Below are 47,663 nucleotides of genomic sequence, written 5' to 3'. Positions count from 1 at the left end.
TTTTCTTGGCATTTTAAAATCCTCCTGATTACTATTATATCAGGAGGCTTCTATACACAAACTATTTCACAGTCTCTGCAAATTAAGATGGAGCCTTGCTTTTAGCACGGCTCTATCTTCTCTTCTTGTACAATACAAATCCTGCGGCTATTAAAATAACTGAAGCGACAACAACAGCGATTGTGATGCGTTTTTGTTTGGCTTTTTGTTGTTCTTGTTGAAGTTTTTGTTGCGCGAGTTTTTCTTCGTATTTTCTTTGTTTTTCTTCGTTTTCTGTTCTCAATTGTTCTTCTTTTTGACGCTTTTCTTCGGTTTTCTTTTTTTCTTCTTCCTGTCTCTTTTTCTCTTCTTCTTGTTTCTTTTTTTGTTCTTCTTTGTATTCTATGTTTTCAGATACAGTGAGGTAGATGTCGTGGTCGTGATTAATTACATTACCTTGATTTAATGAAAATTCATTGATTTCAGGTGTTATCGTAAATTCTTTATTATTGACACCTTCTTGATACATTTTTTCGATTTTGTAATGTCCGAAATCCAATGGCCTTTCTTTTTTCTTGCCATAAGGTACGACTGTTTTACGAGTTTCACCTGTATTTAAATTTCTCAAAATAACTATTACATTATTCCTATTTGCGGGATTCTTTTTGATTATGAATCTGATTACTCCGCTTTCTGTTCTCTTTTTTACATCGTCGTATCTTTTTGTTTTATTTATCGTGCCGTCGCTGTTTATCCAACGAACGTAATTTAATGCATCAATCGCATATAGATTTAGTTCGTCCATGTTTCCAGCGATATCTTCGTATTTTTTTGTGTTATCACCAAATTTTATCCAAGTGTTTCTCTCTTTTATTGCAGTTCCGTTATAAGGATCTACAAGCACACCTTTCTTGTTATAAATTCCAATTGGCATTCCATCAAAAGGGGCATTATACAATTCTCCGTCGTATTCTGGATCATACATTGTATAGCTACTTACTTGCGCACTCAAACAAATTAATAGTGAAAGCACCAACATTTTAAACAAATTTTTTAGTTTCATTTTTAGCTCCTAATTTATGTAGTGAAGATTCGTTTTCTTCCAATTTAATTATATCAATTATTTAATAGAAATCACATTGTTTTGTGAATTTATTTTAGTATAAAAATTGTTATTGATTAAAGACAAATGTATTTGCAAAACACTTATAATAGTAGTGTGGGTATTTTTTGATTTCAAACGTTAAGAAATTCTAAAGATTACAGAAAAAATAAGCAAAGTTAGTGAAGTTGTGATATAATTTTAACTGTTAAATATATTAATAGGATGATGAAAAATGGAAAAATCAAATCAAAAAAAATACACTTTTTTGATTAATACGACACCCCCTCCAAGGCTGATCAAAAGAATGGATCTAGTAAAAGACAAGTTCGATTTGTATGCTATTTGTTGGGATAAGGGGACAGATGAGAAATTTGATTTCAAGCGTGACTTTTGCAAGAAGGAAATAATCAACATAGATGCTGACAACAGTAACCCTATGAAAAGACTTATTCCAACTTACAAATTCTCACAAAAAGCTTATAAAATATTGGAGAGAATTAAACCGGATTTAATTCACGTCCAAAGTTATGATATGCTAGAGATAGCTACGAAATACAAGAAAAATAACGACAACAAGGTTAAGATTATATACGAAGTACCGGATATTCACAGATATTTGACTGATGACAAGAAGAATTTCCCTATGAATATTGTGTCTTCTGTTTTGAAAAAAAGAGAGAACAATATGCTTTCATTCGTGGATTTGATGATTGTGACTAGTATGAAATTCTGGGAACATTTTGAAGGAAAATACAGCAAGGATAATTTGGTGTTCATGCCGAACATTCCAAATTTGGAATTATTCAAGGATTATGATAAGTTAAGGGTGAAAAACCAACACGATACTTTCACTGTAGGATACATCGGTGGGCTAAGATATTTGAACGAATTGAAAAAGCTTACAAAAGCTATGGATGGTTTGGGAATGAATTTGATGATGGCAGGTTTCGAGAGTGGAACTTACTTCAAGGAGCTTGCTGAAACGAAAGATTTCATTGAATATCGTGGCAAATTTTACTATGACGATGAGATTGCAGAGCTTTATTCGAAATGCGACTGTATATTCTCAGTGTACGATGCGTCGATGAAAAATGTTAGGATTGCACTTCCGAACAAATTATACGAATCCATTCACGCTGAGCTTCCTATAATTGTCGCAAGGGACACTTATTTGTCGGAGGTTGTTAACGAATGGAATGTGGGAGTTGCGGTTGATCACGAGTCAGACGAAGAAATGAGAAATGTTTTGCTCAAACTTAGAGATGACCAATCATTCTACTACACGCTTCAAGAAAACTGCAGAAAAATGCAATCAGAATTAAATCCACAAAAAAATAACGAAAGATTATTGAATAGAATAGAAAATTTATTTTAAAGGAGAGAATATTATGATTAATGTAATTGGTTTAGGTTACATAGGTCTACCTACAGCGTTGATGCTATCAACATCAGGCAACAAGGTAGTGGGAACAGATATTAAAGAAGAAGTAATTGAAAAATTAAAGCATAAAGAATTAACTTTCGAAGAAAAAGGAATGGATGAGCTTTTCGAAAAAGCTTTGAACTCTGATATTACTTTTTCATTAAAACCAGTGTCCACTTCTTTCTATATTATTACAGCGCCAACTCCATACGATCCTGTATCTAAGAAATTGGATTGTTCCTATGTAGTGAAAGCTGTAGAATCAGTGTTGGAACCTGCAGAAGAAGATGCGATTATAGTTGTTGAATCAACAGTTTCACCGGGAGCTATCGACACTTACGTTAGACCTGTTGTGGAAGAATATATCGAAAAATCAGGCAAGAAATTAAACTTGGTTCACGCTCCAGAAAGAATTATTCCTGGTAACATGGTTTACGAATTGGAACACAACGCTAGAACAATCGGAGCTGACGATCCAAAATACGGCGAAAAAGTTAGGGAAGTGTACTCAACTTTCTGCAAAGGTGAAATCAATCTAACTAATATAAAAACAGCTGAAATGACAAAGGTTGTTGAAAATACATTCAGAGACATCAACATTGCATTTGCGAATGAATTGGCTAAGATTTGTCGCCAAGGTGGACTTGATGTCAACGAAGTTATCAGAATTTCCAACAAACACCCAAGAGTTAACATTCTTTCACCAGGACCTGGTGTAGGTGGACATTGTATTTCAGTTGACCCATGGTTTTTAGTTGGAGATTATCCACTTCTTACTGAAATAATCTACAAAGCTCGTCAAATCAACGATTCAATGCCAGAATATGTTCTTAAACGTGCTTACAATATTATGCAAGAAAACAACTTAAAAGATTTTTCAAGAGTTGGTATTTATGGATTGACTTACAAAGAAAACGTAGACGATGTCAGAGAATCTCCAACACTTCAATTATTACAACACCAAAAAGAACATTTGGGAGATGGATTGAAAGTTTACGATCCAATGGTAAAAAGAGAAGTTGTGGAAAATCAATACCACGATTTGAACAAATTCTTAGACGATGTTGATTTCGTAATCGTGATGATTGGTCACGACGAAATCAGAGAAAACATGGATGTATTAAAAGACAAAGTCGTACTTGATACAAGAAACATCGATGTTGATAACAAATATAATTTCTACAAATTATAAAACAAATCAAAGGGCGCTAATATTTGCAGCGCCTTTTTTTCAAAAGAGGTAAAAAATGAAAAAAGTAATGGTGGTTTTTGGGACAAGACCAGAAGCGATTAAAATGTGTCCACTTGTAAAAGAACTCAAAAAAAGAGACGAATTCGAAGTTTGTGTGCTTGTAACTGGACAACACAAAGAAATGCTACGTCAAGTGTTGGACGTTTTCGAAATCAAAGAAGACTACAACTTGGCTATCATGAAAAAAGGACAAAGCTTGTTCGATGTTACCACAACTATTTTGGACAAAATAAAATCTATACTAGAAGAAGAAAAACCAGACATTGTTTTGGTTCATGGAGATACTTCGACAAGTTTTGTTGCAGGACTTGCAGCATTTTATTTGAGAATACCAGTAGGTCATGTGGAAGCTGGACTTAGAACTTACAACAAATATTCTCCATATCCAGAAGAATTTAACAGACAAGCAATAGGATCGTTGGCAGATTTCCACTTCGCACCAACTACAACTGCAAGGGATAATCTGCTAAGAGAAAACAAAGATGAATCCAAAGTTTTCGTAACTGGAAACACAGTAATAGATGCACTTCAAACAACAGTACGTGACAATTATTCTAACGAAAATTTGATTGAAGGTAAAAAGATGATTCTTCTAACAATGCATAGAAGGGAAAACTTGGGAGAATCCATGAAGAACTCCTTCAGAGCAATTAAAAGAGTGGTCAACGAAAACGAAGATATTTATGTCATTTATCCGATACATTTGAATCCAAAAGTACGAGAAATCGCAAACGAAGTATTTGACAATCATCCTAGAATCAAACTCATCGAACCGTTGAATGTAGTTGATTTTCACAACTTCATGAAACAATCATTCTTCGTAATGACAGATTCAGGTGGAATTCAAGAAGAAGCCCCTGCACTTGGCAAACCTGTTTTAGTAATGAGAGACACAACAGAAAGACCTGAAGGGGTAGAGGCAGGGACATTAAAATTAACTGGACTTTGTGAAGAGGACATCTACAACGAAATGACCACACTTCTTTCTGACAAAAATGAATACGACAAAATGAGTGAAGCCACAAACCCTTACGGAGATGGCCACGCATCTGAAAGAATCTGTGACATTTTATCCAAAAATCTATAAACTAAAAAATCCAACTTCATGTAGAAGTTGGATTTCATATTTAAACGTCAAATAAATTTGATACGTTAACAGATTGGATTTTCTCAATTATCTTAATCTGGAATTGAATTGTTTAATTAAGCTTGTTTTTTGCTCTTTCTTGATTTTCTTTCAGTATTGAAAAGAGGATTAACTCTTTCGTAGAAGTCATTCATTTGTGCAAAGTTCATACTTGCCATGTTTGAGCTTAAGCTTACTGTACAGTTTTTACCGAAATTTCTGATTTGTTTTTGTGTTGTTTTTGTGAACATATTATTTTCCCCCTTATTAATTGTTTATTACTCTTTTAAGATGTTATTATTTGTTTAATTTGTTTAGTTATTACGCTTGTTTTTTGTTTTTCTTTAATTTTCTTGAACCAAATAATGGTGTCATTCTTTCGTAAAAGTTATCCGCTTGAGCAAAATTCATGCTCGCCATACTTGTGTTAAAACTAATTTGTGAACTTTTTCTAATATTATTTTTTCTCATAAATTTTACCCCCTATGCGTTTTTTCTGTTCTTGAAGATTCTTCTTGATCCAAACAATGGAGAGAATCTTTCGTTAAAATGATCGACACTTGCGAATGTCATTGATGACATATTTGTGTTCAAACCAAGAGATGTTTTCTTTGCAAAATCTAAATATTTTCTGTTATTCTTAATCATTTTAGTTCCCCCTCATTTAATATTTATATGTGATTTTCGATTCGTTAATAAATGAATATTCAACGAACGAAATTATCGAGTTTAGTATTCATTGGATATCCAAATGATAATTCATTTCATATCCCTCATTGCAATAAGTATTATATAACCATAAAACAGCTATGTCAAGCACTTTTTGAAACTTTTTTGAAAAATTTTTGTAAAGAAAAATCAGGAAAACGAATGATTTTTGTGCATACCGTTTTCATAATAGGCTTATTTTTATTCGATAAAATATTTTTTGGGAAAACAAATGTTGATATGTTCAAGTTTTATAAGAAAAATAAAAAAATCACGGTTAATCAATGTTTTCCTGCGATTTTCCCGAAAGAAAACAGAAAGCATTTTAAATTTTTGGGAAAATATTTGAAAAAATTGATAATGCATATTGGTGATTACAAAGAAATTTAGTAGAATAAAGCTATTTACACAAAAAAATTAGCCGAATTATTCGGCTAATTCAAATCAATTTATTTTTTATCTTCGATGTATTTTATACATAAATCGATAGATGCTTGTAATCCTTCTTGGTGAGTTCTTTCCATTGCGTGTGATGCATCAACACCAGGGCCAATCAAAGCAACTCTCAAATTATATCCTGCTGCTAATGCTGCTGATCCGTCTGATCCGTAGAATGGATAGATGTCAACTGCGTGAGGAATATTATTTTCTTCACAAATTCTAACTAATCTTTCTTTTAATTCTAAATCATAAGGTCCTGTAGAATCTGCTGCGCATATTGTTGTTTTAAATTCAGAAGATGTTTGTCCGTCTCCAGGAGCGGCCATGTCAACAACGATGAATTCGTCAGTTTCTTCTGGAATTCCATAACATGCACCGTGACCAACTTCTTCGTAGTTTGAGATGAAGAAGTTAAGAGTGTGTTTTGGAGTTATGTTGTTTTCTACAAAATATCTTACTGTTTCATACAATACGTATACGCAAGCTTTGTCATCTAAGTGTCTTGATTTTACGAATCCACTTTCTGTTAATTGTGTTCTTGAATCTAAATAGATGAAATCACCAACGTTGATTCCAAGTTTTTCTACATCTTCAGCTGATTCAACCTTTTCGTCAATTCTGATTTCCATAGTCTTGGCGTTTCTTTCGTTGCTTTTAGCTTCTGGACCGTAAACGTGAACTGATTGTTTGTCGTTTAAGCAAGTACCAGTGTATTTTTTGCCAGACATTGTGGAAATAGTTACATATTCATTTTCAACAGAGTTGTATGCGTAACCACCAACTAAGAATGTTTTTAATCTTCCGTTAGGTTTGATTTCTTTTACCATCAATCCCAATGTGTCCACGTGAGCTGCGAATGTAGATTGTTTTTCGTCAGTTTCACCACGAAGAGTAACAACCATTGCGCCCTTGTTAGTGAAGTTGATTTCAACTTTTCCTAATTCTTCGAATTTTTTTCTAACTTTTTCCATAACGACTTTAGTATCGCCAGATGGAGAAGAAGTCATTAAAATTTCTTTTAAAAAATCTAAATTTTCCATATTGAGAACCTCCTAAAATATATTTTTATGATACCACATATAAACACATTGTTTCAATTATTTGAGCTCATAGTTAATATTTTCGTTAATGATTACGAGATTAATTGGTTTTTAAAATTTTCACAGTGAATGTTTCGTTTGAATACACTATTTTAATTTTATAATTCATATCTTCAAGTAAGTTTTCGACGATATACATTCCAATTCCTTTAGATTTATTTTTTGTGGATGATACGAAAGGATGTGTGATTTTCTTTAAAAGATTTTTATCTACAGTTGTAGGATTGTTTGAAATCTCAATAACATCATTAAAATCGCAGCATATGTTTCCTCCGAAATCTGTGTATTCTATTGCGTTTTTTAGTAAGTTATCAAAAATTATTCTGAAATGGTCATAATCTACTATGTCGGATTTTTCTCCTTTAATCGTTACTTTCAAATTTTTCTCAGCTATTAAATCATGATGATTTTTAACGGATTCTCTCATTATCTCTGATAATTTCAAATTTTCCATTATCGGATTTTCATCAATTTTATTCATGAATAATAAATCATCTATTAGAATTTGAATTTGGTATAATTTTTTCCTAAGTTCTGGCAAGTACTTGTCGGTGTCTTCGTATTTTCCTATTTTTTCAATCATACTATCATTCAATAAAATAGCAGTTTGAAGAGGTGTCTTCAATTCGTGAGATGTAGATTTGATGAAGATTTCTTTTTTCTTCGTGTTTTTTTCTAATATTTTATAATTCTCAGTTAGTGTTTCGTACAGTGATTTCAAGTTATTAGAAAGTTCTTCGATTTCATCGTTAGTATGAATTTCCAAATCATATTTGGCGTTTTTTTGGTTTTTGGATACTTTAGTGAAATTATTCATCTTTAGAATTGGTTGTGTTATTGATTTTGAGTAGATTTTATTTAGTAAGAACACTATCATTACTATAAGCAAGAAAATCACAGGAAATGCAGAAATCACAGTAGATTTTATATCGGAAATGCTGTTAAATATATAAGGATATATAGAAACATAAGTTCCTTCAGAATGTTTTGATATTAAAATGAGATTAGTAGCGATAGAATCTTTTGTTTTGGACTCTGCTTTAATTAGTATTGAATTATTCTTTCTTTTAATACTAAAAGTGTCTTTTGATACATTATTGATATTACTATAATTATCAATTATAACGTATTTTTCTAGTTCTTTTTTTGCTTCTTTTATTAAAGGGTTTATTAATCTTTCAGAATTTTTAGAATTTATCTCTTTGAACTCATCGGTTTCAAGATAGCGTAAAAGATTTTTTATATTTTCATTTTTAACTGTCATACTTAAATTAAATCGCAGACCAGAAAACACAACTTTATCTTCTCCTTTAGGAATAAAATATGAATACATACCCTCTTTTGCGATTTCATTTAGATTATTGTAATTTTTGTTTTTTATAAATGAATCATGAACTGATGATGCAATATTCTCTGCTGATTCTATTTTTTTTTCTAAGTATACATTGGGCATATAAAAAGCCATATAGGAAAATATAATAGTACATATCAAAAGAGTGAGGATGATATTATACAAAAAATTTTTTGATGAAATATTTAATTTAGGCTTCTTCATTTAACTTATACCCCGCTCCTATAACTGTTTTAATAAAGTCTTTGGGTAGTTTTTTCCTCAAATTTTTTATATGGGAATCTATAGTTCTACTGCTTCCATAAAAATCTGTGTTGTAGAGAGAATTAATTAGATTTTCTCTTGAAAATACTTTTGTTGGATTGTTTAGAAACAACGACATAATTTGAAATTCTGTAACTGTTAATTTCAAATCCATTCCATTATATAATACACGAAAACCTTCTTCATCTAACGATAATCCCACCTGTGAAGTATTTTGTGAAAAACTTCTTCTTTTCATTATCATTTCTAGTTTTTTAATCAATAGTATTGGCTGAACTGGCTTGACAATATAATCGTCACAATACAGATCAAAAGCACTAATTTGAGTATTTAAATCATCAAGAGCAGTCAGCATCAATACGTTTGAGTTTGATATAGATGGAGTATTTCGTATAAACCTTAATACATCTATTCCGCTGTTTTCTCCTTCGACCATAATATCTAGGATGATAGCATCAAAACTATTATTACTCAAAATTTTAATCGCTTCATCGCCATTTGAACTTTGACACACATCAAATCCAGCTATTTTCATGTATTCGGTTAAAATCTCTCTTATTTGCAATTCGTCTTCTAAAAAGAATATTTTTTTCATACCATCACATCCTATAATAATTATATAATAAGTTGATAAAAAATGTAGTTTTTAGTTCGATTTGCGTTTGTTTTTGTAAATAGATATAGTAAATAATACTAATGATAATAAGACTAATACGATTAAAGATTGAAAGAATGAATAGTTTAATTTTGCTCCTTTTGCGACTTCATTCACATATTCTATAGAAGAAAAGTGACTAATTGGAATTAATTGTGCAATCTTCTTGATTCCTTTTGGCATATCTTCTACTTGAATCCCCATCATTCCTCCTAGTATCATACTCAAAAAGTATATTCCCATTGAAAGGGAAAAAGAAATAGAGAATTTTTTAAAGAATATACATATAGAATATCCGATAAAAAAAGAAGCAACAGCAATCAAAGTTACAAATCCTGTGTGTTTTATTATTGATATTAAAGGAATATTAACACCTAAAGCGTATTTCATAACCCCAAAATAAAAAATATTACAAACAGTCCAGAATAAATAATAGACTATAAATTTGTATTTTGCCATTGATAAATGATTAATTGAAAACAAGTCTAACCTATCATATACACCTTCTTCCAAATCTTTAGCAAATAATGCTGATAATCCAACTAAAAATATAGAAAGTGGGCTTATAATACTAATAGTTAAAACTATGCTTCTTTTTACCTCATCAATGAGAGATGCAGGAATATCTTTGAGTCCCGATATTATTAGAAACGACATCAATATTGGAAATACCATTCCGAAAAATAAACCTGTAAAGTTTTGTAAAAGTAACTTTGTCTCAAATTTAAAAATGTATTTGTTCATTATTTTGCTCCTTCCTTCTTCAATGCATTAAGAACTGTAAGTTCAATAGAATCATTCAAACGTTCGAATTGTTGATCATTATCCACAAGAGATGATATCAATTTTTTCTCTGTATTTAAATCATGAAATCCTGCAGCTATTTTGTTTTCCATTGCTTCTAATCTTATATCTTTTGGTATAAGTGATTCTGTTATGTTGTTTTTTTCGGTTAAAATAACTGAACTTGTACAGTACTTTAAGAACATCTCTCTTTTTTTTCCATAGAAAAGAACTTTTCCTTCATGTAAATACAACAACTTATCACAAATATCCTCTAATTCTTGATAATAATGACTAACCATGAGGATTGTTGTCGACTTGTCTTTGTAGTATTCTACTATTTTTTCCATTAATGATTGTCGACTCACAAAATCAAGTCCTGTTGTTACCTCATCAAATATAGTGACTGGAGAATTTTGCCACATAACCAAAATCAAAGTGAGTTTTTGTTTTTCTCCACCAGATAATTTTTTAAATGATTTATGAAGCAATTTTTCGAAATCGAAATACTTTATTAAATCCATCAAATTTTCATCTGATTCTATTTTTTTATTAGTAATCATTTGAATAATATCTTTTGTTTTAACCGTTTCTGAATAATTGTTAAACTGCATGTGAACTGCAATTTTTTCTTTGGGTATATCGCTTGAAATGCTCCCACTATAATTAACTAATCCCAAAATTGCCTTAATTAACGTGGATTTTCCTGCACCATTTGATCCAATAATTCCTATTTTATGAGCATCTTCTAGGACGATTTCATCTTTAATATCAACAGCAATATTGTCTTTGTATTGAACTTTAACGTTATTTAATTTAATCATAAGCTCCTCCTTGTTATCTATATAATAAAATGCGGGTGTGGATTTAAAGTGCATTTGGTATATAATTTAGGTAAATTATTATGATAAAATTAATTGAGGTGAAAAATGAAAGGATATTTTGCATCACATTTCTTCAACGACGCTATGTTTCGTTGGACTGAAGATTTGGCGAGATTTATAGAGAAAGAAGTGGACATTGATTTGTATGTGCCACAACGAAATGATTCGATAAACAACAAAAAAGACAATGATGCTACAATCACTGACATCGACATCGCAAGAAATGACATGGCGAAGTTAAAAGAAGCAGATGTTTTAATAGCTTGTCTTGATGGATTGTCGATTGACGATGGTGTTGCAGGAGAAATTATGGCTTTTTCTGTGATGAAAGATTACGAAGAAGAATACAAATTATCAGACAAGAAGAGAATTATCATAGGATTTGTCACAGACATGAGATATTTGGGAACTGGAGAGAACAAATTATACAGAAACCAAATGATAGTCGGTCAAGTAAAAGACAAGGGATATTTCATTGTTGGCTATCCAAATACAGACGATTACAAGAAAGAAATCGTGAATATTATTAAAAGAGAATATTAGAGAGAAAATCTAGCTAGAAATAGCTAGTTTTTTTATTGACAAATGGTAAATGAAAATTTATCATATAAGTGATAAGAATATTCACTATCAAGAGGGAGAAGAATGAGAAGAAAGTACTTATCTGGAATATGCAAATTAATTTATTTAATAACAGTAATTTTAATATTTATAGTTAACAAGAAAAATATTGAAATATCAAAAATCACATTGATTCTTTTAGTGGGAATAAATTTTTTTAGCTTTGCCGCAAATATATTTTTATCGGAAATATCAAAAAAGTTAAAAATTGGCATAATTTTGTCTTTGGTAATTGGTTACGTAATTTTCTTAATTTTAATATGATTTAATAGTAAATTGAAATATTCTTATCGTAGCATAGCGAAGTTCTCATTGGATTTTGGTAGAGATTTGGTGAGGACTTTTTTGTTGGTATCAGAATTAGATATAACTTGGTGTATAATATAAATGAAAGAATAATTCAAAATAACAAATCAGACAAATTACAGTTTTCATACTATTTTTAAATGGCGGAATATGGTATAATTAGTAGTTGTGATTTGTAGTTAACTTAACAGTTAAATGAATCTAATAATTTGAAAGGAAGTTGTTATGAATAAATTAGCGATAATTGGCGCACAATGGGGAGATGAAGGTAAGGGAAAGGTTGTAAATTATTTTTCTCAATTTAATGATATTATTGTAAGATCTTCAGGTGGAGCCAACGCAGGACATACTATTTATTTTAAAGACAAAAAGTACGTACATCATTTACTACCATCTATAACTTTTGATACAGATTCTAAGGGATTCTTGGCAAAAGGAATGGTAATCGAATTAGAACAAATGATTGAAGAGTTGAAAGTTTTGGAAGCTGATTTCCCAGGAATTTCCAAGAGATTTATGGTCGATGTAGAAACATTTATCGTTCTACCTTACCACAAAGAAGAAGACGGATTGTTGGAATCTATGAGAAAAAATCCTATCGGAACTACAAAAAGAGGTATTGGACCTGCTTATCAAGACAAAGCTGCTAGACAAAACGTTAGAATTATTGATTTGTTTGACGATGAATTGTTAAGAGAACGCGTTGAAGAAATAGTTTATTTGAAAAACAACATCTACGAAGGCAAAATGCACATCGATGTCGACGAAACAGTAAATTATTTGCTTGACAAATTCGACCAATTATTAAAATTGGGCGTTACGTTCACATCAGCATCTGAAATCGAAGAAGAAATCAAAAACAAAAAAGTTCTTTTCGAAGGTGCACAAGGAATCATGCTTGACTTAGACTCGGGAACATACCCATACGTTACATCAAGCACAACAACTGCTTACAGCGCATCAGCAGCAGATGTTACATTGACTGATGATGACACAATCATGGGAGTTGTAAAAGCATACACATCCAGAGTTGGAGAAGGAGAATTCCCAACAGAATTGTTCGATGAAGAAGCAGACAAGCTTAGAAAATTAGGCAATGAATTCGGAGCTACAACTGGAAGAAATAGACGTGTAGGTTGGATTGACCTTGCACAACTACGTTATGCAATCAAAAAAAGCAAAATCAACTCAATTGTCATGACAAAAGCAGACGTATTAAACGGCTACGACAAAGTAAAAGTATGCGTTGGATATGAAATTGATGGAGTTGAACAAAAAATGCCATTCATTTCAAATGATTTCAAAAAAGCAAAACCAATCTATAAAGAATTTGACGGTTGGAATGATGTGTTTGAAGTAAACTTCTTGAAATACATGACATTCATCGAAAAAGAATTAGACACAGAAATCTCTTACGTTTCTTATGGTCCAAAAACAGAAGAAATTATGGAAAAAAGAGATTTTATCATGAATATAAAATAAAATATTACAAATTATATCGTGGACTAGATCCACGGTATTTTTTTGTCCAAATTCACATCAGACTCCAACCCCCGAAAATTTATAAAAAAATGTTACAAAATTTCAAAAATTTTGTTTTATGAAATTGAAAAATATCAAATAAAAACGAAATTTGCAAAACAAATGCTGGATTTTCAACGTTTTAAATCGAAAAAATAAAAATAAAAAATTTTAGGAAAAATGTTGAACATAGTTCAAAAAAGTGTTACAATATAAAACGTCAAAAGAAATGAACAGTGTTCAAGAGATGAAAGGAGGTTAGTTGTGTCGTATTTGGACGAAAAGAAAAAAGATAATAAATTACAAATAATTCAGTCTGCGGTTAAGATGTTTGAGAAAAAAGGCGTTGATAAGACGACTATAAGAGATATTATGAGCAACACTGATTTGGGATTGGGAACTTTTTATTCTTATTTTAAGGATAAGGAAGATTTGAAGGAACAAATCGTTCTGAAGAAGCTTACAGATTTGGTGGTGGAAACTGAGAAGAAGTGCACACAAGAAGATCATGTTGAAAGGTTTATTAGTTTTTTGGATTATATTATTGATTATTATATTGCTAATCCTTTTGAGTTTGAACTTGTTGCGAGTAATTTGAACTGGGCGTTGTATGCTAAGGTAGAAAATGATAAGAGATTTTCTGAAACAGACACTGCGCTGAAATACATTTTGAAGAAGTATTCACAGTTGTTCTCAAAAGAATATTCTGATTCACAAAAATTATATATTCTTTCTTTGACGATTGAGACTGTGATTTCAACTTGTAAGCTTGCAATCAGAAAGGATTCTATTTTATCGATTGATGAAATGAAGTCTGTTTTGGTTGAAGTTATTAAACAAATTTTAAATAGATAAGGGTGATTTACATGAAGAAATTTTCAGAATTTATAGCTAATCATCCTAAGTTAGTGCTTTTGGTTATGACTTTGTTGTTGATTCCATCAATAATTGGTTACAAGGCGACTAATATTAACTACGATATTTTGTCTTATTTACCAACTGACTTGAAGTCTACACAAGGCCAAACTATTTTGGACAAAGATTTCAAAAATGCAGCTACTGGGATGTTGATTTTAAAAGGCACAGACAACGATGCCGAGAAATTAAGAGAAGAAGTGAAAAAAATCGACGGGGTTGAGGATGTTATTTCCAAGACTTCGATTATTGGGCCAACTGTTCCTAATGAATTTTTGCCAGATGATATTAGAGATGTGTTCTATGCAAAAGATAGTACTTTAATGATGGTTAAGTTTAGTGAATCGTCATCTTCAATGAGAACTATGAAGGCGATAGATCAAATCAAACAAATCGAATCCAAAGAAAAATACTTGAGTGGTATTAGTGCTCTTGTAAAAGACACTAAGGATTTGATAGATAAGGAAACACCAATTTATGTAATACTTGCTGTGGCACTTGGACTTGTGGTGTTGAGCTTGACGAATGAATCGACTGTAATTCCATTCGTATTTATGTTGAATATAGGATATGCTGTTATTTATAATTTTGGGACTAATATATTCTTAGGGCAAATATCCTACATTACTAAGGCGATTGCAGCGGTGTTGCAGCTTGCCGTAACGATGGATTATTCGATTTTCTTGTATCATAGATATGCAGCGGAAAAGAAAAAGAGAGACACACATAAGAAGGCAATGGCGAAAGCAATTGAGGCGACATTCTCATCGTTGTTCTCATCTTCACTTACAACTTTTGCAGGATTCTTGGTTTTGATATTGATGAGATTATCGTTGGGTAAAGATATCGGTCTTGTAATGAGTAAGGGTGTATTCATCGGACTTTTATCTACTTTGATTGTTCTTCCACCAATGCTACTTCTTACAGAAAAAGCTGTGGACAAATACAATCACAAAGTATTACTTCCAGAATTTACAAAATTACCAAACTTCGTCGTAGACAAGAGAAAAGTGTTGGCATTAGTATTTGTAGTGTTGTTCATTCCAGCAATTTATGGATCTGTAAACACAAAATTATACTACAACTTGGATAGATCATTGCCACAAGATTTGGACTCCATTGTATCTCTTAATAAAATGAAGAAAGACTACAATATGGCAAGTACTCATTTTATCGTAGTAAAAGATGATTTATCTAATACTGCTATGGATTCTATGATTGATGAGTTAGAACACATCGACGGTATCAATTCAGTTGTCGGAACGAATTCAATCACAGGTGTTACAATTCCTGCGACATTCTTGCCAGACAAACTCAGAGATAACTTCGTAAAAAACGGCTACGAAATGCTTATGGTTAATTCAGAATACCAAACAGCATCTGACGAAGTAGACAAACAAATCACACAAATGCGTGATGTAATAGCAAAACACGACAAGGACGGATATTTGACAGGTGAAGCTGTTCTTACAGACGATTTGACAGATATTTCCGATCAAGACTTCAAGATGGTTAACATAGCATCATTAATTGCAGTATTCATAATCATCGCAATATCGTTCAAATCATTTGGAATTCCAGTTGTATTGATAGCAGCCATAGAACTTGCAATTCAAATCAACATGGCAATCCCATTCTACTTCAATCAAACAATTCCGTTTATCACATCGATAGTAATCGGCGTAATCCAATTGGGATCTACGATAGATTATTCTATATTAATGACGGACAGATTCTTGTTCGAATATCGAAAGACTAAAGATGTAAATGGTTCGTTGAAAACATCGGTAAGAGAAACATCCAAATCAATTGTTACAAGTGCCTTATCATTCATGGCAGCAACAGTTGGTGTAGGAATTTATTCAAAAATGGAAATAGTATCCACAATATGTACGTTATTGGCTAGGGGAGCAATCATCAGTATGCTTGTAATCATAATATTACTTCCAGCAGTATTGAGCATTACATTCCCATTTATCAAGAAAACAACTAAAAATTTAGCGTAAAGGAGAAGACTATGAAGAAAAATATTGAAAAAATCTTAGCCTTGTCATTAGTATCTTCAATGACATTTGCTAACCTATCATTTGCAGAACAACAAGATTTAATCAAAAAATCAGAAACAGTTTATGTAACAGTAGAAGGTAACGAAATCAAAGACAAATCAGTTTCTGTATGGTTAAATTCAGATAAAAATATAAAAGCAAACGACAAATCTAATTTGAAAAATGTAAAAGATTTGAAAACAGACAAAGAACTAAAATCTGAAAATGGTTATTTGAAATTAGATGAAAACAAAAAAGACATCTACTACAAAGGTGACACTGACAAAAAACTTCCAGTGGATATATCTGTAAAATACTTCTTAGATGGAAAAGAAATGAAAGCTTCTGAATTGGAAGGTAAGTCTGGTCATTTGAAGATTGTAATCAATTCTAAAAATAACAGATACGAAGCCAAAACAATTGACGGACAATCAAAAAATGTATATTCACCATATGTCGTTGTAGCAGCGATGACATTTGACGATGAAAAAGTAGAAAACGTCACATCAGACGATATCAAAGTTGTAAAAGACGGAAAGAACGAAATAGTAACTACAGTTATGACGCCAGGTATGAAACAAAACTTAACAGGAATTGTAGAAGACAAAGAATTGGACAACTTCAAAGACGAAGTTTCAGTTGAAATGGATATTAAAGATTACAAACCAGTAGAAATCTACTCTGTAATCACTAACGAATTCTTCCAAGAAAAGAAAAATATCGACTCATTAGATAAACTTCAAAACGGTGTTAAAGAATTACAAGATAATTCACAAAAACTTGTAGATGCATCAGTTAAATTATCTGAAGGACAAGACAAACTAAACTCAGGAATTTCACAAATGCAAACAGGAGTTACAAAACTACACAATGGTTCACAAAAACTTGCATCATCTACACAACAAATGCAAGGCAAATTCTCAGGAATACAATCAAAAGTAGGTCCTATCCAAGGATATGTAGCTCAAATGAATGACGGTAGCTTGAAATTGTACAACGGAATTTCAGATTACACAGCTGCTGTAGCTAAAATCAAAGAAAACACAGCTAAAATCAAAGAAGGCTCCGAAAAACTAGCCAAAGGTGCGACTGATTTGGACAATGGAGTTGGCAAATTAAAAGATGCTACTTCACAATTAAGAGCTGGAACTGAAAGTATGAAAGAAATGACTGCGCAAAAAGACCAACTACTTGAAAAATCATCACAATTATCAAATGGTTTGAATGGTTTGGCAGGAAGCTACGGTCAATTAGCAGATACAGTTGAACAAATTTCTGGAAAATCACAACAATTAAAAGATTCAAGCGCACAATTCAACGAAAAATTACAACAAGTAGCACAACTTGCAGGTGGTGCTGAGACAAGTGCAAGTGCAGAAAAAATCGCACGTGGACTTGAAAGCTCAGCAGAAGGATTGAACAATGCAATCCAACAATTACAAGCAAACAATGAAGAAGGACAACTAAACGACATAATTGCATATCTTCAAGCACAAAAAAATGTAATGTACGTTCAAGCAGAATCCATTAGAAATGCTGGTTCACAAAATGCTGGGCAACAAAAACTACAAGCAGCATTGGCACAATTAGCACAAAGTTCAAGTGCATTATCACAAGGAAACGCTGATTTATCCAATGCACTTATGAGAACATCAGCCGCTATGAATCAATCAAAAGCAAAACTTGTAGATTCTTCTAACCAATTATCTCAAGGCTTGGGACAAATGGGTGGTGCATTGAACGGCGCAGATGGATTATCAACATTAAAGGATTCCATCGACAAACTTGACGATGCAACAGGTCAAATCAAAGGTGGATCACAAACATTAAAAGAAGGAACATTGCAAAACGAAAAAGCAATGGCAATGCTTTTGAATGGAATGGAAGAATTGGATAAGAATTCAAGTGCGTTAGTTGAAGGCTCATCAAAATTATCTGGTGGATTACAAGAATTCAACAAACAATCAGCTCTTTTATCTTCATTGTCACAAATCAATGAAAAAGCCATCATTCCAATGAGTAATGCAATCAATATGTTAAATGATGGACTTGGAAAATTAGATTCATCAACTGGACAATTAAAATCAGGTAGCGACAAGCTTGCTTCTGGACAAAAAGAATTCAGCTCCAAACTAAAAGAATACAAAGAAAAAGGAATTGATGAATTATCCAACAAGACAAAAGATTTGAACAAATTCAAAGACATCATCGATGCTATGAGTGATTTGGCAGTTAAAGATTCTTCATTCACAGGAACAGACAATAATTTTGAAACAAAATCAAGAATTGTCGAAAAAATAAAATAGTAATCTTTACAAAAACATTCTATTCTGATACAATCTAATGTATCGATGAAGAGAATATTAGTTCTATACGATTTTTCAGAGAGAAAGTGTAAGGTGGGAACTTTCATTTACGATAGAATGAACCTAACTCGGAGATTATGTCAAAATCATAGGGTTGTCACCTTATAACTAACAAACTAGAAGTGGTATAGCGATCCTTCGTCTTCGTGACGGAGGATCTTTTTTTAGATACATATTAAATACACCAAAGAAAGGAACATGTAAATTATGAGAATGAATAAATTTTATATGCCAACTTTAAGAGAGGATCCACAAGATGCAGAAATAGCAAGCCACAAGTTTCTATTAAGAGCTGGCATGATTAGAAAAACGGCAGCAGGATTGTACAGTTATTTGCCATTGGGATATCGAATTGTAAGAAAGGTAGAAAACATCGTTCGTGAAGAAATGGACAACTACGGTTCACAAGAAATCCACATGCCTATAACTCAACCTCGTGAAATCTGGGAAGAATCGGGAAGATGGAAGACATTTGGACCGGAAATGTTCAAGTTACAAGACAGAAACAACCGCGAATTCTGCCTTGGCCCAACAGCCGAAGAATATTTTACAGATTTAGTAAAAGGTGAAATCAAAAGCTACAAGCAACTTCCACTTAATATTTATCAAATCCAAACAAAATACCGTGATGAAAAAAGACCAAGATTTGGAATCAACCGTTCCAGAGAATTTTTGATGGAAGACTCATACACATTTGATGTAGATGAAGAAGCGATGCGTGAAGCTTACATGAATATGTGGAGAGCGTATGAAGTTGTATTCAATAGACTTGGTTTGGAATACAAAATCGTAGCAGGAGACAGCGGTGCCATGGGTGGTAACAGTTCGCACGAATTTATCGCACTTAGTGATGTAGGTGAAGGTGTGATTTGCTACAGCGATGACAGTGATTTCGCAGCGACTGACGAAAAAGCATACGTGTACTATCAAGTAAACGATGAAAATGTAGAAAAACTTCCATCAGAAAAAGTCCTCACACCAAACTGTAAAACAATAGAAGAAGTAAGTGATTTCTTAAATGTTGATGCAGCACATTGCTTGAAGGCAGTGGATTTGATGGTAGAAGGAAAACCTGTAATTGTGTTCATTCCAGGAGATCGTGAACTTAATATGTCCAAACTTGTAAGTTATTTGAAATGTCCAGAACACGAAATCGAAATGATGGAAGAAAAAGACATCCTAGCTTTGAACAGCTCACCAGGATTTACAGGACCAATCGGACTAGATTCAAGAATCATCATTGACTCAAGAGTTACACAAATGAAAAACTTCGTCGTTGGAGCGAATGAAGAAAACTACCACATCAAAAACGTAAACTACGGGGATGATTTCGAAGGAGAAATCGTGGAAGATTTATTGATGGTACAAGAAGGAGACATCGATCCTGAAACAAAATCTCCATTGAAATTCAAAAGAGGAATCGAAGTTGGAAATATCTTCCAATTGGGACAAAAATATTCCAAGAGTATGAATGCAACATTCTTAGATGAAAATGGAAAAGAACAATTCTTCTGGATGGGATCATACGGAATCGGCGTAACAAGAAGTGTCAGCGCAATTGTAGAACAAAACCACGACGACAAGGGAATGATTTGGCCATTAGTTGTAGCACCATATCACGTAATCATCACAGTTGTTAACACAAAGAATGAAGAACAAAATACACTTGCAGAAAAACTTTACGAAAAGTTACTTCTTCAAGGAGTAGAAGTTCTACTTGATGACAGAAAAGAAAGAGTAGGAGTAAAATTCAACGACCGTGACTTAATAGGAATCCCACTAAGAATAACTGTAGGAAAGAAAGCATCTGATGACATAGTAGAATTTTCTGAAAGAAAAACACTTGAAAATGTAGAAATGTCATCAACAGAAGCTTACGAAAAAGTAATGGAAATCATCAACGCTAACTTAAAATCAGTTGGTGGATTGTACAGATAATTTATAATGAGAACTACGGGCGATAAGGCTCGTAGTTTTTTTCTCGCCACATTTAATTTATCTACGCCAAATTAATAATAATGGCGAGATTAATCTCGCCAATATTGATTTATCTACGCCATTTATGGTATAATGGCGAGAAAGATGGTGAGAATGTATGAGAGAATTTGATTATTCAAAATTATTAAATCTGAATATTCCTGCAAATATGTACGATTTGATATCAAAAATTTACGAATATAAAGGCAAACAGGAACTTTATGTGGCAAATTTTTCTGATGTACTTGAAAAGATGGTGGAGGTTGCGAAGATTCAGTCAACAAAATCTTCTAATGCAATCGAAGGAATTTCTACAAATGATAGTAGATTAGAAGAGTTAATGAAGAAAAAAAGTGAACCTAGAAATAGAAATGAAGAAGAAATATATGGATATAGGGAAGTGTTGGATATTATCCACGAAAATTATTCAGATATTGACTTTACGAAAAATAATATCTTGACTCTTCATAGTAGGTTGTATTATTACTCTTCTGAAAGTTATAAAGGGAAATTCAAAACTATCGATAATAGCATTGTGGAAACAAATGCATTTGGAGAGAAAAAGATAAGGTTTCAGCCAGTGTCTGCATTTGAAACGGAAAATTATATCGATAAAATGATAAGTGCTTATGATGAAGCCGTAAAATTAAAAGTACCACCATTGTTATTAATTTCATCTGTGGTGCATGATTTTTTGTGTATTCATCCTTTTTATGACGGAAATGGTAGAATGTCAAGGCTTTTGACGCTTTTACTTTTATACAAAAATGGTTTCTTTGTAGGAAAATATATTTCCTTGGAAATGATAATTGAAGATACTAAGGACATGTATTATGAACAATTACAATCATCAAGCAAGAATTGGCATTCTGGAGAAAATAACGAGTTGCCATTTATAAAATATATGTTATCTGTTATTTACAAGGCATATGTTGAGTGTGATGAGAGATTCAGACTTATCGGAGAAAAATCTTTGACATCTGCTGAGAGAGTTATGAAGATTTTCGAAAAAACTCTGAAACCATTGTCAAAGTCTGATATTGTTATGCTTTGTCCCGATATTTCTCAAAGAACTATTGAAAGAGCCTTGAAAGAATTAAAAGACACACATTTAATTAAACAAATAGGTAGTGGAAGGGCAACTAAATATATTAAAGCATGATTTTACGCAATCAAAAAAGCTGTGAGAAAACTCACAGCTTATATTTTTATAATTAGCAACAGCAAGAACCACTGTTACCATCACAATCACATTCATTTCCTGGGCCGTCACAACCATCGAACAGACCAAAGTGATTTGTTCTGTCTCCAACGACATCGAAGTATTTTTTAAATCTAGTTTCTTCGATCATTGCGCAGCTATTTCCACACACTGCCATCGGCAAATCTTTATAGAATCTATGGTGGTCATCTAGATCGAAGTAGTGTTCACTACCTAAAATACCTCCGCGATAAGTTACGAATTGTCCATATTGTTCGCATCTATCTTCGATAATTCCTGGTAATTTCACAGCTCTTACAGTTCTTGATGTGAAGTTCACATTGCCAACTAATTCTTCGATTTTTCTGTTTTCGATTGGTGCCTTAGTGATTTTAGTATATCTGAAATCTTCCCAGCCGATTTTATGCAATAATCTTCTGAAATCTTCTACATACATTGCTCCCGCTAAACATTCACCACGTAATACAGGGTTTTGGTAAATTTCATCAGAAACCCTTCTGTCAGCGAAAATATCTGAGAAGTACAATTCTCCACCTTTTTTCAATACTCTCCACACTTCTTTGAATACTTCTTCTTTGAATGGAGAAAGGTTGATAACGCAGTTACTGATGACAACATCTACAGATTCATCTTCTATTCCTATAGATTTCAAATCTTCGATGTAACCTTTTTTGAATTCTACGTTTGATTTCTTGTAGCCAAATTTTTCAGCCATTTGATCTTGATATTTTCTAGCAAAATCCAATTGGTCATCTGTCATGTCGACACCGATTACTTTTCCATTTTCACCGACTAATTTAGAAGCGACATACACATCGACCCCTGTTCCACATCCCAAATCCAACACAGTACATCCTTCAAGAGCTGATGGAATTGGAGATCCACAACCGTAAAATCTCTTCAAAAGTTCAGGATTAACCATTCCTCTTATTTTTTTGATATGAAGTGGCATACTATCCGAACAACTACAGATTTGAGTTTGCATTTTGCCTTCTTTTTCTGTAGTTATATTGCTGTAATATTCTGATACTTGTTTTCTAATATCTTCCATAAATACCTCCTAATGTTATTCTAATATTATTATATCATTAATTGCAACCGCAACTATTTTTTGAGTTTTGCATTGGTTCGATTACTTTTGTAAAGAAAATCGCTGCAAGTCCAGCTCCGATTAGTGGAGCAAGTACATAAACTATGAATGCATCCATTGTGAATGCGATGTTTTTCCATCCAACAAAATACGCCACGATTCTTGGGCCGAAATCTCTCGCTGGATTAAGTCCTGCATCAGTCATAGGACCAATTGTACATATCAAAGCGGCAACTGTTAGACCGATAAATAATGGGAACAAATCGTCGCTTGGTCTACCAATGTTACAACCTTCAGTCATTGAGAAAATAATCATAACCAAAATGAAAACTCCTAGAGCTTCTGCGAAAGCCGCAACAGGCATACTGATTACGCCGTTTGCTGTGTTAGGGAACACTTCAATCCAAATACTTGATGCTGGTGATGCTACATCCATTGTTAAATTAGCTGCAGATAAATTTTTTCTCACAGAATCAGCGAAAAATACCCAAAGCGCACTTGCAGCTAGAATAGCTCCAATGAATTGACCTAGTATGTATACAGGGAAATTCTTCCATGAACATCTTTTTGAAATACACATTGCAAAAGTAACCGCTGGGTTGAAGTGCGCACAAGACAAGTTTCTAGTAGCGTAAATCGCAATAGCGATTGCAAGACCCCAAACCATACCAACTTGGAATGGACCGGTGTGAGCTTGATATAAAGTAGCCGTTGCTACAGCACCAATTCCTAAAAAACACATCAAAAATGTACCAATAACCTCACCAGTAAATCCTTGGATAAGGCTTTCTTTTGTTACAACTTCGCAGCAACAATTGTTATCTTCTGAACTCATTAGTTCACCTCCGGAAATTATTTAACGATAAATACTATCGTAATTTAATTATAAATTATAAAAGATAACTAGTCAACGAAATTGAAAAACTTTTCATTTTAAAAGTGGTTAGTACAAAGAAAATAATATGATATTATATAAAAAAGGAATGTGATTATGAAAACTGATAAAATGATTTTAAGAAAATTTACAATAAATGATGCAGACAAAATGTATGAAAATTGGGCAAGTGACAGCAGAGTTACGAAGTTTTTGACGTGGACGCCTCACACATCACTAAAAGAATCAGAAAAAATCATAAAACAATGGATAAATGATGACAAGAATGTGTACTTTGCGATTTGTAACACTAACAATGAAAACATTGGTTGTATATCTGCTAGTTTAATCAAAGAAAATCCGAAGACTTACGCTATCGGTTACTGCTTGGCATACGATTATTGGTCACAGGGAATAATGACCGAGTCTTTGAAACTAATGCTAAAATATTTGTTTGAAGAAAAAAACGCCGTAAGAGTAGAAGCCACACACGACAGGAGAAACTCTGCAAGTGGAAAAGTAATGATGAACGCAAATATGAAATACGAAGGATGTCTTAGAAAATCAGCCACAAACAACCAAGGCGTTGCAGATTCTTGCATGTATTCAATGATTGACGAAGACTACGAATGTGATTTTGTGATTCCAGAATACGATGAGATGAATTTCAGAAAAGAACTGTTGGCGGATGAAAAGACGATGAGTTTCAATGAAAAATACGGCGGAGCTATTGATTTCTCAGAAGACAAATGGAAAAGTTGGTATGACAAATGGATAAACTCTGACGACAGATTTTACTATTACATTTTGGGTCATAACAAGCCTGTCGGAGAATGTTGTATATATAAGGAAGATGATAGGTGGATTTGCAGTTTAATTGTAAAAGATGAATACAGAAACAATGGCTACGGGAAAAGAGCGTTGATGTTTTTGATTGATTTGGCAAAAAAATTAGACATAGATGAACTATACGATAATATTGGTACCTGTAATCCTTCGTTGAATTTGTTTTTGAAATGTGGATTTGAAGTTATATATACTAATGAAGAGTATTCAACTGTAAAAATCATCCTTTCTAACTTGTATTAATTTTTAGCTAGTAGTATGATGTAATATATAATTTTAATTAGATTGAACAATAGAATGGATGATTAGATGAAGAATAAGAATTTTTACAAAAGAGCAATACAGGTGGCATGGCCGTCGGTGTTGGAGAGCTTTTTCATAGCGCTTGCGGGAATTATCGACACTTACATGGTGTCTTCGATAGGAAGCTCTGCAGTTGCGGCTGTAGGTCTTACAACACAACCCAAATTCATAGCACTATCGATATTTTTCTCCATAAACATTGCTACGTCGGCACTTGTAGCCAGACGTCTTGGAGAAGAGGACAAAGAAGGAGCAAACAGGATACTTTTCACAGCGATTATCATGGGACTTGTGCTAACGGTTGTTATAAGCACTGTGATGGTGTATTTTTCGGATAGTGTTCTGAGACTTGCAGGAAGTAACTCGGACACGCATACTGATGCGCTGAATTATTTCAGAATAATAATGGGAGGAATGATTTTCAACGTAGTAAGTATGACGATAAATGCAGCGCAAAGGGGATCTGGCAACACAAGGATTGCATTTACAACTAACTTGGTATCAAGTATTGTCAATATATTTTTCAATTACTGCTTGATAGGTGGTAATTTTGGTTTTCCGAAAATGGGAGTTTCTGGAGCAGCGCTTGCGACAGTACTTGGAACAGTCGTAAGTAGTATTATGTGCATCAGATCGCTTTTCAGAAAAGATGGTTTCGTACAAATCAAATACATTTTCAAGAAGAAAATCAAGCCAACAGTTGAAGTATTCACAAGCATCGTCAAACTTGGAACCAATTTGTTCGTTGAAAATATAGCCATGAGAATAGGGTTCTTGACAACGGCATTGATGGCAGCAGGACTTGGAACGGACACATTTGCAGCACACAACGTAGGAATGAATCTTCTTAGTATTTGCTTTTCGTTTGCAGATGGAATGCAAGTTGCAGCAGTCGTTCTAACGGGCTCAAGCCTTGGCGCTGGTAAGAAAGAAAACGCGAAGATTTACGGCAAAGTCTGCCAACGAATAGGACTTATGATATCTATTGTATTGTCTGTGATATTGTTGTTATTTGGAAAAGGAATATTCCATTTGTTCTTCGACAAACTATCCATCATAGAAACTGGAGAAATCATCGCAAGATTCATCACAGTAATAGTGCTATTACAAATCTCACAAATCATCTACGGAGGATGTTTGAGAGCAGCAGGAGATGTAAAATATACTCTCATCTCTTCAATCATAAGTGTAACAATCATAAGAACAGCAGTAACATACATCCTTGTGTCTGTGTTAAACATGGGAATAGTTGGAATATGGCTAGGAATCTTCTCCGACCAATTCTCCAGATACATGTTCAACTCAATCAGATTTAGACAAGGTAAATGGGTTAACATTAAAATATAATTGGAAAAGTCGCCTCGTGTGGGGCGATTTTTTTGATGCGATAAAACTTTTGCGCCACTTGTTAGCAATAAAAACAAAAATAGTTTTAGCTAAGAATATCATTCGTAAAAAATAATCACAAATTCTAGCGAAGTGAACCGTGAAAAAATCTCACTCGTGCCAGAGCGAAGCTCGCACTTGAGATTTTAGGTTCACAAGCTTTGAATTTGTTTATTTTTGGAGACAGATATTCGTGCTAAATTATTTTTGTTTTTTGAAATGCGTTCAGCAAGAATATAACTTTTACTCCCCGCCCTTTTATTATATAATAAGGAAGGAAACAAATTTTTCGTAAAAATATTGAAATTTTACAAAAAAACTTCAAAAAGGTGTTGACATTGTTGTATAGACAATGTATAATACCAGTTGTGCCTAAAGTTAGTAAGCGTAGAAGTGGAAGGTTGCTCGGGAAACGTGATTAATCTTCCGAGGTAATTTTCACCGAGAAGTCCTACACGATTAGGGCGATGGGTTAAACTTTTTAAAAAAGTTTTTTAAATTTTAGGTCACTGTACACCCGGGAGGGTGTATGAATATAACCCAGCAAGACGCTTCTTCAAAAATATAGAGGAGGTGCCTAAATGGCAAATCAAAAAATCAGAATCAGACTAAGAGCTTATGATCACGAATTAATCGATCAATCAGCTCAAAAAATCGTTGAGGCAGCTAAGAGAACTGACGTTAAAGTATCAGGTCCTATTCCGTTGCCAACAGAAAAAGAAGTTGTTACAATCTTAAGAGCTGTTCACAAATACAAAGATTCAAGAGAACAGTTCGAACAAAGAACACATAAGAGATTAATCGATATCATTAATCCTAACGCAAAGACATTGGAAGCGCTTAAAAAACTTAACCTTCCTGCCGGCGTAGATATCGAAATTAAACTTTAATCTTAGTATGATTGTAAAGCAATCCGCTGTAAGTAAATTTTAATGTGGATATCACACTATAGGAGGTGTACTCAATGAAGAGTATTTTAGGTAAAAAAATCGGAATGACTCAAATCTTCAATGAAGATGGTAGTGTTGTTCCAGTAACTGTCATTGAAGCGGGTCCAATGGTTGTTACACAAATCAAAACTAAAGAAAAAGAAGGATATAACGCAATTCAAGTTGGTTACATCGAAAAGAAAGAAAAACATGTAAACCAACCAATGAGAGGTCATTTTGGCAAAGCAGGCGTTTCATTCAAGAAACACTTACAAGAGTTCAAAATAGGTGATGACGAACAATTCAACCTTGGAGATGAAATCAAATTAGATATTTTCCAAGACGGAGATGTTGTAGATGTTATCGGTATTTCAAAAGGTAAAGGAACTCAAGGTTCAATAGTTAGACACAACTATGCAAGAGGACCTATGGGACACGGCTCTAAATCACACAGAGTTGCAGGTGCAAGAAGTGCGGGATCTTATCCAGCAAGAGTATTCAAAGGACGTAAAGGTTCAGGAAAGATGGGCCATGACCGTGTAACTGTTCAAAACTTGAAAATTGTTAAAGTTGACAATGAAAGAAACTTACTTCTTATTAAGGGAGCTGTTCCAGGAAACAAAGGTGGAGTAGTTACTGTTAGAGAAGCTATTAAGTCAAAATAGGAAGGAGGATGAAACATGCCTAAAGTTCAAATTTTAAACCAACAAGGAGAAAATGTTGGAGAATTAGAATTAAATGAAGCCATTTTCGGCGTTGATGTTAATGAGCACGTTGTTTACGAAGTAGTTAGAAATCAACTTGCTAATAAAAGACAAGGCACACAATCTGCTAAAACTCGTAGTGAGGTAAGAGGTGGAGGAAAGAAGCCTTGGAGACAAAAAGGTACAGGTAGAGCAAGACAAGGATCTATCAGATCTCCACAATGGAGAGGTGGTGGGGTAGTATTCGCTCCAAAACCTAGAGATTACAGCTACGCTGTTCCTAAGAAAGTTAGAAGACTTGCAATCAAATCAGTATTAACTGACAAAGTTAATGACAATGAAATGATCGTTTTAGATAAATTAAGCTTAGATGCTATTAGCACTAAAAAAGCTGTTGAAGTATTAAAGAATATTAAAGCAGACAAGAAAGCTTTAGTAGTTGTTGATAAAAATGATGATACACTTTACAGATCATTTAGAAACATTGAAAATGTAGCTATTTGTGAAGCTAGATTAATCAATGTATATGATTGTTTGAAATACAACTCATTAGTTATTACAACTGATGCTGTTAAAATTCTTGAGGAGGTGTTTCAATAATGAAATCACCATATGATATTATTTTGAAACCAATTATTTCTGAAGATTCTATGGAAAAAATGGAAGAAAAGAAATATGTATTCAAAGTAGATAAAAATGCGAATAAAATAGAAATCAGAAACGCTATCGAAAAGATTTTTGATGTTAAAGTAAAATCTGTTAACACTATGAACGTTAAAGGAAAAGTTAAGAGAATGGGCGCTCACAGTGGTAAGAGATCTGATTGGAAGAAAGCTATAGTTGCATTAACAGAAGATTCAAAAGAAATTGAATTTTTCGAAGGAATGTAATTAAGGGGGTAAAAACATGGCAATAAAAAAATATAAACCGACTTCTGCCGGTGTACGTGGTATGAGTGTTTTATCATTTGATGAAATCACAAAAACTACTCCTGAAAAATCATTAACTGTTAGCTTAAACAAATCTGGCGGAAGAAACTCTTATGGTAGAGTAACTACTCGTCACAGAGGCGGCGGAGCTAAGAGAAAATATAGAATTATAGATTTTAAAAGAAACAAAGATGGTATTAAAGCTGTTGTTAAATCAATCGAATACGATCCAAACAGAACAGCAAACATCGCTTTGTTACAATACGAAGATGGTGAAAAGAGATACATCATCCAACCACAAGGTTTAAAAGTTGGAGATGTAGTTGAAAGTGGTGCGGATGTAGATATTATCCCTGGTAATGCTCTTCCATTGAGAAACATTCCAGTTGGTACTACAGTTCACAACATTGAAATGAAAGTTGGCAAAGGAGCTCAATTAGTTAGAACAGCTGGTGCTGAAGCACAACTTATGGCTAAGGAAGGCAAATTTGCACAATTAAGATTACCATCAGGAGAATATAGATTAATTCACCTTGACTGCAGAGCTACTGTAGGACAAGTTGGAAATATCTCTCACGAATTGGTTACAATTGGTAAGGCTGGACGTAACAGACACTTAGGTAAGAGACCTTACGTAAGAGGTTCAGCAATGAACCCAGTAGATCACCCTCACGGTGGTGGTGAAGGTAGAGCACCAATCGGTAGACCAGCTCCTTCAACTCCATGGGGTAAACCAGCACTTGGACTTAAGACTCGTAAGAAAAACAAAAAGTCTAATAAGTACATTGTAAGAAGAAGAAAGAAATAACGGAGGGATAGAATGAGTAGATCACTTAAAAAAGGACCTTTCTGCGATGAACACTTAATGAAGAAAGTGGAAGAACTTAACAAAAACGATGAAAAGAAGATTATTAAAACTTGGTCTCGTCGTTCTACAATATTCCCTAACTTCGTAGGTCACACAATTGCAGTTCACGATGGAAGAAAGCATGTACCTGTTTATATTACTGACGATATGGTTGGTCATAAATTAGGAGAATTTGTTCCTACAAGAACATACAAAGGTCACATTAAAAACGAAAAAACGAGTAAGGTTCGTAATTAATATAAGGAGGTATGACAATGCAAGCTAAAGCTATAGCGAAATATGTACGTATTTCTCCTCTAAAAGTTAACTTTATATGCAAAGAAATTAGAGGTAAACAAGTTGATGAAGCCCTTGCTATATTGAAATTCACTCCTAAAAAAGGTGCTAGAATTTTAGAAAAAGTGCTAAATTCAGCAATTGCAAACGCAGAACACAATTTTGGATTAAACAGAGAAGATCTTTTTGTATCACAAGCATACGCTAATAATGCTCCAGTAATGAAAAGATGGAGACCAAAAGCTAAAGGAATGGCTTATCCAATCCTTAAAAGATCAAGTCATGTTGGCGTAGTTGTAGAAGAAAGAGAATTATAAGGAGGAGTCTGATGGGTCAAAAAGTTAATCCTAAAGGATTAAGAGTTGGTGTTATCAAAGACTGGGATTCAAGATGGTTTGCAGATAAAAAAGATTTTAGTGATTATTTAGTAGAAGATCACAAAATTCGTGAACTAATCAAGAAAGAATCTTTCAGCGCTGGTATTAGCAGTATAGCCATCGAAAGAGCATCAAACAAAATTAAAGTAACTATCAACACAGCTAAACCTGGTATGGTTATTGGCCGTCAAGGTGCTGGCGTTGAAGAATTAAAAAATAAATTAGAAAAATTAACAGGTAAGAAATTAATCATAAATGTAGAAGAAATTAAGTTCCAAGACTTAGATGCACAATTAGTTGCAGAAAACATCGCAAGTCAATTAGAAAGACGTATTTCTTTCAGACGTGCAATGAAACAAACAATGCAAAGAAGCATGAGAGCAGGAGCTTTGGGTATTAAGACTATGGTTTCTGGTAGACTTGGTGGAGCTGATATGGCAAGAAGCGAAGGATACAGCGAAGGAACTATTCCTCTTCAAACTCTAAGAGCTGCAATCGACTATGGATTTGCAGAAGCAGACACAACTTATGGTAAGCTTGGTGTTAAAGTTTGGTTATACAAAGGTGAAATGTTACCTGGTATGACAGAAGAAGATTTACCTGTTTACAAAAACAAAAAAAACGACAAAAACAGAAAAAGAAGAAACAATAACAGAAAAGGTAAATCCCAAGCAGCTAAAAACTAATTCGAGAGGAGGAAATATTCTATGTTAATGCCTAAAAGAGTAAAATACCGTAGAGTTCACAGAGGCAGAATGAAAGGTAAAGCATTAAAAGGCAATACTTTAACTTACGGTGATTATGGTATACAAGCGTTAGGTTCTTGTTGGTTAACAGCTAATCAAATAGAAGCAGCACGTCGTGCTATGACAAGATATATAAAAAGAGGCGGTAACATCTGGATTAAAGTTTTCCCAGATAAGCCAGTGTCAAAGAAGCCTATCGGTATTCGTATGGGTTCAGGTAAAGGAGCTCCAGAATATTGGGTAGCAGTAATTAAACCAGGTAGAGTATTATTTGAAATGGCAGGTGTTCCTGAAGATGTAGCACGTGAAGCTATGAGACTTGCTCAACACAAACTACCTATCAAAACTAAATTTATAGCTCGTGAAGAGTTCGGAGAAAAGGACGGTGAAGCTGATGAAAACTAAAGAAATTCGTAATCTATCAGATCAAGATTTACAAAAACAATTAGAACAATCTAAAAGTGAATTGTTTAATCTACGTTTTCAATTAGCTACTGGGCAATTAGAAAACCCTATGATGATAGGACTTGTAAAAAAAGATATAGCTCGCATTAAGACTATTATTAGAGAACGTGAGCTAAACATTGGTAAGGAGGCTTAACAATTATGGAAAGAAATATGAGAAAAACCATAGTTGGTATAGTTGTTTCAGATAAAATGGATAAGTCAATTGTTGTAGAAGTTAAGACACTTGTCAAAGATCCTAAATACGGTAAACAATTAAGAAAAACAACTAAATTTAAAGCACACGATGAAGAAAACATTGCTGGTATCGGCGATAAAGTTAAAATAATGGAAACAAGACCTCTTTCTAAGACAAAGAACTGGAGACTTGTAGAAGTTATAGAAAAAGCTAAGTAATTCTTATTACGAAAGGAGAATTTTATGATTCAACAAGAAAGTCGTTTGAGAGTTGCAGATAACTCTGGTGCAAAAGAACTACTAGTAATAAGAGTTTTAGGTGGTACTAAAAGAAAGTACGCAGCTATCGGAGACATCGTAGTTTGCTCAGTTAAATCTGCACAACCGGGCGGTATGGTTAAAAAAGGTGATGTAGTAAAAGCTGTTATCGTAAGAACAACTAAACCATTGGGAAGAGCTGATGGAAGTTACATCAGATTTGACGATAACGCAGCTGTAATTATAAAAGATGATAAAAATCCAGTGGGAACAAGAATTTTTGGTTCAGTAACTCGTGAATTGAGAGCCAATAACTTCATGAAAATAATCTCATTGGCACCTGAAGTATTATAATTGGAGGTGTAAAGAGATATGAAGATTAAAAATGGAGATACTGTAATAGTTATTTCTGGTAAGGACAAAGGAAAGACTGGAAATGTTATTGAAGTATTAGCCAAACAAAATAAAGTGGTAGTAGAAGGAGTTAACATAGTTACTAAACACCAAAAAGCTAACGGACGTGGTGTTGAAAGTGGACTAATCAAAAAAGAAGCTCCTATTGATGTTTCAAACGTAATGTATTATGATGCTAAAAACAAGAAAGGCACAAGATTAGGTTACAAGTTTGAAGACGGTAAGAAAGTTAGATTTATGAAATCTAACAACGAAACTATTAAGTAACATAAGGAGGGTATAAACTTGACTTCCAGATTAAAAGAAAAATATACAAATGAAGTTGTTCCTTTCTTGGTTGAACGTTTCAAATATGAAAACATCATGCAAGTTCCAAGATTGGAAAAAATCGTGCTTAACATGGGTTTAGGTTCTTCAAAAGAAAATCCTAAAGCTATCGAAAGCGCAGTTAAAGAATTAGAAACAATTACAGGACAACACCCAATTGTAACAAAAGCAAGAAAATCTATCGCTAACTTCAAACTTAGAGAAGGAATGAATGTTGGTGTTAAAGTTACATTACGTGGTGAAAAAATGTATGATTTCTTAGATAAATTTATGAACATTTCTCTTCCACGTGTAAGAGACTTTAGAGGTATTTCTTCTAAATCATTCGATGGTAGAGGAAACTATGCTGTAGGTATCAAAGAACAATTAATATTCCCTGAAATTGAATACGATATGGTAGATCAAATTAGAGGTATGGATATTGTGGTCGTTACTACTGCAAACACTGACGAAGAAGCTAAGGAATTATTAGACAAAATGGGAATGCCATTTAAGAAATAAGGAGGAGTTTTAGTGGCTAAAAAATCAATGATCGCAAAACAAAAAAGACCTGCAAAGTTTAGCACAAGAGAATATAACAGATGCAAAATTTGTGGTAGACCTCACGGATATTTAAAGAAATATGGCATCTGCCGTATATGCTTTAGAGAATTGGCTTATAAAGGCGAAATCCCTGGCGTAAGAAAAGCAAGCTGGTAAGAAAGGAAGGAGGAAGCTTTTATGATGACTGATCCTATAGCAGATATGCTAACAAGAATAAGAAACGCAGTTAATGCGAAACATAAAGTTGTTGAAGTTCCTGCATCTAATATCAAAAAATCAATAGCACAAATTTTATTAGATGAAGGATTTATCGATGGTTTCAATGTTACTGATGACGGTAAACAAGGAATCATTACAATAGATTTAAAATATGGTCCTAACGAAGAAAAAGTAATTTCAGGTATCAAGAGAATATCTAAACCTGGACTTCGTGTCTATGCCAGAGCAAATGAAGTTCCTAAGGTTTTAGGCGGACTTGGTATTGCTATTGTCTCTACATCAAAAGGCCTTGTAACTGATAAAGTTGCTAGAAAAGAAGGTATTGGTGGAGAAGTAATTTGTTACGTATGGTAACACAAACATTATAAGGAGGTTTGACCATGTCAAGAATTGGATTAAAACCAATTGAAATTCCTAATGGCGTTGAAGTAAAAATAACTGAAGACAATTTGTGTACTGTAAAGGGACCAAAAGGTGAATTAGTTCAACAAATGCCAAAGGAAATGATTATCAAAGTAGAAGATAATACAATCACAGTTTCAAGACCTTCAGACATTAAAAGACACAAATCACTTCATGGTTTAACAAGAACTCTTGTTTTTAACATGATTGAAGGTGCTACTGAAGGATATAAGAAAACTTTAATTATAGAAGGTACTGGTTACAGAGCAGCAAAACAAGGTAAAAAATTAGTGTTAAACTTGGGATATTCACACACAATTGAAAAAGAAGATCCAGAAGGAATCACAGTTGAAGTTCCAGAACAACACACATTAGTTATCAGTGGTAATAATAAACAACAAGTTGGTAACTATGCTGCAAAAATCAGAGACTTAAGAGGACCTGAACCATACAAAGGTAAAGGTATCAGATATGAAGATGAACATATTAGACGTAAAGTCGGTAAAACAGGTAAGTAAGAAAGGAGTAAGGTATGTTTAAGAAAATTGATAAAAATGCAAATAGAGTTAAAAGACATCTACGTATTCGTAAGAACCTTACAGGAACTTCTGAAAAACCAAGATTATGCGTATTCAAGTCTAATACTAACATCTATGCACAATTAATCGATGATGTTAACCACAACACATTAGTAGCTGCATCAACATTAGATAAAGATTACAAAGGCGAATCAAAATCTAACATGGAAGCTGCAAAACTTGTTGGTGAATTAATCGGTAAGAGAGCTATCGACAAAGGCATTGAACAATGCGTATTTGACAGATCTGGATATTTATATCACGGAAAAGTTAAAGAATTAGCTGAAGGTGCTAGAAGCGCCGGACTTAAATTTTAGTGCAAGGGAGGTATTTAGTATTGGAACTTTTAAATAAAGAAATAGAAGGTTTAGAATTAGAAGAAAGAGTTGTAAATATTAACCGTGTAGCTAAGGTTGTTAAGGGTGGTAGAAACTTTAGATTCGCAGCCCTTGTAGTAGTTGGAGATAAAAACGGACATGTTGGTGTTGGTATTGGTAAAGCACAAGAAGTACCAGAAGCTATTAGAAAAGCTAGCCAAGATGCTAAAAAACACATCTTCACAGTTCCTATCGTAAACACAACTATTCCTCACCAAGTAACAGGAATATTTGGAGCTGGTAGAGTATTATTAAAACCAGCTGGAGAAGGTACTGGAGTTATCGCAGGCGGTCCAGTTCGTGCGGTATGTGAATTAGCAGGTATCAAAGACGTTCGTTCTAAATCATTGGGAACATCAAACCCTCAAAACATTGTTAATGCAACTGTAGAAGGACTTAAATCACTTAAGACAGCTGAACAAGTAGCTAAATTAAGAGGAAAGTCTGTAGAAGAAATTTTAAAATAAGGAGGGCTTTTAAGTGAGTAAATTAAAGATCACTCTTAAAAAGAGCAAAATCGGTAGAATTGAAAAACACATTAGAACTTGTGAAGCCCTTGGACTTCATAAAATCGGACAATCAGTAATCAAAGAAGACAATGATGCAATTCGTGGAATGATTAGACACATTGCATTCATGGTTGACGTAGAAGAAGTTAAGTAGGAGGTGTTATAGTGAAATTACACAACTTAAGACCTGCTAAAGGTGGAGAAGTAAAAGCAAGAAAAAGAGTTGGTAGAGGTTACGGTTCAGGATTAGGACACAATGCTGGACGTGGTAGAGACGGACAAAACTCAAGATCAGGCGGAGGCGTAAGACCAGGATTTGAAGGGGGTCAAATGCCTTTATTCAGAAGACTTCCTAAGAGAGGCTTCAAAAACCACTTCGCAAAACAATACGCTGAAATCAACATCAGAGACTTAAATTGTTTTGAAGATGGAGACGAAATAACACCAGAAATCCTAGCAAACGCAGGATTCTTTAAGCCAGTTAAGGCAAAAGACGGCGTTAAGATTTTAGGTGACGGAGAATTAACTAAGAAATTAACTATAAAAGCTAATAAATTTACTAAATCAGCTGAAGAAAAAATTACAAAAGCCGGAGGAAAGGTAGAGGTGATTTAAGATGCTTAAAACCTTAAAAGACGCATGGAAGGTTTTAGACATTCGTAAAAGAATCGGCTTTACTCTACTAATGGTTGTAGTTTTTAGATTAGGTAATGCAATACCGGTTCCTTTTATGGATAAGGCCATTATCAAACAAATAATGAGCGGTCAAGAAGGCGGAATAGTTTCTTTATTGAACCTATTAAGTGGGGGATCATTGAGACAAATGAGCATATTCGCTCTTTCGATATACCCTTACATTACCGCTTCAATCATTCTTCAACTTTTAACAGTAGCATTTCCTAGATTAGGAGAACTTACACGTGAAGGTGAAGAAGGAAAGAAGAGAATGGGTAAATACACTAAAATCTGTAGTATAATTTTGGCATTCATACAAGGATATGCTACAGTTAATGGTTTATTTAACAGAGCAATCGTAGACAAAAGCTTTTTAACAGGATTTGTTATACTAATAAGCTTGGTAGCAGGATCAATGTTTCTAGTATGGCTAGGAGAAATGATTACTGAAAGAGGTATCGGTAACGGAATTTCAATCTTGATTTTCATAGGTATCATTTCAAATATGCCAAGACAAATCGGTACAATGATTTATCAATCTAGACAAGGAATGTTATCTTGGTGGAAAATATTACTTTTCGTACTAATAGCGATTATAATATTAGTAGTAGTGGTATTAATTAACCAAGGTGAAAGAAGAATTCCTGTACAATACGCTAAAAGAGTAGTAGGAAGAAAAATGTATGGTGGTCAATCAACTCATATTCCAATCAAAGTTAATATGGGTGGTGTAATGCCAGTAATCTTTGCATCAGCAATATTACAATTACCACAAACAATAGCATTATTATTTGGCAAAGACATGCCAGGATGGTTAGCCCACATATTCACAGTACAAACAACATCAGGGTTAGTAATCTTCTCAATAGTAAACATGTTATTGATTATAATATTCGCATTCTTCTACTCAGCAATTCAGTTTAATACTGTTGAATACGCTAAAAACTTGCAACAATATGGCGGATTCATTATGGGAATTAGACCTGGTAAACCAACAGGCATGTATCTAAAGAAAATTTCTGATAGAGTAACATTTATAGGCGCAATCATATTAGCGTTAGTAGCATCAGCACCAATGCTAATATCAAAAGCTATAGGAATACAAATCCTATTCGGTGGTACATCAATCATCATCGTAGTAGGGGTAGTATTAGATACTGTAAAACAAATGGAAAGTATGCTAACTATGAAACACTATAAAGGATTTTTGAAATAAGGAGTTTATAATGAGATTAATATTATTAGGACCTCCGGGAGCAGGTAAAGGAACTCAAGCTAAAAGAGTAATTGAAGAATTTGATATTCCTCATATTTCAACAGGAGATATTTTCAGAAAAAATATCAAAGAAAAGACAGAACTAGGTCAAAAAGTTGAAGGCTTACTTGCAGAAGGAAAACTTGTACCTGATGAATTAACAATAGAAATAGTTTGGGATAGATTAGATCAAGAAGATTGCAAAAATGGCTTCTTACTTGACGGATTCCCAAGAACAATCCCTCAAGCTGAAGCTCTTGATGAAGGACTAGCTAAAAGGGGATTGAAACTAGACCGCGTATTAAACATAGACGTTGACAAAGATTCTCTTGTAAAAAGACTTTCAGGAAGACGTGTATGTCCAAACTGTGGTGCAAGCTATCACATTGATAACAACCCTCCAAAAGTTGAAGGAATTTGTGATGTATGCCAAACTCCAGTAATCCAAAGGGAAGATGACAAAGAACAAACTGTACTAGACAGAATCAAAGTTTACGATTCACAAACTAAACCTTTAGTAGACTTCTACAACAAACAAGATTTAGTATTCACAGTTGACGGAACTCTTCCAATAGATGAAATCACTAATAAGTTAGTAACAGAATTAAAAAAAGGTTAGAATTAATGAGCCAATACAACAAACTTGAAACAGGACAAGTTGTTTTAAGTACTTGTGGTCGTGATATGGGCAAACTACAAATGGTTTTGGAAATTCTTGACGATTCTTATGTATTGGTAGTAGATGGAAAACAACGTAAAATCGAAAAACCAAAGAAAAAGAAGATAAAACATCTTCAAAAATACAACAAAAAGTTGCAATTAGAGAATTTAACAGATAAGAAACTAAGATATATGTTAAACAATTTAAAAAAGGAGGATCAAGACAAGGATGTCCAAAGAAGTTATTGAATTAGAAGGAACAGTAGTAGACGCTCTTCCTAATACGGTATTTAAGGTAGAACTTCAAAATGGCCATGTAATAACAGCTCATATTTCAGGCAAATTAAGAATGAATTATATAAGAATTCTTCCAGGAGACAAGGTAACGGTTGAATTATCACCATACGATTTGAATCGTGGAAGAATAACATGGAGAAAGAAATAAACGGAGGTTAAGCAATGAAAGTAAGACCATCAGTTAAAAAAATGTGCGAAAAGTGCAAGATTATAAAAAGAAAAGGTCGTGTTATGGTTATTTGCGATAACCCTAAACACAAACAAAGACAAGGTTAGTAGGAGGTATAAATGGCAAGAATTCAAGGTGTCGACTTACCAAATGACAAACGTGTAGAAATTGGACTAACTGCAATTTATGGAATAGGTAGACAATCATCAAATAAAATCTTAGCTAAATTAGGAATCAATCCTGACACAAGAGTAAAAGATTTAACAGAATCTGAATTATCTGATATCAGAAATGAATTAGACAACTATCTTACTGAAGGGGATTTACGTCGTGATGTAGCAATGAATATCAAAAGATTAAAAGAAATCAACTGCTACAGAGGATCAAGACACAAAAAAGGCCTTCCAGTAAGAGGACAACATACAAAGAACAACGCAAGAACTCGTAAGGGTCCTAGAAAACAAGCATAGAGAGGGGGAAATTAATTGGCACTAAAAACTAAAGGCGCAAAACGTAACGTTCGCGGTAAAAAAAGAGTAAAAAAGAATATTGAAAAAGGTCAAGCACACATTTCTTCTACATTCAACAACACTATGGTATGTTTAACTGACCTTAACGGTAACGTATTAAGCTGGGCTTCTGCTGGACAATTAGGATTCAGAGGATCTAGAAAATCAACTCCATACGCTGCACAACAAGCTGCTGAAGAAGCTGCTAAAAAAGCTATGGAACACGGATTAAAAACTGTTGAAGTTTATGTAAAAGGACCAGGTTCAGGAAGAGAATCTGCAATTAGAAGTTTGCAAGCTTCTGGACTTGAAGTTAGCTCTATTAAAGATGTAACTCCAATCCCTCACAACGGTTGTAGACCACCAAAGAAGAGAAGAGTATAACACATAGGCTTAATTCAGGATTTCCTGATGGGACTTGTCGAAGGAGGCTGTATTTATGACTGAACAATTAGATACTAAAATAAAAATCGTTGAATTAGATGAACAAAATAATTACGGTAAATTTGTCATAATGCCACTGGAAAGGGGATATGGAACTACTCTAGGAAACTCTCTAAGAAGAGTTTTATTATCATCATTACCAGGAGCTGCTATATCAAAGATAAATATCCAAGGTGTAGCTCATGAAATGTCTACGATTAAAGGTGTCAAAGAAGACGTACCTGAAATAATTTTGAATTTAAAAGGTATCGCTGTAAAGAAATACAATGAAGAACCTATATCATTGAATGTAGACATAAAAGGTCCATGTGTTCTAACAGCTAAGGATATTTTAGTTGATACTGATTTGGAAGTTAAAAACCCAGATCACTATATTGCAACACTTAATGAAGATGCTTCATTAGAAATGCAAATCACAGTTATCAACGGAAAAGGCTACAAAATATCTGAATTTAACAAAACAGACGAAGATATTATAGGAGATATCGCTATTGACTCACTGTTTAGCCCTGTGAAAAAGGTTAATTTCACAGTAGATAATGCCAGAGTTGGCCAAGTAATTGATTACGATAAGCTTACGATAGAAGTGTGGACTAATGGAACAATTAGACCACAAGATGCCTTAAGTGAAGGAAGCAACATCCTAATCAATTGCCTGGAATTATTCAGTGAATTACCTAACTACGAGTGTAATACAAACAGTGACGACGAAGACAATCAAAAAGATAAAGAAACTCAAATGGGCATCAATATCGAAGAATTAGATTTCTCATTAAGATCATTCAACTGTTTGAAAAGAGCTAATATCAATACTGTAGGAGATATCGTATCTCATACAAAAGCAGAAATGATGAAGATAAAGAACTTTGGTAAAAAATCCTTAGACGAAGTTGAAGAAAAACTTCAAGAAATGGGCCTTGCATTTAAAGAAGAAATAAAAGACGAATAAAGGAGGATAGACATTGGCTAACTTAAGAAAATTAGGTAGAAGAACTGATCACAGAACAGCAATGTTAAGAAACCTAGTTCAATCATTGTTCGAAAATGGAAAAATCGAAACAACAGTTACTCGTGCAAAAGAAGTTAGAAGAGAAGCTGAAAAGATGATTACACTTGGTAAAAAAGGTGATTTGAGCTCTAGAAGAGAAGCTCTTAAATATATATACAAAAAAGACGTTGTAAACACATTGTTTGAAGAAATCGCACCAGTTTATGCTGACAGACAAGGTGGATACACAAGAATCTTAAAATTAGGACCTCGTAGAGGAGACGGTTCTGAAATGTGTATACTTGAATTAGTAGATTACACAAAAAAAGAATCCTCAAATGAAAAAGAAACAGTGAAAGCTGACAAATAGAAAATAACTAAGCATTTGCTTAGTTATTTTTTTTATGGTATGACGGGCATATTCTAATGCTGGGGTGAAAATTCCTACAGAGCGTAGTTACCGACGAATCTAATAGCGACTTGCAAGTTTTAGATGGTGACATCTAGGATAGAAGAACAGGTAGCGAAATCGTGGCTTGACGAACAGAAACAGAATATAAGGCGCAAGCTAGCTTAAAGATGCCAAAGACCCAAAAGGTAACCATAACCCCAAGGCGTAAATTCTGCAAGTAAACGATAAAAGTATCAGAACTTATCCCGTGAGGTCTCACTATACTTATGGTTTAAAATTTACTTTAGTTTAATCATTATTTAACATGAAAATGAAACAAGTGTGTTACTATACTATAAAAGTATTGCGGAGGTGTATAATGAAAAATTTAAAAGGGTTATTTAGCAAAGTACTAGTATTTTTTATGTTGATTAGTATAATTAGTCAGATTACTATGGTTAAGGCCGCTGCAAAGACTTTGCCTTCAGGACTAAATTATAGTGAATTACCTAGGGAAATAGAAGATTATGTTAATGAACATAGTGACACAACTTGTGGAATGAATGTTATTGTTTATGATAGTGATGAAACAATTTATGAAAATTCATTTGGTTATGTGGATAAAGAAGCCAAATTAAAATCAGAGTTGGATTCTGTGTATGAATGGGGTTCAATATCCAAACTGTTTATATGGGTAAGTGTTATGCAGCTTTATGAACAGGATAAAATCGATTTAACTAAAGATATAAAAAATTATTTACCTGATGATTTTCTTAAGAACTTGAGTTTTGAGAAACCTATAACTATGCTAGATCTTATGAATCATAAAGCAGGTTTTCAAGATACATATTTTATACAAACGCCAAATGCCTCTGATATAAAAAGTCTTGAAGAAGCGCTTCAAACAAGACAGCCAAAGCAAGTATATGAACCAGGAGAACATACTGCCTATTCAAACTGGTCAGCTGCACTTGCAGCTTATATAGTTCAAAGAATTTCTGGAATGGATTATGTGGACTATGTTCATAAGAATATTTTTGAACCACTAAACATGAAACATAGTTCTATAAGTCCAATATATGCGGACAATGATTGGGTAAGAAGTGAAAGGCTTAAGTTAAAGTGCTATGACACTGAGGGTGAGATTATCGATGGTGTAGGTATGTACTATATTCATCTTTATCCTGCAGGAAGTGCAGCTGGAACTATAAATGATTTAAAAACTTTTGCTCAAGCAATTATGCCTAATGAAAAGAACCCATCACCACTATTTAAAAAGCAAAGCACCCTAGAAGAAATTTATAAAGCCACAAGTTTTTATGGATCCACCAAAATTCCGAAGAATTATCATGGCTTATTCTCAAGTGAATATGGTGTTGAAACCATTGGACACGGTGGAAACACTTTTGGATGTTCGTCAATGTTACAATTCGATCCCAAAAGTGGAGTTGGAATGGTAGTAATGACTAATCAAGCTCATGAAACTATTTATAACTATGAGATGTATGAACTTATTTATGGAAAATTCACAGATTCTAAGCTTGCTCAAATCAAAAGGGAAGTACCAAAAGGACTCATTCTAAATACCCGTGGAATACTCAAAGGGCCACTTTCATTTATGGGGGCTATGGGTGTGAGTTCCTACAGTGAGGAAGATTTAGAGAATTGGTGGTATGAGGAAAATGGTGTTGTTGAGACTCAGTTTTCAGACTTTATTACATCTACACCAAAGGCTATAACTAATGTTCTGTGCATGTTATTTTTTATAACTGCAGGAATCTATGGAATAGTTAAACTAGTTGTTGGTGGTTTTATTATTGATTTTCTCAAAAACAAGAAAGAAGGATTAAAAACAAAACCGCTTCGTAAGTATTCCTATATCTTATGTGGTCTGATGGGGATAACGTTAATTAATTTAGTGGTAATTTTTATGCGCCTTAATAAGGGATATAGAACTGGCGATATTGGTAGCGTAGAATCCTATATAATTCAAAGTGTGGTATTTACTGTCTTAATGATACTTATGGCAATTTCCATTTTTGTGGGAATGAAAAAATATAATGAGGAATCTACAAAAAAAGAAAAACATAAGTTTTTTATTACTAGTCTTTTTGCTATAACGCAATGCTTAGTGATTTTAAGTTTTGAAATGTATAAGTTTTGGGGATTCTAAAATATCATCAAAAGGAAAATAGTCTAAAAACATCTACATTTGTAGGTGTTTTTTTATGCCCAATTGCAAAAGAAAAATCATAGGATTATAATAAAATAAAGAATAATTTATTAGTTATTAATGAAATATTCAAAAAAATTATTGGGAGGAACCTATGAACAAAAAACTAGTAGCTGCACTGACTTTATCAGCATTGTTGTTATCGACAAACTCATTTGCTGCAAATGAAACCCAAAAGTTAGATGCAATCAAAAAACTTGGTCTAAAAATCGATCAATCAATCGACAAATCAAATTTAAAAGATGAAATCAAATTACAAAATGGAATCACTTTGAAATTTGACAAAGAAGGAAAACTTATTGGAATTGATGCGCTTTCTAGTACAGAAAAGCTGTTCTCAGGAAAATCAGACGACAAATTCGAAGATTACTTAAACATCACAATATCTAAGCTTCAAAAAGACGGCTACATTCCTAAAGAATACAAACTAGTCGACCAACAAGACATACTTGATAACGGATACAAAGTTGTATTTGAAAAAGAAAATTCTTTTAATGTCAAAAATCCGTACAACATAATAACAGTATCATTTGACAAGAAAACCAATGAATTTAAAAATTTCAACAAAATCGGAGACTTTGAAGTTACAAAAAAACCTACAATAAAGATTGAAGATGCAAAGAAAGTTGCGATAGAAAAATTAAAAGGTATCAAAGATTTTGATGAAACAAAAGTAAAATCAGAAACCTCAGTAATCAACATAGACAACTTGCCAACAAAGTTTATAAAAAACAAAGGTCTAGTAGTTGCATATGTATTTGAATACGAAGGAACAAAAGTATACGTAGATGCTAATACAAAAGAATTGTTGGGAGCTGATAAGCTCAAATCAAACGCCAACACACAAAGCAAAAAACAATACCTAGTATCCAGAATTTATGGCAAAGACAGAATCGACACATCAATACAAATAGCTAAAAGCTACATCAAAACATCAGAATTTGCTATCCTTGCAAATCAAAACAACTTCCCAGATTCACTAAGTGCAACAGTTCTATCTAAAAAATACAACGCACCAATCTTATTGACTGATGCGATAAAAGCCGACAAAAGTTTAATCCAAGAAATCAAAAGATTACAAACAAAATACTTTGTAAAAATTGGCGGCGAAAAATCTATCAGCAACGAAGTAGCAATACAATTATTACCAGAAAAAAGCAAAGTAAAATCATACAAAGGCGCTGACAGATACGCTACAAATGCCGAAATCATCAAAGAATTTAATGATGCAGACACTTGTATCATAGCAAGCGGTGAAAATTTTGCAGACTCTTTAAGTATTGGCGCATTTGCAACAAAAAACGGATATCCAATCGTATTAGTACAAAAAGATAAAATCAATGACGTAACAAAACAAGTATTAAAAGATTCCAAAATCAAAAAATGCTACATCGTCGGTGGAGAAAACTCTGTATCCAAATCATTAGAAAAAGAACTACCACAAGTAATCGAAAGAATCGCTGGCAATGACAGATACGAAACATCACTTAAAATAGCTGGCAAATTCTACAAAGATGCACAAGGAGCATACCTTGCAAGTGGAGAAGTATTCGCAGATAGCTTGGCAATCAATCCAATCGCTGCAAGATTTGATGTACCATTGATTCTTACACCAAAAGATAAACTACCACAAAAAACACAAGAATACCTTGACAACTCCAAAATCATTCAAGTAGCTATAATAGGTGGAGAAAAGACAGTATCCAAACAAATTCAACAAGAATTAGCCAAAACCAACCCAAACGTTGCAACATCTGTTAAGTTCACATACACAAAAGACGGCAAAAAAGTTACAAGAGAACTTACTAACGCAGAAGCTAACGAATTAGCAAAATTAATGAACGAACACGAAAAATATGTTACAGGTGAAAGATTAAAAAGCATATTTGACAACTACTTTACATTAGTATCAGCTAATGGAAAAACAAAAGTAGCAGTATCAGTAAATATTGAAAAAGATGAGGTTGTAATAGACGATGCAATCCTTGAAAAAGGTGCTACACTTAACAAAGACAACGACCTTGCAAAACAATACATTAAATTCATCGAAAATTTACAACAAAATTAACACAAAAATTGTTGAAAAACAAACCCGTAGATGATATAATAGCGTTGGCTTAAAAAATTATCGCGGCAAATAATTTTTTAATGGAGATGAATATTAATGGCAAGAATGATGGGACCTAGATTTAAACAATCTAGAAGATTAGGTCTAAACGTATGCGGTCACCCAAAAGCTAACAAAAGAATGGGTAAAGGACTTGGAAGAAACGACAAGAAGTTAACTGAATATGGTATGCAACTTCTTGAAAAACAAAGATTAAGAGCATATTACGGAGTAAACGAAAAACAAATGCACAAATACTTCGAAAAAGCCCTTAACAACAAAGAAGGTCTTACAACAGGGGATGTAATGGTAAGACAATTAGAAACTAGATTAGACAACCTAGTACTAAGAGCTTCATTTGCATCATCAATCAGACAAGCAAGACAAATGGTATCTCACGGTTTAATCAGAGTAAACGGTAAAAAAGTAGATATCCCTTCTTACCAAGTAGCTGAAGGATCTGTAATCGAATTGAAAGAAAAATCAAGATCAAATGAATTGTTCAAAGAAAACTACGAAACAAACTTTGCACAATCATTACCTTACATTGACAAGGAAGAAAACTTCAAAGTAACATTGACAAGACTTCCTGAAAGACAAGAAATTCCAATCGAAATTACAGACTCATTAGTAGTTGAGTTGTACTCAAGATAATCAAAAGGCGAGTAATTATACTCGCTTTTTTTATTTGCAAACATTGATATATACTCAAATTAAAAGTACAATAATATTAATCATAAAAGAAAAGGAAAAACAAATGAAAAAACGAGTACTCATAACCACAATACTATTCTTATTCCTAGTGTATTTTAGTGCAACAACATTCTTCACATTTTACGCACTACCCAACACATACGTCAATGGTTACAATATGAGCTATGTCGAAAAATCCAAAATAGTTGACAGAAATGCAGACATCAGAACACTCACAATAAATGCTACTGATAACCGTAAACTTGTAATAGATGCAAAAGAAGTGGATTTCAACCTAAAAATACCAGAAGATTTCAAAATCGAACAAAACCCATTCTCATGGCCGTTGTCGTTTTTTGACACCAAAAAATACAACATCAATTTCGATTACACAATTGACGAAGACAAACTAAACAAAAAAATATACCAAGCACAGCTCAACAAAAACGCCAAAAAATCGTACAACGCCTACATCAGTTACTTGGATGATGAATACACAATAATACCAGAAGAAATCGGAAACGAAATAGACACTGACAAACTCAAAGACACAATCAAAAAATCACTACTAGAACAAAAAGAAGACATCACACTCAAAAACGAATACATCAAACCAAAAGTCTACGCAAACGACTGGAACATCATACGCGCCAAAAACAAACTCAACAAACTCAAAGACATTGAAATAAGCTTTGATTTCAACGACACAATCCATAAACTAAAAGGCGCACAACTTCGCGATATGATGGACTTTGACGAAAGAGATGGATTCGTATATAAAGACAGTGAAATCGAACACTACGTAGACGATTTGAAAAAAGAAACCGACACATACAACAAACCACACACAATAAAAACAGCAGAAAACAAAACACTAACACTCAACGCAACAGACTACGGCTGGGAAATCGACAAACACAAAACGGCAGAACTCATAAAACTCACACTAGATGATGCAGAAGATAAAACAATAGAACCAGTGTATTCAAAAAAAGCGAAGTCAAGACTCAAAAACGACATCCAAGACGAATACATTGAAATCGACCAGCAAAACAAAACACTCTACTATATTAATAACTACAAAATTACAAAAAGTATCCCCATCAAAATCACACAACCACTCCCAAAAGGAATCTACAACATAGACACCAAAACAAAAGGATACTCCAAAAACTATACGCTGGGATTTTACAGACACACAATATCAAGCGAACAAAACTCTGACATACAAGCAAATCCCGACCTATTAGAAAGCATTTATTATGATGTGACAGACAACATAGCAGTAATAGTGTATTAAAGTAAAATAAAAGTAAAAAAATTTTAAAATTCACTTGACATTATAGTGCAAACTTGATAATATATATAAGCACTCAATTGTTCAGTGAATTTTTTAATTAAAATAAAAATTAAAAAACTCTTGACAATAAAGAAATAGAAGAGTATAATGTAATAGTTAGCTCACAAAACGCGAACTTCAAATAAACTTTGAAAATCACGTTTTAAAATATATTTCGTGAGTATAGAACCTTAATAAATTAAATAAAGTAAATACTTTGAGAGAAGTACAAACCAAACAATAATTCGGTGAGAATAAAAAA

59 protein-coding genes are annotated in these 47,663 nt (G+C 33.4%); 48 read left to right on the top strand and 11 right to left on the bottom strand.

Going from position 1 to position 47,663, the window contains the following annotated elements; all coding sequences use genetic code 11:
- Window positions 1-112: 112 nt before the first annotated feature.
- On the bottom strand, window positions 113-1,042 hold the full coding sequence (locus GKG00_RS08225; RefSeq protein ID WP_154255006.1) for a hypothetical protein: 930 nt from the start codon (window positions 1,040-1,042) through the stop codon (window positions 113-115).
- Window positions 1,043-1,316: 274 nt separating this feature from the next.
- On the opposite strand from GKG00_RS08225, the gene GKG00_RS08220 reads away from it, so the two are divergent.
- The 3 genes from GKG00_RS08220 to wecB are packed head-to-tail and all read left to right on the top strand — an operon-like array spanning window position 1,317 to window position 4,846.
- Window positions 1,317-2,459 (top strand): glycosyltransferase, encoded by a 1,143-nt coding sequence (locus GKG00_RS08220; RefSeq protein WP_154255005.1) that lies wholly within the window; start codon window positions 1,317-1,319, stop codon window positions 2,457-2,459.
- A 13-nt stretch (window positions 2,460-2,472) separates the two neighbouring features.
- Complete coding sequence (locus GKG00_RS08215; RefSeq protein ID WP_154255004.1) at window positions 2,473-3,699, top strand: nucleotide sugar dehydrogenase; 1,227 nt, start codon at window positions 2,473-2,475, stop codon at window positions 3,697-3,699.
- Between the two features lie 55 nt (window positions 3,700-3,754).
- The gene (gene wecB / locus GKG00_RS08210; protein ID WP_002835800.1) at window positions 3,755-4,846 is read left to right on the top strand and encodes a UDP-N-acetylglucosamine 2-epimerase (non-hydrolyzing); all 1,092 of its coding nucleotides are present in this window, start codon (window positions 3,755-3,757) and stop codon (window positions 4,844-4,846) included.
- 116 nt (window positions 4,847-4,962) lie between these two features.
- Here the strand turns inward: wecB and GKG00_RS08885 are convergent, their stop codons facing one another.
- The 3 genes from GKG00_RS08885 to GKG00_RS08200 all read right to left on the bottom strand — a co-directional run bounded on the left by GKG00_RS08885 (window position 4,963) and on the right by GKG00_RS08200 (window position 5,533).
- Window positions 4,963-5,136, bottom strand: a complete 174-nt coding sequence (locus tag GKG00_RS08885) for a hypothetical protein (RefSeq protein ID WP_002835799.1) — start codon at window positions 5,134-5,136, stop codon at window positions 4,963-4,965.
- Between the two features lie 70 nt (window positions 5,137-5,206).
- The gene (locus GKG00_RS08205) at window positions 5,207-5,356 is read right to left on the bottom strand and encodes a hypothetical protein (RefSeq protein ID WP_002835798.1); all 150 of its coding nucleotides are present in this window, start codon (window positions 5,354-5,356) and stop codon (window positions 5,207-5,209) included.
- Between the two features lie 12 nt (window positions 5,357-5,368).
- Window positions 5,369-5,533: a hypothetical protein gene (locus tag GKG00_RS08200; protein WP_002835797.1), complete on the bottom strand. Its 165-nt coding sequence runs from the start codon at window positions 5,531-5,533 to the stop codon at window positions 5,369-5,371.
- Window positions 5,534-5,719: 186 nt separating this feature from the next.
- Between GKG00_RS08200 and GKG00_RS08195 the strand changes: the two genes are divergently transcribed.
- On the top strand, window positions 5,720-5,983 hold the full coding sequence (locus GKG00_RS08195; RefSeq protein WP_172976500.1) for a hypothetical protein: 264 nt from the start codon (window positions 5,720-5,722) through the stop codon (window positions 5,981-5,983).
- 59 nt (window positions 5,984-6,042) lie between these two features.
- Here GKG00_RS08195 and GKG00_RS08190 read toward each other — a convergent pair whose 3' ends face one another.
- The 5 genes from GKG00_RS08190 to GKG00_RS08170 form a co-directional block, all read right to left on the bottom strand.
- Complete coding sequence (locus tag GKG00_RS08190; protein WP_154255002.1) at window positions 6,043-7,074, bottom strand: M42 family metallopeptidase; 1,032 nt, start codon at window positions 7,072-7,074, stop codon at window positions 6,043-6,045.
- 100 nt (window positions 7,075-7,174) lie between these two features.
- Complete coding sequence (locus tag GKG00_RS08185; RefSeq protein ID WP_241673674.1) at window positions 7,175-8,587, bottom strand: HAMP domain-containing sensor histidine kinase; 1,413 nt, start codon at window positions 8,585-8,587, stop codon at window positions 7,175-7,177.
- A gap of 88 nt (window positions 8,588-8,675) precedes the next feature.
- Window positions 8,676-9,344, bottom strand: a complete 669-nt coding sequence (locus GKG00_RS08180) for a response regulator transcription factor (RefSeq protein ID WP_002841974.1) — start codon at window positions 9,342-9,344, stop codon at window positions 8,676-8,678.
- Between the two features lie 51 nt (window positions 9,345-9,395).
- A complete protein-coding gene (locus GKG00_RS08175) occupies window positions 9,396-10,148 on the bottom strand; it encodes an ABC transporter permease (RefSeq protein WP_094223051.1) in 753 nt (250 codons plus the stop codon).
- Window positions 10,148-11,011: an ABC transporter ATP-binding protein gene (locus GKG00_RS08170; RefSeq protein ID WP_154255000.1), complete on the bottom strand. Its 864-nt coding sequence runs from the start codon at window positions 11,009-11,011 to the stop codon at window positions 10,148-10,150. Before GKG00_RS08170 ends, GKG00_RS08175 begins: the two co-directional genes overlap by 1 nt.
- 105 nt (window positions 11,012-11,116) lie before the next feature.
- On the opposite strand from GKG00_RS08170, the gene GKG00_RS08165 reads away from it, so the two are divergent.
- The 8 genes from GKG00_RS08165 (at window position 11,117) to GKG00_RS08130 (ending at window position 21,984) form a co-directional block, all read left to right on the top strand.
- Window positions 11,117-11,614, top strand: coding sequence for a nucleoside 2-deoxyribosyltransferase (locus GKG00_RS08165; RefSeq protein WP_110058286.1), 498 nt, complete (start codon window positions 11,117-11,119; stop codon window positions 11,612-11,614).
- Window positions 11,615-11,716: 102 nt separating this feature from the next.
- The gene (locus GKG00_RS08160) at window positions 11,717-11,956 is read left to right on the top strand and encodes a hypothetical protein (RefSeq protein WP_154254999.1); all 240 of its coding nucleotides are present in this window, start codon (window positions 11,717-11,719) and stop codon (window positions 11,954-11,956) included.
- Between the two features lie 267 nt (window positions 11,957-12,223).
- Window positions 12,224-13,480, top strand: coding sequence for an adenylosuccinate synthase (locus tag GKG00_RS08155; protein WP_154254998.1), 1,257 nt, complete (start codon window positions 12,224-12,226; stop codon window positions 13,478-13,480).
- Between the two features lie 303 nt (window positions 13,481-13,783).
- The gene (locus GKG00_RS08150; RefSeq protein WP_227905991.1) at window positions 13,784-14,374 is read left to right on the top strand and encodes a TetR/AcrR family transcriptional regulator; all 591 of its coding nucleotides are present in this window, start codon (window positions 13,784-13,786) and stop codon (window positions 14,372-14,374) included.
- A gap of 11 nt (window positions 14,375-14,385) precedes the next feature.
- Window positions 14,386-16,440 (top strand): MMPL family transporter, encoded by a 2,055-nt coding sequence (locus GKG00_RS08145; protein ID WP_154254997.1) that lies wholly within the window; start codon window positions 14,386-14,388, stop codon window positions 16,438-16,440.
- Window positions 16,441-16,451: 11 nt separating this feature from the next.
- Complete coding sequence (locus GKG00_RS08140; protein ID WP_154254996.1) at window positions 16,452-18,785, top strand: hypothetical protein; 2,334 nt, start codon at window positions 16,452-16,454, stop codon at window positions 18,783-18,785.
- A gap of 267 nt (window positions 18,786-19,052) precedes the next feature.
- Window positions 19,053-20,783: a proline--tRNA ligase gene (locus tag GKG00_RS08135; protein ID WP_154254995.1), complete on the top strand. Its 1,731-nt coding sequence runs from the start codon at window positions 19,053-19,055 to the stop codon at window positions 20,781-20,783.
- A gap of 157 nt (window positions 20,784-20,940) precedes the next feature.
- Window positions 20,941-21,984, top strand: coding sequence for a Fic family protein (locus GKG00_RS08130; RefSeq protein ID WP_154254994.1), 1,044 nt, complete (start codon window positions 20,941-20,943; stop codon window positions 21,982-21,984).
- A gap of 52 nt (window positions 21,985-22,036) precedes the next feature.
- Here GKG00_RS08130 and GKG00_RS08125 read toward each other — a convergent pair whose 3' ends face one another.
- A complete protein-coding gene (locus tag GKG00_RS08125; protein WP_094206697.1) occupies window positions 22,037-23,095 on the bottom strand; it encodes a methyltransferase domain-containing protein in 1,059 nt (352 codons plus the stop codon).
- Between the two features lie 37 nt (window positions 23,096-23,132).
- On the bottom strand, window positions 23,133-23,969 hold the full coding sequence (locus tag GKG00_RS08120; protein ID WP_154254993.1) for an MIP/aquaporin family protein: 837 nt from the start codon (window positions 23,967-23,969) through the stop codon (window positions 23,133-23,135).
- 156 nt (window positions 23,970-24,125) lie between these two features.
- On the opposite strand from GKG00_RS08120, the gene GKG00_RS08115 reads away from it, so the two are divergent.
- The 36 genes from GKG00_RS08115 (at window position 24,126) to GKG00_RS07940 (ending at window position 47,362) form a co-directional block, all read left to right on the top strand.
- Window positions 24,126-25,097, top strand: coding sequence for a GNAT family N-acetyltransferase (locus GKG00_RS08115; protein WP_154254992.1), 972 nt, complete (start codon window positions 24,126-24,128; stop codon window positions 25,095-25,097).
- 66 nt (window positions 25,098-25,163) lie between these two features.
- Complete coding sequence (locus tag GKG00_RS08110; RefSeq protein WP_094206700.1) at window positions 25,164-26,504, top strand: MATE family efflux transporter; 1,341 nt, start codon at window positions 25,164-25,166, stop codon at window positions 26,502-26,504.
- Window positions 26,505-27,124: 620 nt separating this feature from the next.
- Window positions 27,125-27,433 (top strand): 30S ribosomal protein S10, encoded by a 309-nt coding sequence (gene rpsJ, locus GKG00_RS08105; RefSeq protein WP_094203268.1) that lies wholly within the window; start codon window positions 27,125-27,127, stop codon window positions 27,431-27,433.
- A 74-nt stretch (window positions 27,434-27,507) separates the two neighbouring features.
- Entirely contained in the window at window positions 27,508-28,137 is a 630-nt protein-coding gene (rplC, locus tag GKG00_RS08100) for a 50S ribosomal protein L3 (RefSeq protein WP_094203269.1), read from the top strand.
- Between the two features lie 15 nt (window positions 28,138-28,152).
- Entirely contained in the window at window positions 28,153-28,776 is a 624-nt protein-coding gene (rplD, locus tag GKG00_RS08095) for a 50S ribosomal protein L4 (RefSeq protein ID WP_002836109.1), read from the top strand.
- Window positions 28,776-29,066: a 50S ribosomal protein L23 gene (rplW, locus tag GKG00_RS08090; protein WP_154254991.1), complete on the top strand. Its 291-nt coding sequence runs from the start codon at window positions 28,776-28,778 to the stop codon at window positions 29,064-29,066. Before rplD ends, rplW begins: the two co-directional genes overlap by 1 nt.
- Before the next feature lie 16 nt (window positions 29,067-29,082).
- On the top strand, window positions 29,083-29,913 hold the full coding sequence (gene rplB, locus GKG00_RS08085; protein ID WP_094205163.1) for a 50S ribosomal protein L2: 831 nt from the start codon (window positions 29,083-29,085) through the stop codon (window positions 29,911-29,913).
- Window positions 29,914-29,925: 12 nt separating this feature from the next.
- The gene (gene rpsS, locus GKG00_RS08080; protein WP_002836113.1) at window positions 29,926-30,210 is read left to right on the top strand and encodes a 30S ribosomal protein S19; all 285 of its coding nucleotides are present in this window, start codon (window positions 29,926-29,928) and stop codon (window positions 30,208-30,210) included.
- 17 nt (window positions 30,211-30,227) lie between these two features.
- Entirely contained in the window at window positions 30,228-30,566 is a 339-nt protein-coding gene (gene rplV / locus GKG00_RS08075) for a 50S ribosomal protein L22 (protein WP_002836114.1), read from the top strand.
- Between the two features lie 11 nt (window positions 30,567-30,577).
- A complete protein-coding gene (rpsC, locus tag GKG00_RS08070) occupies window positions 30,578-31,312 on the top strand; it encodes a 30S ribosomal protein S3 (protein ID WP_094205164.1) in 735 nt (244 codons plus the stop codon).
- Between the two features lie 21 nt (window positions 31,313-31,333).
- Window positions 31,334-31,777: a 50S ribosomal protein L16 gene (gene rplP, locus GKG00_RS08065; RefSeq protein ID WP_002836117.1), complete on the top strand. Its 444-nt coding sequence runs from the start codon at window positions 31,334-31,336 to the stop codon at window positions 31,775-31,777.
- On the top strand, window positions 31,767-31,973 hold the full coding sequence (gene rpmC / locus GKG00_RS08060) for a 50S ribosomal protein L29 (RefSeq protein WP_002836118.1): 207 nt from the start codon (window positions 31,767-31,769) through the stop codon (window positions 31,971-31,973). The genes rplP and rpmC overlap by 11 nt, the downstream gene beginning before the upstream one ends.
- 5 nt (window positions 31,974-31,978) lie before the next feature.
- The gene (gene rpsQ / locus GKG00_RS08055; protein WP_002836119.1) at window positions 31,979-32,233 is read left to right on the top strand and encodes a 30S ribosomal protein S17; all 255 of its coding nucleotides are present in this window, start codon (window positions 31,979-31,981) and stop codon (window positions 32,231-32,233) included.
- Between the two features lie 24 nt (window positions 32,234-32,257).
- Window positions 32,258-32,626 carry a 50S ribosomal protein L14 gene (rplN, locus tag GKG00_RS08050; RefSeq protein ID WP_002836120.1) on the top strand — a complete coding sequence of 123 codons (369 nt, stop codon included), beginning with the start codon at window positions 32,258-32,260 and terminating at the stop codon, window positions 32,624-32,626.
- A gap of 18 nt (window positions 32,627-32,644) precedes the next feature.
- Window positions 32,645-32,953 carry a 50S ribosomal protein L24 gene (rplX, locus tag GKG00_RS08045; RefSeq protein WP_002841124.1) on the top strand — a complete coding sequence of 103 codons (309 nt, stop codon included), beginning with the start codon at window positions 32,645-32,647 and terminating at the stop codon, window positions 32,951-32,953.
- 18 nt (window positions 32,954-32,971) lie between these two features.
- Window positions 32,972-33,514: a 50S ribosomal protein L5 gene (rplE, locus tag GKG00_RS08040; protein ID WP_002836122.1), complete on the top strand. Its 543-nt coding sequence runs from the start codon at window positions 32,972-32,974 to the stop codon at window positions 33,512-33,514.
- A gap of 12 nt (window positions 33,515-33,526) precedes the next feature.
- Window positions 33,527-33,712, top strand: coding sequence for a type Z 30S ribosomal protein S14 (locus GKG00_RS08035; protein WP_002836123.1), 186 nt, complete (start codon window positions 33,527-33,529; stop codon window positions 33,710-33,712).
- A 21-nt stretch (window positions 33,713-33,733) separates the two neighbouring features.
- Window positions 33,734-34,129 (top strand): 30S ribosomal protein S8, encoded by a 396-nt coding sequence (rpsH, locus tag GKG00_RS08030; protein WP_002836125.1) that lies wholly within the window; start codon window positions 33,734-33,736, stop codon window positions 34,127-34,129.
- Window positions 34,130-34,155: 26 nt separating this feature from the next.
- Window positions 34,156-34,695 carry a 50S ribosomal protein L6 gene (rplF, locus tag GKG00_RS08025; protein WP_154254990.1) on the top strand — a complete coding sequence of 180 codons (540 nt, stop codon included), beginning with the start codon at window positions 34,156-34,158 and terminating at the stop codon, window positions 34,693-34,695.
- Between the two features lie 14 nt (window positions 34,696-34,709).
- Window positions 34,710-35,072: a 50S ribosomal protein L18 gene (rplR, locus tag GKG00_RS08020; protein WP_094208005.1), complete on the top strand. Its 363-nt coding sequence runs from the start codon at window positions 34,710-34,712 to the stop codon at window positions 35,070-35,072.
- Between the two features lie 20 nt (window positions 35,073-35,092).
- Window positions 35,093-35,599: a 30S ribosomal protein S5 gene (rpsE, locus tag GKG00_RS08015; RefSeq protein ID WP_002837356.1), complete on the top strand. Its 507-nt coding sequence runs from the start codon at window positions 35,093-35,095 to the stop codon at window positions 35,597-35,599.
- A gap of 13 nt (window positions 35,600-35,612) precedes the next feature.
- Window positions 35,613-35,795, top strand: a complete 183-nt coding sequence (rpmD, locus tag GKG00_RS08010; RefSeq protein ID WP_002836132.1) for a 50S ribosomal protein L30 — start codon at window positions 35,613-35,615, stop codon at window positions 35,793-35,795.
- 11 nt (window positions 35,796-35,806) lie between these two features.
- Window positions 35,807-36,256 (top strand): 50S ribosomal protein L15, encoded by a 450-nt coding sequence (rplO, locus tag GKG00_RS08005; RefSeq protein ID WP_002836133.1) that lies wholly within the window; start codon window positions 35,807-35,809, stop codon window positions 36,254-36,256.
- Window position 36,257: 1 nt separating this feature from the next.
- Window positions 36,258-37,532 carry a preprotein translocase subunit SecY gene (gene secY, locus GKG00_RS08000; RefSeq protein WP_154254989.1) on the top strand — a complete coding sequence of 425 codons (1,275 nt, stop codon included), beginning with the start codon at window positions 36,258-36,260 and terminating at the stop codon, window positions 37,530-37,532.
- Between the two features lie 10 nt (window positions 37,533-37,542).
- Window positions 37,543-38,190: an adenylate kinase gene (locus tag GKG00_RS07995; RefSeq protein WP_002841116.1), complete on the top strand. Its 648-nt coding sequence runs from the start codon at window positions 37,543-37,545 to the stop codon at window positions 38,188-38,190.
- A gap of 5 nt (window positions 38,191-38,195) precedes the next feature.
- Window positions 38,196-38,480 carry a KOW domain-containing RNA-binding protein gene (locus tag GKG00_RS07990; protein ID WP_002836136.1) on the top strand — a complete coding sequence of 95 codons (285 nt, stop codon included), beginning with the start codon at window positions 38,196-38,198 and terminating at the stop codon, window positions 38,478-38,480.
- Window positions 38,461-38,676 carry a translation initiation factor IF-1 gene (gene infA, locus GKG00_RS07985; RefSeq protein WP_094208007.1) on the top strand — a complete coding sequence of 72 codons (216 nt, stop codon included), beginning with the start codon at window positions 38,461-38,463 and terminating at the stop codon, window positions 38,674-38,676. Before GKG00_RS07990 ends, infA begins: the two co-directional genes overlap by 20 nt.
- A 14-nt stretch (window positions 38,677-38,690) precedes the next feature.
- The gene (gene rpmJ, locus GKG00_RS07980) at window positions 38,691-38,804 is read left to right on the top strand and encodes a 50S ribosomal protein L36 (protein WP_002836138.1); all 114 of its coding nucleotides are present in this window, start codon (window positions 38,691-38,693) and stop codon (window positions 38,802-38,804) included.
- Between the two features lie 12 nt (window positions 38,805-38,816).
- Entirely contained in the window at window positions 38,817-39,167 is a 351-nt protein-coding gene (rpsM, locus tag GKG00_RS07975; protein ID WP_002841105.1) for a 30S ribosomal protein S13, read from the top strand.
- A gap of 15 nt (window positions 39,168-39,182) precedes the next feature.
- Entirely contained in the window at window positions 39,183-39,590 is a 408-nt protein-coding gene (gene rpsK / locus GKG00_RS07970; RefSeq protein WP_002836140.1) for a 30S ribosomal protein S11, read from the top strand.
- A gap of 55 nt (window positions 39,591-39,645) precedes the next feature.
- Entirely contained in the window at window positions 39,646-40,599 is a 954-nt protein-coding gene (locus GKG00_RS07965) for a DNA-directed RNA polymerase subunit alpha (protein ID WP_094205167.1), read from the top strand.
- A 13-nt stretch (window positions 40,600-40,612) separates the two neighbouring features.
- Window positions 40,613-41,008 (top strand): 50S ribosomal protein L17, encoded by a 396-nt coding sequence (gene rplQ / locus GKG00_RS07960; RefSeq protein WP_094202429.1) that lies wholly within the window; start codon window positions 40,613-40,615, stop codon window positions 41,006-41,008.
- A 400-nt stretch (window positions 41,009-41,408) separates the two neighbouring features.
- Entirely contained in the window at window positions 41,409-43,202 is a 1,794-nt protein-coding gene (locus GKG00_RS07955; RefSeq protein WP_172976499.1) for a serine hydrolase domain-containing protein, read from the top strand.
- A gap of 154 nt (window positions 43,203-43,356) precedes the next feature.
- Window positions 43,357-45,330, top strand: a complete 1,974-nt coding sequence (locus tag GKG00_RS07950; protein WP_154254987.1) for a cell wall-binding repeat-containing protein — start codon at window positions 43,357-43,359, stop codon at window positions 45,328-45,330.
- Window positions 45,331-45,426: 96 nt separating this feature from the next.
- On the top strand, window positions 45,427-46,023 hold the full coding sequence (rpsD, locus tag GKG00_RS07945; protein ID WP_094205171.1) for a 30S ribosomal protein S4: 597 nt from the start codon (window positions 45,427-45,429) through the stop codon (window positions 46,021-46,023).
- Window positions 46,024-46,126: 103 nt separating this feature from the next.
- On the top strand, window positions 46,127-47,362 hold the full coding sequence (locus tag GKG00_RS07940; RefSeq protein ID WP_154254986.1) for a peptidoglycan binding domain-containing protein: 1,236 nt from the start codon (window positions 46,127-46,129) through the stop codon (window positions 47,360-47,362).
- Window positions 47,363-47,663: the final 301 nt, after the last annotated feature.

Origin of the sequence: Finegoldia sp. BIOML-A1 (genome assembly GCF_009678325.1) — a bacterium.
Taxonomy (GTDB): Bacteria; Bacillota; Clostridia; order Tissierellales; family Peptoniphilaceae; genus Finegoldia; species Finegoldia magna.
This window is presented reverse-complemented; position numbering and strand designations above follow the sequence as displayed.

Coding starts and splice junctions, on each gene's coding strand:
- GKG00_RS08175 (WP_094223051.1), bottom strand. CDS start 10,148: ATGAACAAATACATTTTTAAATTTGAGACAAAGTTACTTTTACAAAAC.
- GKG00_RS08125 (WP_094206697.1), bottom strand. CDS start 23,095: ATGGAAGATATTAGAAAACAAGTATCAGAATATTACAGCAATATAACT.
- GKG00_RS08170 (WP_154255000.1), bottom strand. CDS start 11,011: ATGATTAAATTAAATAACGTTAAAGTTCAATACAAAGACAATATTGCT.
- rplD (WP_002836109.1), top strand. CDS start 28,153: ATGCCTAAAGTTCAAATTTTAAACCAACAAGGAGAAAATGTTGGAGAA.
- rpsH (WP_002836125.1), top strand. CDS start 33,734: ATGATGACTGATCCTATAGCAGATATGCTAACAAGAATAAGAAACGCA.
- GKG00_RS08145 (WP_154254997.1), top strand. CDS start 14,386: ATGAAGAAATTTTCAGAATTTATAGCTAATCATCCTAAGTTAGTGCTT.
- GKG00_RS08130 (WP_154254994.1), top strand. CDS start 20,941: ATGAGAGAATTTGATTATTCAAAATTATTAAATCTGAATATTCCTGCA.
- rpsC (WP_094205164.1), top strand. CDS start 30,578: ATGGGTCAAAAAGTTAATCCTAAAGGATTAAGAGTTGGTGTTATCAAA.
- rplR (WP_094208005.1), top strand. CDS start 34,710: ATGTTTAAGAAAATTGATAAAAATGCAAATAGAGTTAAAAGACATCTA.
- GKG00_RS07995 (WP_002841116.1), top strand. CDS start 37,543: ATGAGATTAATATTATTAGGACCTCCGGGAGCAGGTAAAGGAACTCAA.
- GKG00_RS08220 (WP_154255005.1), top strand. CDS start 1,317: ATGGAAAAATCAAATCAAAAAAAATACACTTTTTTGATTAATACGACA.
- GKG00_RS07965 (WP_094205167.1), top strand. CDS start 39,646: ATGACTGAACAATTAGATACTAAAATAAAAATCGTTGAATTAGATGAA.
- GKG00_RS08135 (WP_154254995.1), top strand. CDS start 19,053: ATGAGAATGAATAAATTTTATATGCCAACTTTAAGAGAGGATCCACAA.
- GKG00_RS07940 (WP_154254986.1), top strand. CDS start 46,127: ATGAAAAAACGAGTACTCATAACCACAATACTATTCTTATTCCTAGTG.
- rpsS (WP_002836113.1), top strand. CDS start 29,926: ATGAGTAGATCACTTAAAAAAGGACCTTTCTGCGATGAACACTTAATG.
- rplW (WP_154254991.1), top strand. CDS start 28,776: ATGAAATCACCATATGATATTATTTTGAAACCAATTATTTCTGAAGAT.
- rpsD (WP_094205171.1), top strand. CDS start 45,427: ATGGCAAGAATGATGGGACCTAGATTTAAACAATCTAGAAGATTAGGT.
- wecB (WP_002835800.1), top strand. CDS start 3,755: ATGAAAAAAGTAATGGTGGTTTTTGGGACAAGACCAGAAGCGATTAAA.
- secY (WP_154254989.1), top strand. CDS start 36,258: ATGCTTAAAACCTTAAAAGACGCATGGAAGGTTTTAGACATTCGTAAA.
- rplC (WP_094203269.1), top strand. CDS start 27,508: ATGAAGAGTATTTTAGGTAAAAAAATCGGAATGACTCAAATCTTCAAT.
- GKG00_RS08140 (WP_154254996.1), top strand. CDS start 16,452: ATGAAGAAAAATATTGAAAAAATCTTAGCCTTGTCATTAGTATCTTCA.
- rplV (WP_002836114.1), top strand. CDS start 30,228: ATGCAAGCTAAAGCTATAGCGAAATATGTACGTATTTCTCCTCTAAAA.
- GKG00_RS08155 (WP_154254998.1), top strand. CDS start 12,224: ATGAATAAATTAGCGATAATTGGCGCACAATGGGGAGATGAAGGTAAG.
- rplP (WP_002836117.1), top strand. CDS start 31,334: ATGTTAATGCCTAAAAGAGTAAAATACCGTAGAGTTCACAGAGGCAGA.
- GKG00_RS08200 (WP_002835797.1), bottom strand. CDS start 5,533: ATGATTAAGAATAACAGAAAATATTTAGATTTTGCAAAGAAAACATCT.
- rpsJ (WP_094203268.1), top strand. CDS start 27,125: ATGGCAAATCAAAAAATCAGAATCAGACTAAGAGCTTATGATCACGAA.
- GKG00_RS08215 (WP_154255004.1), top strand. CDS start 2,473: ATGATTAATGTAATTGGTTTAGGTTACATAGGTCTACCTACAGCGTTG.
- rpsM (WP_002841105.1), top strand. CDS start 38,817: ATGGCAAGAATTCAAGGTGTCGACTTACCAAATGACAAACGTGTAGAA.
- infA (WP_094208007.1), top strand. CDS start 38,461: ATGTCCAAAGAAGTTATTGAATTAGAAGGAACAGTAGTAGACGCTCTT.
- GKG00_RS08160 (WP_154254999.1), top strand. CDS start 11,717: ATGAGAAGAAAGTACTTATCTGGAATATGCAAATTAATTTATTTAATA.
- GKG00_RS08225 (WP_154255006.1), bottom strand. CDS start 1,042: ATGAAACTAAAAAATTTGTTTAAAATGTTGGTGCTTTCACTATTAATT.
- GKG00_RS08885 (WP_002835799.1), bottom strand. CDS start 5,136: ATGTTCACAAAAACAACACAAAAACAAATCAGAAATTTCGGTAAAAAC.
- rplN (WP_002836120.1), top strand. CDS start 32,258: ATGATTCAACAAGAAAGTCGTTTGAGAGTTGCAGATAACTCTGGTGCA.
- GKG00_RS07955 (WP_172976499.1), top strand. CDS start 41,409: ATGAAAAATTTAAAAGGGTTATTTAGCAAAGTACTAGTATTTTTTATG.
- GKG00_RS08205 (WP_002835798.1), bottom strand. CDS start 5,356: ATGAGAAAAAATAATATTAGAAAAAGTTCACAAATTAGTTTTAACACA.
- GKG00_RS08120 (WP_154254993.1), bottom strand. CDS start 23,969: ATGAGTTCAGAAGATAACAATTGTTGCTGCGAAGTTGTAACAAAAGAA.
- rplB (WP_094205163.1), top strand. CDS start 29,083: ATGGCAATAAAAAAATATAAACCGACTTCTGCCGGTGTACGTGGTATG.
- GKG00_RS07990 (WP_002836136.1), top strand. CDS start 38,196: ATGAGCCAATACAACAAACTTGAAACAGGACAAGTTGTTTTAAGTACT.
- rpmJ (WP_002836138.1), top strand. CDS start 38,691: ATGAAAGTAAGACCATCAGTTAAAAAAATGTGCGAAAAGTGCAAGATT.
- rpsQ (WP_002836119.1), top strand. CDS start 31,979: ATGGAAAGAAATATGAGAAAAACCATAGTTGGTATAGTTGTTTCAGAT.
- rpmC (WP_002836118.1), top strand. CDS start 31,767: ATGAAAACTAAAGAAATTCGTAATCTATCAGATCAAGATTTACAAAAA.
- GKG00_RS08190 (WP_154255002.1), bottom strand. CDS start 7,074: ATGGAAAATTTAGATTTTTTAAAAGAAATTTTAATGACTTCTTCTCCA.
- GKG00_RS08165 (WP_110058286.1), top strand. CDS start 11,117: ATGAAAGGATATTTTGCATCACATTTCTTCAACGACGCTATGTTTCGT.
- GKG00_RS08185 (WP_241673674.1), bottom strand. CDS start 8,587: ATGCCCAATGTATACTTAGAAAAAAAAATAGAATCAGCAGAGAATATT.
- rplF (WP_154254990.1), top strand. CDS start 34,156: ATGTCAAGAATTGGATTAAAACCAATTGAAATTCCTAATGGCGTTGAA.
- GKG00_RS08180 (WP_002841974.1), bottom strand. CDS start 9,344: ATGAAAAAAATATTCTTTTTAGAAGACGAATTGCAAATAAGAGAGATT.
- GKG00_RS08115 (WP_154254992.1), top strand. CDS start 24,126: ATGAAAACTGATAAAATGATTTTAAGAAAATTTACAATAAATGATGCA.
- rplX (WP_002841124.1), top strand. CDS start 32,645: ATGAAGATTAAAAATGGAGATACTGTAATAGTTATTTCTGGTAAGGAC.
- GKG00_RS07950 (WP_154254987.1), top strand. CDS start 43,357: ATGAACAAAAAACTAGTAGCTGCACTGACTTTATCAGCATTGTTGTTA.
- GKG00_RS08110 (WP_094206700.1), top strand. CDS start 25,164: ATGAAGAATAAGAATTTTTACAAAAGAGCAATACAGGTGGCATGGCCG.